53 protein-coding genes and 1 pseudogene (2 of these 54 running past the window's edge) are annotated in these 57,671 nt (G+C 34.2%); 36 read left to right on the forward strand and 18 right to left on the reverse strand.

What is annotated here, in order from left to right; genetic code table 11:
- From OZP15_RS01900 to OZP15_RS01945, 10 genes are all read left to right on the forward strand, one after another.
- Positions 1-142, forward strand: the 3' end of a protein-coding gene (locus OZP15_RS01900; RefSeq protein WP_281336855.1) for an aminotransferase class V-fold PLP-dependent enzyme. 1,073 nt of this gene lie to the left of the window's left edge; only the last 142 of its 1,215 coding nucleotides appear in the window; its start codon lies beyond the left edge, outside the window; its stop codon occupies positions 140-142.
- An 11-nt stretch (positions 143-153) separates the two neighbouring features.
- Positions 154-588 (forward strand): hypothetical protein, encoded by a 435-nt coding sequence (locus OZP15_RS01905; protein WP_269226828.1) that lies wholly within the window; start codon positions 154-156, stop codon positions 586-588.
- A complete protein-coding gene (locus tag OZP15_RS01910; RefSeq protein WP_269226829.1) occupies positions 588-1,007 on the forward strand; it encodes a SufE family protein in 420 nt (139 codons plus the stop codon). Before OZP15_RS01905 ends, OZP15_RS01910 begins: the two co-directional genes overlap by 1 nt.
- A 193-nt stretch (positions 1,008-1,200) precedes the next feature.
- A complete protein-coding gene (locus OZP15_RS01915) occupies positions 1,201-1,503 on the forward strand; it encodes a GxxExxY protein (protein ID WP_269226830.1) in 303 nt (100 codons plus the stop codon).
- Between the two features lie 55 nt (positions 1,504-1,558).
- Positions 1,559-1,882: a DUF59 domain-containing protein gene (locus tag OZP15_RS01920; RefSeq protein WP_281336856.1), complete on the forward strand. Its 324-nt coding sequence runs from the start codon at positions 1,559-1,561 to the stop codon at positions 1,880-1,882.
- Positions 1,883-1,950: 68 nt separating this feature from the next.
- A complete protein-coding gene (locus OZP15_RS01925; RefSeq protein WP_269226831.1) occupies positions 1,951-2,460 on the forward strand; it encodes a DUF2480 family protein in 510 nt (169 codons plus the stop codon).
- 73 nt (positions 2,461-2,533) lie between these two features.
- Positions 2,534-3,469 carry a DUF3078 domain-containing protein gene (locus tag OZP15_RS01930; RefSeq protein ID WP_269227851.1) on the forward strand — a complete coding sequence of 312 codons (936 nt, stop codon included), beginning with the start codon at positions 2,534-2,536 and terminating at the stop codon, positions 3,467-3,469.
- 102 nt (positions 3,470-3,571) lie between these two features.
- On the forward strand, positions 3,572-4,177 hold the full coding sequence (locus OZP15_RS01935; protein ID WP_281336857.1) for a hypothetical protein: 606 nt from the start codon (positions 3,572-3,574) through the stop codon (positions 4,175-4,177).
- Positions 4,170-7,535: a transcription-repair coupling factor gene (gene mfd / locus OZP15_RS01940; protein ID WP_281336858.1), complete on the forward strand. Its 3,366-nt coding sequence runs from the start codon at positions 4,170-4,172 to the stop codon at positions 7,533-7,535. Before OZP15_RS01935 ends, mfd begins: the two co-directional genes overlap by 8 nt.
- An 81-nt stretch (positions 7,536-7,616) precedes the next feature.
- Entirely contained in the window at positions 7,617-8,714 is a 1,098-nt protein-coding gene (locus OZP15_RS01945; RefSeq protein ID WP_269226835.1) for a serine/threonine-protein kinase, read from the forward strand.
- A gap of 162 nt (positions 8,715-8,876) precedes the next feature.
- On the opposite strand, the gene OZP15_RS01950 is transcribed toward OZP15_RS01945, so the two are convergent.
- Positions 8,877-10,400, reverse strand: a complete 1,524-nt coding sequence (locus OZP15_RS01950; protein WP_269226836.1) for a DUF4394 domain-containing protein — start codon at positions 10,398-10,400, stop codon at positions 8,877-8,879.
- A 161-nt stretch (positions 10,401-10,561) separates the two neighbouring features.
- On the opposite strand from OZP15_RS01950, the gene OZP15_RS01955 reads away from it, so the two are divergent.
- Positions 10,562-11,491: a helix-turn-helix domain-containing protein gene (locus OZP15_RS01955; protein ID WP_269226837.1), complete on the forward strand. Its 930-nt coding sequence runs from the start codon at positions 10,562-10,564 to the stop codon at positions 11,489-11,491.
- 102 nt (positions 11,492-11,593) lie between these two features.
- The gene (locus OZP15_RS01960; RefSeq protein ID WP_281336859.1) at positions 11,594-12,352 is read left to right on the forward strand and encodes an SDR family NAD(P)-dependent oxidoreductase; all 759 of its coding nucleotides are present in this window, start codon (positions 11,594-11,596) and stop codon (positions 12,350-12,352) included.
- 60 nt (positions 12,353-12,412) lie between these two features.
- Here the strand turns inward: OZP15_RS01960 and OZP15_RS01965 are convergent, their stop codons facing one another.
- From OZP15_RS01965 to OZP15_RS02010, 10 genes are all read right to left on the reverse strand, one after another.
- On the reverse strand, positions 12,413-13,129 hold the full coding sequence (locus OZP15_RS01965; protein WP_269226838.1) for a heterodisulfide reductase-related iron-sulfur binding cluster: 717 nt from the start codon (positions 13,127-13,129) through the stop codon (positions 12,413-12,415).
- Between the two features lie 100 nt (positions 13,130-13,229).
- Positions 13,230-15,335: an FAD-binding and (Fe-S)-binding domain-containing protein gene (locus OZP15_RS01970; protein ID WP_281336860.1), complete on the reverse strand. Its 2,106-nt coding sequence runs from the start codon at positions 15,333-15,335 to the stop codon at positions 13,230-13,232.
- 147 nt (positions 15,336-15,482) lie between these two features.
- Positions 15,483-16,139 (reverse strand): aspartate kinase, encoded by a 657-nt coding sequence (locus tag OZP15_RS01975; RefSeq protein WP_269226839.1) that lies wholly within the window; start codon positions 16,137-16,139, stop codon positions 15,483-15,485.
- Positions 16,140-16,335: 196 nt separating this feature from the next.
- Entirely contained in the window at positions 16,336-16,695 is a 360-nt protein-coding gene (locus tag OZP15_RS01980; RefSeq protein ID WP_281336861.1) for a YraN family protein, read from the reverse strand.
- Positions 16,696-16,757: 62 nt separating this feature from the next.
- Positions 16,758-17,135, reverse strand: a complete 378-nt coding sequence (locus OZP15_RS01985; protein WP_281336862.1) for a hypothetical protein — start codon at positions 17,133-17,135, stop codon at positions 16,758-16,760.
- 41 nt (positions 17,136-17,176) lie between these two features.
- Entirely contained in the window at positions 17,177-17,653 is a 477-nt protein-coding gene (locus OZP15_RS01990; RefSeq protein ID WP_281336863.1) for a hypothetical protein, read from the reverse strand.
- A 51-nt stretch (positions 17,654-17,704) separates the two neighbouring features.
- Positions 17,705-18,706, reverse strand: coding sequence for a S66 peptidase family protein (locus tag OZP15_RS01995; RefSeq protein WP_432419382.1), 1,002 nt, complete (start codon positions 18,704-18,706; stop codon positions 17,705-17,707).
- A gap of 3 nt (positions 18,707-18,709) precedes the next feature.
- Entirely contained in the window at positions 18,710-20,674 is a 1,965-nt protein-coding gene (locus OZP15_RS02000; protein WP_281336864.1) for an endonuclease, read from the reverse strand.
- A 70-nt stretch (positions 20,675-20,744) separates the two neighbouring features.
- A complete protein-coding gene (locus tag OZP15_RS02005; protein ID WP_281336865.1) occupies positions 20,745-22,160 on the reverse strand; it encodes a DUF5689 domain-containing protein in 1,416 nt (471 codons plus the stop codon).
- A gap of 29 nt (positions 22,161-22,189) precedes the next feature.
- On the reverse strand, positions 22,190-24,967 hold the full coding sequence (locus tag OZP15_RS02010; RefSeq protein ID WP_281336866.1) for a carboxypeptidase-like regulatory domain-containing protein: 2,778 nt from the start codon (positions 24,965-24,967) through the stop codon (positions 22,190-22,192).
- A gap of 133 nt (positions 24,968-25,100) precedes the next feature.
- Between OZP15_RS02010 and OZP15_RS02015 the strand changes: the two genes are divergently transcribed.
- Positions 25,101-26,204: an endonuclease/exonuclease/phosphatase family protein gene (locus OZP15_RS02015; RefSeq protein WP_281336867.1), complete on the forward strand. Its 1,104-nt coding sequence runs from the start codon at positions 25,101-25,103 to the stop codon at positions 26,202-26,204.
- A gap of 168 nt (positions 26,205-26,372) precedes the next feature.
- Positions 26,373-27,926, forward strand: a complete 1,554-nt coding sequence (amaB, locus tag OZP15_RS02020; RefSeq protein WP_269226842.1) for an L-piperidine-6-carboxylate dehydrogenase — start codon at positions 26,373-26,375, stop codon at positions 27,924-27,926.
- 192 nt (positions 27,927-28,118) lie between these two features.
- Here the strand turns inward: amaB and OZP15_RS02025 are convergent, their stop codons facing one another.
- The 5 genes from OZP15_RS02025 to OZP15_RS02045 all read right to left on the reverse strand — a co-directional run bounded on the left by OZP15_RS02025 (position 28,119) and on the right by OZP15_RS02045 (position 31,145).
- Complete coding sequence (locus OZP15_RS02025) at positions 28,119-28,601, reverse strand: DUF6646 family protein (RefSeq protein ID WP_281336868.1); 483 nt, start codon at positions 28,599-28,601, stop codon at positions 28,119-28,121.
- Between the two features lie 37 nt (positions 28,602-28,638).
- Positions 28,639-29,364, reverse strand: coding sequence for a metallophosphoesterase family protein (locus OZP15_RS02030; protein WP_269226843.1), 726 nt, complete (start codon positions 29,362-29,364; stop codon positions 28,639-28,641).
- Between the two features lie 82 nt (positions 29,365-29,446).
- Complete coding sequence (locus tag OZP15_RS02035; protein WP_269226844.1) at positions 29,447-30,592, reverse strand: ATP-binding protein; 1,146 nt, start codon at positions 30,590-30,592, stop codon at positions 29,447-29,449.
- 44 nt (positions 30,593-30,636) lie between these two features.
- Positions 30,637-30,960, reverse strand: coding sequence for a hypothetical protein (locus tag OZP15_RS02040; RefSeq protein ID WP_281336869.1), 324 nt, complete (start codon positions 30,958-30,960; stop codon positions 30,637-30,639).
- Positions 30,948-31,145: a hypothetical protein gene (locus OZP15_RS02045; RefSeq protein ID WP_281336870.1), complete on the reverse strand. Its 198-nt coding sequence runs from the start codon at positions 31,143-31,145 to the stop codon at positions 30,948-30,950. The genes OZP15_RS02040 and OZP15_RS02045 overlap by 13 nt, the downstream gene beginning before the upstream one ends.
- 425 nt (positions 31,146-31,570) lie before the next feature.
- On the opposite strand from OZP15_RS02045, the gene OZP15_RS02050 reads away from it, so the two are divergent.
- The 12 genes and pseudogenes from OZP15_RS02050 (at position 31,571) to OZP15_RS02105 (ending at position 44,076) form a co-directional block, all read left to right on the forward strand.
- Entirely contained in the window at positions 31,571-32,572 is a 1,002-nt protein-coding gene (locus tag OZP15_RS02050; protein WP_269226847.1) for an AAA family ATPase, read from the forward strand.
- A 69-nt stretch (positions 32,573-32,641) separates the two neighbouring features.
- On the forward strand, positions 32,642-33,505 hold the full coding sequence (locus OZP15_RS02055) for a DUF58 domain-containing protein (protein ID WP_281336871.1): 864 nt from the start codon (positions 32,642-32,644) through the stop codon (positions 33,503-33,505).
- A gap of 20 nt (positions 33,506-33,525) precedes the next feature.
- Positions 33,526-35,181 (forward strand): hypothetical protein, encoded by a 1,656-nt coding sequence (locus tag OZP15_RS02060; RefSeq protein WP_281336872.1) that lies wholly within the window; start codon positions 33,526-33,528, stop codon positions 35,179-35,181.
- Positions 35,181-36,182, forward strand: a complete 1,002-nt coding sequence (locus tag OZP15_RS02065) for a vWA domain-containing protein (protein ID WP_281336873.1) — start codon at positions 35,181-35,183, stop codon at positions 36,180-36,182. The genes OZP15_RS02060 and OZP15_RS02065 overlap by 1 nt, the downstream gene beginning before the upstream one ends.
- 61 nt (positions 36,183-36,243) lie before the next feature.
- Positions 36,244-36,624, forward strand: a pseudogene (locus OZP15_RS02070) (GxxExxY protein).
- Positions 36,625-36,688: 64 nt separating this feature from the next.
- Positions 36,689-37,726, forward strand: coding sequence for a VWA domain-containing protein (locus OZP15_RS02075; protein WP_281336874.1), 1,038 nt, complete (start codon positions 36,689-36,691; stop codon positions 37,724-37,726).
- Entirely contained in the window at positions 37,726-38,469 is a 744-nt protein-coding gene (locus OZP15_RS02080) for a tetratricopeptide repeat protein (RefSeq protein ID WP_269226849.1), read from the forward strand. Before OZP15_RS02075 ends, OZP15_RS02080 begins: the two co-directional genes overlap by 1 nt.
- A gap of 97 nt (positions 38,470-38,566) precedes the next feature.
- Positions 38,567-40,324, forward strand: a complete 1,758-nt coding sequence (locus tag OZP15_RS02085) for a BatD family protein (protein WP_281336875.1) — start codon at positions 38,567-38,569, stop codon at positions 40,322-40,324.
- Between the two features lie 53 nt (positions 40,325-40,377).
- Positions 40,378-40,578: a GxxExxY protein gene (locus tag OZP15_RS02090; protein WP_349293284.1), complete on the forward strand. Its 201-nt coding sequence runs from the start codon at positions 40,378-40,380 to the stop codon at positions 40,576-40,578.
- Positions 40,579-40,627: 49 nt separating this feature from the next.
- Positions 40,628-41,371, forward strand: coding sequence for a tetratricopeptide repeat protein (locus tag OZP15_RS02095; RefSeq protein ID WP_269226850.1), 744 nt, complete (start codon positions 40,628-40,630; stop codon positions 41,369-41,371).
- Positions 41,372-41,548: 177 nt separating this feature from the next.
- Positions 41,549-43,876: a DUF8693 domain-containing protein gene (locus OZP15_RS02100; protein WP_281336876.1), complete on the forward strand. Its 2,328-nt coding sequence runs from the start codon at positions 41,549-41,551 to the stop codon at positions 43,874-43,876.
- Between the two features lie 2 nt (positions 43,877-43,878).
- Positions 43,879-44,076 (forward strand): hypothetical protein, encoded by a 198-nt coding sequence (locus OZP15_RS02105; protein ID WP_269226853.1) that lies wholly within the window; start codon positions 43,879-43,881, stop codon positions 44,074-44,076.
- A gap of 63 nt (positions 44,077-44,139) precedes the next feature.
- Here OZP15_RS02105 and OZP15_RS02110 read toward each other — a convergent pair whose 3' ends face one another.
- Positions 44,140-44,643, reverse strand: a complete 504-nt coding sequence (locus OZP15_RS02110; RefSeq protein WP_269226854.1) for a CvpA family protein — start codon at positions 44,641-44,643, stop codon at positions 44,140-44,142.
- A gap of 166 nt (positions 44,644-44,809) precedes the next feature.
- Here OZP15_RS02110 and OZP15_RS02115 point away from each other — a divergent pair, with 166 nt between their 5' ends.
- The 10 genes from OZP15_RS02115 (at position 44,810) to nadD (ending at position 54,425) form a co-directional block, all read left to right on the forward strand.
- The gene (locus tag OZP15_RS02115) at positions 44,810-45,139 is read left to right on the forward strand and encodes a HesB/IscA family protein (protein WP_073367569.1); all 330 of its coding nucleotides are present in this window, start codon (positions 44,810-44,812) and stop codon (positions 45,137-45,139) included.
- A gap of 18 nt (positions 45,140-45,157) precedes the next feature.
- Positions 45,158-46,606, forward strand: a complete 1,449-nt coding sequence (gene sufB / locus OZP15_RS02120; protein WP_281336877.1) for a Fe-S cluster assembly protein SufB — start codon at positions 45,158-45,160, stop codon at positions 46,604-46,606.
- A gap of 32 nt (positions 46,607-46,638) precedes the next feature.
- Positions 46,639-47,391 (forward strand): Fe-S cluster assembly ATPase SufC, encoded by a 753-nt coding sequence (gene sufC, locus OZP15_RS02125; RefSeq protein WP_281336878.1) that lies wholly within the window; start codon positions 46,639-46,641, stop codon positions 47,389-47,391.
- Positions 47,392-47,467: 76 nt separating this feature from the next.
- Complete coding sequence (locus tag OZP15_RS02130) at positions 47,468-47,857, forward strand: four helix bundle protein (RefSeq protein WP_269226855.1); 390 nt, start codon at positions 47,468-47,470, stop codon at positions 47,855-47,857.
- A gap of 42 nt (positions 47,858-47,899) precedes the next feature.
- Positions 47,900-49,219, forward strand: a complete 1,320-nt coding sequence (gene sufD / locus OZP15_RS02135; RefSeq protein ID WP_269226856.1) for a Fe-S cluster assembly protein SufD — start codon at positions 47,900-47,902, stop codon at positions 49,217-49,219.
- Positions 49,220-49,347: 128 nt separating this feature from the next.
- Complete coding sequence (locus tag OZP15_RS02140) at positions 49,348-49,944, forward strand: Uma2 family endonuclease (protein WP_281336879.1); 597 nt, start codon at positions 49,348-49,350, stop codon at positions 49,942-49,944.
- Positions 49,945-50,118: 174 nt separating this feature from the next.
- Positions 50,119-52,080, forward strand: a complete 1,962-nt coding sequence (locus OZP15_RS02145) for a transglycosylase domain-containing protein (protein ID WP_269226858.1) — start codon at positions 50,119-50,121, stop codon at positions 52,078-52,080.
- 111 nt (positions 52,081-52,191) lie between these two features.
- Complete coding sequence (locus OZP15_RS02150) at positions 52,192-53,052, forward strand: YicC/YloC family endoribonuclease (RefSeq protein ID WP_269226859.1); 861 nt, start codon at positions 52,192-52,194, stop codon at positions 53,050-53,052.
- Positions 53,053-53,162: 110 nt separating this feature from the next.
- Positions 53,163-53,735, forward strand: a complete 573-nt coding sequence (gmk, locus tag OZP15_RS02155) for a guanylate kinase (protein WP_281336880.1) — start codon at positions 53,163-53,165, stop codon at positions 53,733-53,735.
- A gap of 108 nt (positions 53,736-53,843) precedes the next feature.
- Entirely contained in the window at positions 53,844-54,425 is a 582-nt protein-coding gene (gene nadD, locus OZP15_RS02160; protein ID WP_269226860.1) for a nicotinate (nicotinamide) nucleotide adenylyltransferase, read from the forward strand.
- A 44-nt stretch (positions 54,426-54,469) separates the two neighbouring features.
- On the opposite strand, the gene OZP15_RS02165 is transcribed toward nadD, so the two are convergent.
- Positions 54,470-57,671, reverse strand: partial view of an AAA domain-containing protein gene (locus OZP15_RS02165; protein ID WP_281336881.1) — the 3' portion only. The gene runs 2,207 nt beyond the window's last position; only the last 3,202 of its 5,409 coding nucleotides appear in the window; its start codon lies beyond the right edge, outside the window; it ends in the stop codon at positions 54,470-54,472.

Raw genomic sequence — 57,671 nt, forward strand, 5'->3', positions numbered from 1 at the left:
AGGTCACCATTGCGCCCAACCAATTATGACTTTTTTCGATATTCCAGGAACGATTCGTGCTTCGTTTTCTTTTTACAATACCAAAGAAGAAATAGATCTTATGATTGAAGCTTTGAAAAAAGCACAAATGATGTTGTCCTAAAAAGTAAAAAAATGAAACTATACGCCCTGATTGTATTGAGTATTTTTCTTGGAAAAAGTTGTGGAAGCCAAACCAAAAATGATCTGAAAACGGCTGTTTTGGAATACACCGCCAATACCAGAGGTTTCTATCAAAAAATTACGATTCAAGATCAGACAGTTTCAGTTTCGAAAGATAGAAGTGGTAATGACAAACCAGTTCCGACAAAAATTTCGGATGCTGATTGGAAAGAATTAATTTCGGATTTTGAAACCATCAATTTGGATAGTTTGGTAACTTTGAAAGCGCCTACCGAAAAACGTTTTCACGATGGTGCTGCCATTGCGAATTTAGAAGTTAGATATAAAGATAAAGAATATAAAACCACCTCTTTTGATCATGGTTATCCACCGGAAGCAATCAAAAAATTGGTAGTAAAAATAAATTCATTTGCAAAAAAAGAATAATGAGTATTAAAAAATTACAAGACGAAATAATTGACGAATTCGCCATGTTTGACGACTGGATGCAACGTTATGAATACATTATTGATTTGGGTAAAAACCTACCATTAATCAAAGAAGAATTCAAGACGGAGGACAATATTATCAAGGGATGTCAATCGAAAGTGTGGCTGAAAGGAGAACAAAATGATGACAAAATTGTCTTTACAGCCGATAGTGATGCGATTCTGACCAAAGGAATTATAGCAATTCTAATTCGGGTTTTTTCCAACCAAAAAGCTACGGACATTCTGAATGCTGATATGGATTTCATTGATGAAATTGGTTTAAAAGAACATTTGTCGCCAACCCGCGCCAATGGATTGGTTTCGATGATCAAAAATATAAAAATGTACGCATTGGCATTCGATGCAAAAAAATAATTTTTTTTAAACCATATAAGACATATAAGCACATATAAGAAAGTTTAATACTATCTTTATGGCACTACATTTAATATATGTTTTATGGTAACAAAAAAGAACTAAAAAATTTAGTTTACAGAGTTAATGGAGCGGCAATCGAAGTTCATAAACATTTAGGCCCAGGACTTTTGAAAGCATATATCACAAGTGCATGATAAAAGAACTGTCTTTAAGAGGAATCTGTTTTGTGTCTGAATTAACCATACCTATTGAATACAAAGGTTTAGAATTAGAATCTGATTTAAGATGTGATTTATTTATTGAAAATTGTTTAGTTTTAGAACTTAAAGCTGTTGATAAAATACTACCAATACATAAAGCACAGCTAATTTCTTACATGAATCTTCTAGAAGCACCAATGGGCTTATTAATTAACTTTAATGTAGGTAATATTTTTCATGAAGGTCAACAAACATATCTTGGTGATTTTTATAAAAGATTAGACGAAGAATAATAAAAAACTTAAATGAACTTATATGACTTATATGGTTCAAAAATAAAAAAAAACTATGGAAACATTTATAGACACAGACCAAATAGGATCTGACATTGTAGCGAAATTAAAAACCATCTACGATCCAGAAATTCCTGTTGATATTTACGAATTAGGATTGATTTATGACGTAATGGTAAGTACCGATTTCGAAGTGAAAATCCTGATGACATTAACTTCTCCGAACTGTCCTGTGGCAGAAAGTTTGCCAAGAGAAGTAGAAGAAAAAATAAAATCTATTGAGCACGTAAAAGGTGCCGAAGTAGAAATCACTTTCGATCCGCCTTGGAGCAAAGATTTGATGAGCGAAGAAGCCAAGTTAGAATTAGGAATGCTTTAAAAAAGTAATCAGTGTTCAGTAGTCAGTGCACAACTGAACACCGAACACTGATTACTGAACACTAAATTATGGAAGAAATAGAAAATAAAGTTGCCAATAGCATTTTGGAAGTTTTCGATTTAGAAGACTATTATCCAAAGGGAGTTCGTGCGCAAATTGATATTTCGCAATGGCTTCTGGAAGGTTTTTTATTGAAAGAAAAAGACTTTAGAGAGCATCTTAAAAATCAAGACTGGTCGCAATATCAAGATCAGTATGTGGCAATTCATTGCAGTACCGATGCTATTGTTCCGGCTTGGGCTTCTATTTTGGTGGCGATTCAATTGGCACCTTTTGCCAAAAAAATTGTCAATGGCACTATCGAAGATTTGGATGCTGCTTTGTATGAAGAAATTCTTTCCAAATTGGATTATTCGGTTTACGAAAACAAGCCAGTTATTATAAAAGGCTGTTCGAAAAAACCAGTGCCAATGCGAGCCTATATTTTGGCAGCGCATCATTTGCAGGCTTATGCACGGAGTATTATGTATGGCGAGGCTTGTTCCGCAGTTCCTTTGTATAAAGCACCCAAAAAATAAGTTGTTTTAAGTTGTTGAAATTTTAACATTTTATTCTTTTCATTACATTTGTAGTATAACTAATACTCTTATGATGAAAAAAGTAATCTTATTAGCGTTTCTGCTATCTGTTTCAGCAAAAATTAAAGCGCAATCTACCGAAAAGGAACTATTAAAACATACTGAAAATTCTGTTAAGGTAATCGCAGATACCTCTGGAAATGGATGGACGAAAAAAGGACTTATCACTTTTTTGTTCAACCAAGCCAATTTTAACAACTGGGTTGCCGGTGGCGAAAGCAGTCTTTCGGGCAATTTAGGAATCAATTATGATTTCAATTACAAGCAAGACAACATGACTTGGGACAATCGCGTTTTGGCTTCTTATGGTCTGCTTCAAACCCAAAATGCTGATTTCGAAAAGAAAACAGACGACCGTTTTGAATTCAATTCGGTTTACGGAAAAAGAGCTTCTGGAAATTGGTATTACTCCTTTATTTTAAATTTTAGAACTCAATTTACAGACGGCTATATTTACAGCAAAGATGCTGGTGGAGCCGAAATAAGACAAGAAAATACAGGAATATTCTCTCCTGCTTATCTTACTTTTGGACCTGGTATTTATTGGAAAAAAAGTGATAATCTAAAAGTAAATTTTGCGCCATTAACCTCTAAAATGACTTTTGTTAATAACGATTATACTTCATTGCCAGGTTATGTTGACGGATCCTATTTTGGTGTAGATGCCAACAAAAGTTTGCGTTATGAACTCGGTTTTTATGCTTCTGGATATTACAAATTCAAATTGATGGATAACGTAACAGCCGAAAATATTTTGAGTTTATATTCTAATTATTTAGAAAAACCAGGGAATATTGATTTGGATTATCAAATTAATATTGTGATGAAAATCAATAAAACACTTTCGGCTAATCTTACGTTCCAAACCATATATGATGACAATGCTTTTGCAGGTTTTCAAACCAGACAAGTATTTGGTGTAGGCGTTAATTATAACTTTGTACACTAAATAGATTCATCGTTAAAGTTCTACTAAAAACTATGTACTTCCGTGCATAGTTTTTTTATTGTCTATGCTTTATTTGTAACTTTACGCCCTAATAAATTCGAAATGAACTTTAAATTTGCTTTTCTTTTTTCTCTTTTTTTTATTTTGAATTCGTGTAAAGACGAAAACGAAATACGTATTGTCGAAACCAAGAAAGATGTTCAAAGAAAAGCAGTCATTTTTGCTAACATCAATAAAGCATGGATTTTTAATGCCAATCCAATTAATGCAACAGCAAAAGCCAGTACCAACACTTGGGCCGAATGGCGACACTTTTTAGGCGAATTAGAACACAAACCCCAGAAAACAATAGGTGCTTTTCAGAAAAAATCAGCCGAACTTTCCAAGAAAGTAATGCTCTTAAATAACACAATTCCTCTAGAATTTGACAAACCTCAAATGAAAGCGAGAATTGCTATGTTGATTACCAAAGTTAGAATGCTTGATTTATACATTCACTTAAGTGACATTCCGTACAAGAAAGTAGTGGTTTTAATTCCTGAAATCAATAAAGAATTAGTGTCTATGCAAGATCAAATGGACAAAATTGTTCAAAAAAGTAAAATTCCGCTCGAAGAAGGAGAGTCTGATTTAATCAAAATGCTTGATTCTACAAGAGCCATTCCAAATTCACCACAATTTAATCCAAATACACCTCGCGTTGAGTAAAGCAAGCTTATATACGATTTACGATAATTCGCCAAAAATCAAGCAAATATCCGATAGTTTGCAACAAGCCGAACAAAAAATCCAGTTGAATGGATTGATAGGTTCGTCGCTTTCGTTTGTGGTACAATCGCTTTTCAAAAAGACGGAAAAACCATTTTTACTTATTCTAAACGACAAGGAAGAAGCGGCTTATTATTTGAATGATCTTGAGCAAATGATAGGCGAAGAAGACGTGCTTTTTTATCCTGGATCGTATCGTCGTCCGTACCAAATTGAAGATACCGACAATGCCAATGTTTTGCTTCGTGCCGAAGTGTTGAACCGCATCAATTCCCGCAAAAAACCGGCGGTTATTGTCACTTATCCTGAAGCGCTTTTCGAGAAAGTGGTAACTCGAAAAGAATTGGACAAAAACACCTTGAAAGTGGCTGTTGGCGACCAGATTTCGATTGATTTTATCAACGAAGTCTTGTTCGAATATGAATTCAAAAGAGTGGATTTCATTACCGAACCGGGCGAATTTTCGGTTCGTGGAGGAATTGTCGATGTGTTTTCTTTTTCGAATGACAATCCGTACCGAATTGAGTTTTTTGGCAACGAAGTAGACAGCATTCGAAGCTTTGACGTGGAAACCCAATTGTCCATCGAAAAGCAAAAGAAAATCACGATTATTCCCAATGTAGAAAACAAATTCTTTCAGGAAAACCGTGAAAGTTTCTTGGAATACATCAACAATCAAACGGTTATTTTCATTCAAGATGCCGAAGGTTTATTCACAAAACTAGACCGTCTTTTTGCCAAAGCCACAGAGATTTTTGAAAATCTGAATGCCACAGTAAATCACGTTTCACCAAATCAATTATTCCTGAATCAGGCAGAATTCATCAAGAAAAGTCTCGATTTTTCGGTTGTGGAATTGAGTTCCAAAGCGATTTATAAAACTAAAAAAGCATTTGATTTTCACATCAAGCCCCAACCGTCGTTCAACAAACAATTCGATTTGTTGCTGAATAATTTGAATGACAATCATTTCAACGGGTACAAAAATTACTTGTTTTGTTCGAATGATGCCCAAGCCAAACGTTTTCACGATATTTTTGAAACCTTGGACGAAGAAAATTCAGAGAATATCAGAAAGCAATACAACACGATTGTTTTGCCTATTTACCAAGGTTTTATCGATGAAGAAAACCAATTAGCTTGTTATACCGATCACCAAATTTTTGAGCGTTATCATAAATTCAACATCAAAAATTCGGTTTCCAAAAAGCAAAATATTACTTTAAAAGAGTTGACAACTTTGACAGTTGGTGATTATGTAACGCACATCGATCACGGAATTGGGAAATTTGGAGGTTTGCAAAAAATTCAGGTCGAGGGCAAAACTCAGGAAGCGATTAAATTGGTTTATGCCGACAATGATATTGTGTATGTGAGCATTCATTCGCTGTACAAAATTTCGAAATACAACGGAAAAGATGGAACACCACCCAAAATTTATAAAGTTGGGTCGAATGCCTGGAAGATTCTGAAGCAGAAAACCAAGGCACGTGTCAAAAATATTGCGTTCAATTTGATTCAGTTGTACGCCAAAAGGAAATTGGAAAAAGGATTCCGTTTTGCGCCCGACAGTTATTTGCAAAACGAATTGGAAAGTTCCTTCATTTACGAAGATACACCCGACCAAACCAAATCAACTGCTGAAGTCAAAGCCGATATGGAAAGCGACCGTCCGATGGATCGATTGGTTTGTGGAGATGTAGGTTTTGGAAAAACAGAGGTTGCCATTCGTGCCGCTTTCAAAGCGGTAGACAATTCCAAACAAGTGGCGGTTCTGGTTCCAACCACGATTTTGGCGTACCAGCATTACCGTACTTTTTCGGAACGATTGAAAGATATGCCCGTTTCTATTGGTTATCTGAACCGTTTTAGAACAGCCAAACAAAAAGCCGAAACCCTCAAACAATTAGCCGAAGGGAAACTCGATATTGTTATTGGAACGCATCAATTGGTCAACAAAAATGTGGTTTTCAAAGACCTCGGATTGTTGATTGTAGATGAGGAACAGAAATTCGGCGTCAACGTAAAAGATAAACTCAAAACCATTGCTGCCAATGTCGATACGCTGACCTTAACAGCAACGCCAATTCCGAGAACTTTGCAGTTTTCGTTGATGGCGGCACGCGATTTATCTGTAATTACAACACCTCCGCCCAATCGTTATCCTATCGAAACGAATGTGGTTGGTTTTAGTGAAGAGATGATTCGGGATGCGATTTCGTATGAAATTCAGCGTAACGGACAGGTTTTCTTTATCAATAACCGAATCGAAAACATCAAGGAAGTAGCCGGAATGATTCAGCGATTGGTTCCTGATGCTAGAGTTGGAATTGGTCACGGTCAAATGGACGGAGCCAAATTAGAGGAATTGATGTTGGCTTTTATGAACGGTGAATTCGATGTTTTGGTTGCTACAACGATTATCGAAAGCGGATTGGACGTTCCGAATGCAAATACGATTTTCATCAATAATGCCAATAATTTTGGATTGTCTGATTTGCATCAAATGCGAGGTAGAGTAGGGCGCAGCAACAAGAAAGCGTTTTGTTATTTTATTTGTCCACCATATTCCGCAATGACAGATGATGCCCGAAAACGAATTCAGGCTTTGGAACAATTCTCGGAACTGGGAAGCGGTTTCAATATTGCGATGAAGGATTTGGAAATTCGTGGTGCAGGAGATTTATTAGGAGGCGAACAAAGTGGTTTCATCAATGAAATTGGTTTTGATACCTATCAAAAAATTATGAACGAAGCTATCGATGAATTGAAGGAAAATGAATTTAAGGATTTATATGAAAACGAAGATAGCGGAGTCGAAAAGGAATATGTAAAAGACTTGCAAATCGACACCGATTTTGAGTTGTTGTTTTCGGACGAATACATCAATAATGTGACGGAGCGATTGAGTTTGTACAACGAATTGGGCAACGTGACCAACGAAGAAGAATTGGTTGTTTTCCAAAATAAATTGATTGACCGTTTTGGTCCAATGCCGCCACGTGCATTGGCTTTAATGAACAGCATTCGCATCAAATGGGTTGCCACCAAAGTAGGAATCGAAAAACTGGTAATGAAAAAAGGCAAGATGATTGGCTATTTTGTGTCCGACCAACAATCCGATTATTATACTTCAAACCGTTTTCAAAAAGTGATTGAGTTTGTTCAAAAAAACAGTTCTATCTGTGTAATGAAAGAAAAACAAACGCCTGCCGGATTACGTCTTTTATTGACTTTTGATAATGTAAAATCTACTCGAATAGCTTTGGAGTTGATGGAGCTGTTGGGAGGGGAGTAAAACGCTTAATTGAAAAAGAAGGCTTTTTAAACATTTTCATAAATTTTTGAAAAAATAATTAAATCAGTTAGTTAAAATTTTATGAAAACCAATGAATTAAACAGATTATCAGAAGAAGATGATATCATTCTGCAAATTGAACAATTTAAAATGGGACTTGTTTCTTTGGCAACTGGTGGAAGACTAGAACAAAAAGAATACAGTACATTTAGAAAATTAATTTTATCCCAGTCCAATTTAGAAAAAGTAATTCCAAGGTTCTTAAAACTTTGTAGAACATCTGATGAGTTTTGGGCATGGATAAAATCTGAAGCTCCTACATATGCGGAAAGAAGAGTTATAATTAGTGAAGCAATAAATCCTATATTAGAAATTCTTGAATATGAAACAGGTGAAGGTGCTTTAGAATTTAGTAAGAATTATGAAGAAAAGGAAATAATTGGAAATGGTGGTTTTGGATTAGTTTATCTATATGAACATAGACTATTACAATTGCCTTTTGCAGTTAAGGTTTTTGCTCCAGCTTTTTATGAAGGTGGGGGAAAAGAACTTGAAAGGTTTTTTCAAGAGGCTAAAATGTTATTTAAATTAAACCATCCTTCAATTATCAAAGTTTATGATGCAGGGATGATAGGGAGCAGACCTTTTATTAGAATGGAATATTTTAATGGAAGAAATTTAAATCAAATTTTAAATGATTTTGGCACTTTAAAACAAGACAAAGCATTAGAATTAATAAAAAATATTGTAAAAGCATTAAATCATGCTCATGAAGAGATTGGAATTATTCATCGAGATTTAAAACCAAGTAACATAATGGCATCTATGCCAAATCAATTTAGAATTATTGATTTTGGTTTAAGTATATTTATAGAAAATGAACTTCATTCTAGGTTTACAAAAACTGGTGAAGGAACAATAAGCGGTTATTATAATGCTCCTGAATTAATACAAAATCCAAGATTAATAGATAAAAGATCTGATATTTATTCAATTGGAGCAATTTGGTATACTTTATTGATTGGTCAACCTCCAGCAGGAAGCTCATTTCTAGATATTTTATATGAAAATCCAGAAATCAGTAATGAATATGTAAAATGTATTGAAGGTTGTTTGAAAAATATTGAAAATCGAACAAAAAGTTGTACAGAATTACTAGACCAAATAGAAAAACTTTAGTAACACAATTTTTATTTTATTACAAGGGTTCATTTAATTAAAATTTCAAATATTCCTACATTTTAATTAAAAATTATTGATGGAAATTAATCAAAAAACCCAGCCAGATTTTTTTCAAATCCTGACTGGGGTTTCTAACTAAAACAAAATGAATTTTTATTTCTAGAATCCTAGACCAACTGCCATTGCAGTAGCAGTGATATTAAAATCCTTAATTTTTGTAGCAGCTCCAGTGGTCAAATTCACAGAATATACGCCTGTCATTCCTCCAACTTTAAACAAACCAAAAGCTTTATTAGAGCTTCCTCCAATATCAAAACCATTATCCGCATCCACATCAATTCCTAAAGCGCCTACAGCTACTAAAGTTCCGTTGTTAGGAGGATTTTGGTTGTAAAGCATATTCGTTGTATGATCTACAACAAATAAATTAGTGCTAGCAGTAGTAGCAAAACTATTCGTATAGGCAGCTCCACTAACAGCTGGTGTTCCTGGGTTTAGGACAAGATCTGTTGCAACAACGGTCCCTAAATCAGGGTGTAATCTTAAGTTTTGACCAGTGTTGGTTACTAGTCTTATTCTATCTACCATTGGGTTAAAATCAAATCCGATAGAAGTTCCTGATACAGCAGGTGCTAAAGAAGTTCCTACAGCAGTAACTTGTCCGCTGGCAGTATTTACAGTCAATAATCTACTTTGATTAGTGATGGCAAATAATGTCCCGTTTGCAGGTCTAAAATCCAAACCAACAATAGTTTCACTAGCCAAAAGTCCAACAAAAGCAACAGAATTCATCATTGGATTGGTTGGGTCAAATCGGTATAATTTATTATCAGACGAAGCTGCATAAGCCACAGCATTGGTTTTGAAAGCAATTCCGATAACCGCTAATCCAAAAGTACCTACTTTTTCTGCTTTTCCAGTTTTTAAATTAACAGTGAATAATGAAGATACATTATTGCTGTAAGTAACGGCCAAAGCTGAACTGTTATCTGGAAGGATATCGAAGTTTCCAACTCCAGTAAAATCAACACCTAAATCACCAATTTCTTCTAAAGTTCCATTGTTTGGTGGATTTTGTAGGTATAATTTATCTTGTGCGAAGTCAATATCAAAAAGTTGTGTGGTTGAAGCACCTGCAACACTATTGGTGTAAGCCACCGCTCCAATGCTAGGAGTTGATCCTCCATTTATTGCACCATCAGTTGCGGCAACAGTTCCTAATTCAGGGTGCAAACGTAAATTTTGTCCCGTTGGAGTTACCAAACGAATTCTATCAACAGTTGGATTAAAGTTGATGTTAGCACTAGCTCCACTTATTGCTGGAGTAAAAGCAGCAGATCCTAAAGCGGTAGCCAAACCCGATTCTTCGTTAATAAAATAAAGACGGCTTGAAGTTCCTACGGCATACAATTGTCCAGTTGCTGGTCGGTAATCGATACTCACAATTTTTTCTCCACTAGGCAAACCAGTAATAGCTGTTGTCGAAGTTGGTGTTGCTAAATTTCTAGCATTGTATTTTACAATGGCATTAGTATTGGTCAATGCTGTAAAATTCACATCGGGAGCCATTGGTGGCATACTTGATGAATCATTGTCATCATTATTACAAGAAAGAATTGTTAGTGCTAATGTTCCTAAAAGGAAAAAAGAAGCAAGGCGATTGTTGAAATTTGTTTTGTTCATGATATAAAATGTTTTTGTTATAAAGCCATTTACGAACAAAACAGAAGTATGGTTTTAAAAAAAGATAAATTTTTTAATTTTTTTTTAAAAAGATAAAAGGATTTAAAACAAATATACATTTCAATTAATTCGTATATTTGATTTTTACAAATTTACTTCCAATGAAATCAAAATCAATCGACGAGTTTTATGAAGACATTTCCAGCGACAGTTTTGCTAATCCATGCGAACTGTTGCCTAATGGAATTCAAAAAGAAATTGGACATTTTAATGTTTTTAATATCAAAGAATTATACGAAAGATTGAAGGGACAATGCAATATGCCATACGACCGAAGAGCCTATTATAAAATAAGTTTGATTCGAGGCAAAAACAGAGTAGAGTATGCTGATCGAACCATTGAAATTGAAGAACAGGCTCTTTTGTTTGCAACGCCCAAGATTCCGTATAATTATCTTCCCTTGGATATGCAACAGTCAGGTCATTTTTGTGTTTTTACCAGTGAGTTTTTAACCAAAGACAAAATCGGGATCGACTTGGAAAAGCTGCCTATTTTCCAAACAGATGGTTATCCAGTATTTCAGCTGACAACAGAAGCGGCTAATGAAATGGACTTAATTTTCAAAAAGATACATCAAGAAATTAATTCAGATTATGTTTATAAATACGATTTGATTCGGAATTATGTAGCGGAGCTGATTCACTTTGGGCAAAAATTGCAACCCATAACCGCCTTGTATTCTAAGCACAATTCGGCAGCCAGAGTTTCTTCTTTATTTGTAGAATTATTGGAAAGACAATTCCCTATTGAATCTTCTCGCCAACGATTGGAATTGAAATCGGCCAAAGATTTTGCGGATCGTTTGTCCATTCACGTCAATCATCTGAATAAAGTTTTAAAGGAAAATACAGGTAAAACGACCACCGAATTAATCAGCGAACGATTGATTCAGGAAGCCAAGATTTTATTAAAAGAAACGGATTGGAATATTTCGGAAATTGCCTATTCACTCGGTTTCGAAGAATTGGCACATTTTTCTAATTTCTTTAAAAAACAAACTGCTTTGTCGCCTTTGTCTTTTAGAGTTTAAATAATTTGATTTGAATTTTGCAAATTCTGGATTGATATTTACAATAATGGAATTTTAGAACTCCACTAATTTTGTCTTACATAATTTAAAACAAAATTTAAGATGCAAAATAAAATAGTGCTGGTTACAGGAGGAAGTCGTGGATTAGGAAAAAATATGGCTTTGAGTCTTGCCGAAAAAGGATTGGATGTAGTGTTAACTTATCACAGTAAAAAAGACGAAGCAGAAGAAGTTGTAGCTGAAATCGAAAAATTAGGACAAAAAGCAGTAGCAATCCAATTGAATGTTGCAGAAGCAAGCAGTTTTGATTCCTTTTTTCAAAATGTAAAATCAACTTTGCAAAACACTTTTGGTACAGATAAAATTGATTTTTTAATCAATAATGCAGGGATTGGAGTTCATGAAAGTATTGCCACAACCACCGAAAATCAATTGGACAATATGGTTGATATTCATTTCAAAGGGCCTTTTTTGTTGACTCAAAAAGCATTGCAATTACTGAATGACGGTGGCGGAATTGTAAATATCTCGTCTGGATTGACCCGTTTTTCATTTCCAGGATATGCTGCTTATGCTAGTATGAAAGGAGCAATAGAAACTTTGACTAGTTACCAAGCAAAAGAATTTGGGGATCGAAAAATTAGAGTAAATGTAGTAGCTCCTGGCGCTATAGAAACCGATTTTGGAGGTGGTGCTGTTAGAGATAACGAGCAACTCAATCAATTTGTTGCTTCTTTAACCGCTCTAGGACGTGTTGGTTTACCAGATGATATTGGCGGTGTTGTAGCTTTTTTATGCTCCGAGGATGCTAAATGGGTAAATGGTCAACGCATAGAAGTTTCGGGCGGAATGAATTTGTAATTATCCAGTAAACATAAAAAATCCAACACGAATTTTTAAATAAATTTGTGTTGGATTTTTTTATTTCGTCACTTCATCCACCAAATAAAAAATAGATTTAAAATCAATGCCACTTACATTTTCTAGTCCAATTTCACAGGTTCTACTCGTGGAATAACCTTCTTTGCAATGAGTCGGTATTTGTTGTTTTAAATTCCGTAATCCGTGTTCGCGCAATTCTGGAACCAGAAAACCTCTGTCGCCTGCAAAACCACAACAATTACTGTCAATTATAGTAACATTATCAGCACAGAGATGAGACAAGGCAATAAGTTGGTCTGTTTTTCCAATTTTTTTGACCGAACAAACGGGAAAAATTGCAACGGTATCTTTTTTGTTTTTTACAGTCAAATGTGGCATCACATAATCCAACATAAATTCGATAGGATCCATAATTTTTAAGACATTCGAAAATTCTGCTGCCGAATGATAAAAACATGGACTCATATCATATAGAATGGGATATTTTCCGTTTTCCGAAGCTTTTAAAAGGGCGTTTTCCAAGGCACCGGATTGTCTGTGATTGGCTTCTGCAAAACCTTTACTCGAAAATGGCATTCCACAGCAATGACTATCTATTGATTCGGGATAGATGATGGTAAAACCGGCACGGACCAATAATTGATGGGTTAAGGCAGTCAACTGAAGATCGTCTGCAGTTTGAAAACTGTTTTTACCCATACTTCTGTTGATGCAGGAAGGAAAGTAAACTACTTTTAAATCAGAGGTTGTGTTCATTGTTTTTTATTAAAAGTTTAACCGCAGATTCACGGATTTTTTAATTGTAAATCTGATAAATCATTTATTGAAGTCAAAAAATAATCTGCCGAATCTGCGGTCAATTTTTTGTCGTTATTTTGTCGGCTCCTTTTGGCATTTCTGGAATCCATTTTGGCACTTTTCCAAAACTTATAAAATGCAATCCATTGGATAAAGTATTCATAATGGTATTTCCAAATAGTGAATGAAAAAAAGAAACTGATTTTAATCCCATTCTTAAAACTGTTGTAGTTCCAGCCATATGTGAACCTATGTAATTCGCAACATTTTTATCGCTGGCATTTAATTCATTCGCACGCCATTCTTTTACAAATTTCCCGGTATCAATATAAACAGGACAGGCCAAAGCACAAAGTCCATCGGTTGCACAAGTTTCGTCCAGCTGATAAGTTACGTCTTTTCTAATGTCAGCCAATCGTTTTGGATTATCATTCGTTTCTTCCAAACGGCTGATTTCCCGGGCAATCACAATACGCTGTCTTGGCGATAAGGTCAGACCTTCGGAAACGCAATGGGGTTCACAAAATCCACATTCCATACATTTGTCAACAATGGCATGGGATTCGGGCATTGGTTTTAAATTTTTGAGATGTGCCTTCGGATCGGGATTGATTAAAACATCGGGATTAATTTTATTATGAGGATCAAAAATAGTTTTGATGCGTTTCATAATTTCGTAAGCCTTTGTTCCCCATTCTTTTTCGACAAATGGAGCCATATTACGACCTGTTCCGTGTTCTGCTTTCAAAGATCCATTAAAACGATCTACGACCAAAATAGCCAACTCTGACATCAGTTTTTCGTAACGATCCACTTCGGTTTGGTTCGAAAAATCTTGAGAAAAAACCAAATGCAGATTCCCTTCCAAAGCGTGTCCAAACATCACGGCATCGTGGTATTCATGTTTTTGGAACAATTCTTTCATTGCCACGCAAGCATCGGCTAGTTGAGGCAATGGGAAAGCGACATCTTCAATAATTACAGAAGTTCCATTTTTTCGCAGTCCGCCAACGGTTGGTAGTAAACCTTTTCTAGCTTTCCAATTGAAATAATATTGTTTGGGATTTGAAGTAAATTCATATTCCGCAAAGGTTGGAATCGATTCAATCTCTGAACGGATTTTAAGCTGTTTGAGCAGCATATTATCTAAATCATTATCGCGGCATTCGACCAATAAAGCACAGGCCGATTCGGGTAAAGTTCTAAAATATTCTGGAGCATCAGGATCGAATTCTACCGAGCGAATGGATTCCCTGTCCAATAATTCCACCGCTGCAACCGGAGCTGATTTTAATAAAATAGTGGCATTGCAGGCATCTTGAATGCTGTGGAAAATTATCAAGGAACAAGATTTATGCTTTTCATCAATAACGGTTTTGAAAGTCACATTCGAAATAAAAGCCAGAGTTCCTTCTGAACCTACCATCAAATGTTTGATGATTTCAATCGGATCCTGATAATCGACCAGGGCATTGATGCTGTAGCCTGTGGTGTTTTTTATTTTGAATTTATTTTTGATGAGATGATAGAGCGTTTCATCACTTTTGATAGTATCTCTTAAGTTTTCAATTTCCTGAATTAAAGCCTTTTGATTGTTTCTGAAATCCGTAACACTTTCGGTATCTGCAGTATCCAAAATAGTTCCGTCATTCAATACAATTCGGATATCGGCTATGGTTTGATAGGAATTTTGAGCGGTTCCGCAGCACATACCACTAGCATTATTGGCAACAATTCCGCCAATCATCGCCGCTCCGATAGAAGCAGGATCTGGACCAATTTTTAATCCGTGTGGTGCCAAAAAAGTATTGGCTCGTGCACCTACAATTCCGGGTTCTAATTTTATTTTCTGATTGTTTTCTAAAAGTTCAAAACTTTTCCAGCCATGCGTAGCCACTACCAAAACAGAATCGGTAATCGCCTGACCGGACAAACTCGTTCCTGCGGCACGAAAAGTCAAAGCAATATCAAGCTTTTTGGCTTGCTTTACTATTTCGATTACTTCGGCTTCGTTGTGAGCCAGAATTACAATTTTAGGAATGAGTCTATAAAAACTGGCATCGGTTCCATAAGCAAGGGTTTGCAATGAATTGGTCAAAATACGTTTGGGATCGATAGAGGTCGATAAAATGTCTTTTAACTTTTGATAAGATGGAGTTAGCATAGGTAATCTAATTTCTAAAATCCAAAATTAGTTAAAAGTAAAGTCTTTTGGATGATTTTGATTTTAGTTTATAAAAAAGTTAACCGCAGATTCACAGATTTTAAAAATCAGCGAATCTGCGGTTAAATGAATTATTAAATGAGTCTATTAGTTTTTCAAATCTTTAATAACCTTGAAAGCCACATCTACTTCATCTTCACTTACTAAAATCGTAAATTCATTAGAAGTCGAAATTACTTCATTAATGATGATTCCTTCCCACGCTAAACGCTGAAAAATGAAATAATAAATTCCAGGAACAACGATGTTTTCTTTAGGTAATTTTACCGTAATCGAAGCTAAATTTTCCAGTTTTTGAATCAGTTTTTCGTTGGCAAAATGTTTGTCAACCAAATGATTTACGGTGTTGCTAACTACAATATTGGTTTCGTTTACGCCTCTTGAAGACGTATAAAAAATATCTGCAAAAGTGTTAATGTCTGTGATCAAATCGGCTTGTTTGTTCAAAACGGTATCTGATGCAGCAAAAGTATAATCGGTCAGTGCTGAACGGACAGTGATTTCACCAATATTCTTGATTACTTTATTGATTTTGTGGTTCAGTCTAAAGTCGAGTTCTTCGGTCAGTCTTTTTAGCGCCATTACAACAGCACCTTGTTTCACTTCTTTACCAAATTCACTCTCCAATTCGACCATGATGTTTCTGGACAAAGAGGTTAAATTGATGATTCCTAACGACAAAGCGTTTAGCAAAAATGGTTTGGTTTTGATGTAATTTTCTACAATAGAGGAAACTGTTTTCATAAAGCTGCTTTTTGATGTTTTTGTAACCTAATAAAATCAGTATTTAAAAATCAGTATTTGCAAACCAATCTCAACTATCCTTATTTTACAAGGGATTAAGTGTTTTTACGTAATTTATACGTAGTTTTTTTGCCTTAAATCTGGGCAAAGATACATAAAAAACAATTTGTTACAAATATAACATCAATTTTTTTTACTAAAAATGATAAAAAGCATCGATAAGGTGTTCAATTACAAAAGATTTGCCTTCTTTGTGAATGGCAATTATGTCAAAACGAACGTCAACATCTAAATTTTTAAAAACTACGTATTCGTTTACAGCTTTTACCAAAAGTTGAATTTTTTTGGGCTTCACAAAATCTTGTGGTAAACCAAATTCGAGAGAGGAACGGGTTTTTACTTCCACCACGGCAAGTGTATCCTCTTTTTGGGCAATGATGTCGATTTCGGCTTTTTGAAACGTCCAATTGGTTTCCAGAATTTCATAGCCTTCTTTCTGAAGATATTCTATAGCTAATTCTTCTCCTAATTTTCCTAATTCGTTGTGTTGAGCCATAGTTTAGATTGCAGAATTTAGAATTTAGATTTCAGAAAAAAGAGAAGAGACTGTTGTAGCTATTATGGGTTTGTTCTTTTGTCAATATTCCCTTTTATAACTCTGCGACAAAATATTAAGTTTAATATTGAACCAACCACTATTAGAGAAATAAAAAAAACGCATAACGTTGTTAAATACATCCATACTTCACTGTCTTCAAAAATATCTTTAAAGAAATTATATTTTGTCAGATAATCGGGAAATATACAAGCTAATATAACTGATATTGACCAATGAAAACCTACCAAAATATTTACAGTGAATTTAGATTTAAAGTTGTCTAAATAATTATAAAGGATATTGTCTGATAAAACTTTGGTTAAATAGGAAAGACCAATAATTAACAAAGCAATGCTAAATAAAAAAACTCTTATTCTGGGATCATTATTAAATGTCATATCTCAATTTTGAAGTCATCTTTATGTTTAAAAGTTTTTTCTCATTCAATAACTTCAAATATTTTATTGAATTTTTGCACCAATTTTTTATTTTCTCGTTTCAAACTCCATCTTAAGTGAAGAAAACTAAAAATAGTAAATAAATTAAATAGGATATATACAAAAATTGGGGTATTGTTAAAATTAAAATAGAAAAAACTATTGACGCCAATTAGTGCAACAAATGGGAAATATTTCATCCAAATAATCCCTACTTTACTTAAAGGTTCAACAGTATAATTTAATTTTAGTTTGTTATCAGTATTTTGATATTTCCCTTTAAGTATGTATATAGCAGAAGTAAAATTATAGTTTATTGTAAGGCGAAAAGTTGAATCATCAAAATTTCCATAAAAGCATTTTGAATTAAAAAAAAATATAGAAAAAATCCCAAAGTTTACTCTTAATTGTGGTAAGCCAATTTTCGTATTTTCTGTTAATTTCGCTCTAAATTCTGTTATATTAAGTTTAGATTTCATTAAAAATTATTTTCTTATTTTTTATAGGAACAAAGTTATTAACTATATTCTTTACTCAAAAACCACCATACCTCCATTCTCATTCACATCCAAACTCACAACATTCCCCATTATCAAAGCTCTGTTGTCTTTCACGTGACCTGCTGGGAAATTATAGAGAATTGGAATATTGTATTTTTGGGTTATATCCTGAACAATTTCATTGGCGTTTTTGCCCCACGGAATGTCATTGTCTTTCATCTTGGTCATTCCGCCCACAATAATTCCTTTGATGCTTTCGAGACAGCCGTTGCGTTTTAGGTTCATCATCATTCGGTCAATGTGATAGAGGTATTCGTCCAAATCTTCTATAAATAAAATTTTATCCGTACAATCAATAGCCGATTTAGAGCCGAATAAACTATACAAAATAGATAAATTGCCGCCTACCAATTCGCCAGTAGCTTTTCCAAAACGATTCATCGGGGATGAATTAATTTGATAGGTTAATGGTTCGCCAAACAATGCTTTTTTTAGAGTAGCAATCGATTCGGGAGCTGTCGTGGCAATACTCACAGGCATCGTTCCGTGAATGGATTTGTAACCCAAAGTATTCAAATGATTGTGCAAAACCGTAACATCGCTAAAACCTACGATCCATTTTGGGTTTTGTTTGAATTGGGTAAAATCCAATAAATCAATCATTCGAACGGTTCCGTAACCACCACGAGCACACCAAATAGCTTTGATATTCGGATTGTCCATTTGCTTTTGAAAATCGGAAGCACGTTGTTCATCGGTTCCTGCTAATTGATTATTGTCTAATCCGATTGTACTTCCAATAACGACTTCTAAACCCCAAGATTTTAATAAATTTATAGTAGGTTTTAGGTTGTCGTCGATGTTTTTTCGGGCAGTTGCGACAATCGCAATGGTATCTCCTTTTTGTAAATAAGGTGGTGTAATCATAGTAGTTTGAGCTTGAATATTCGATAGTTGAAAAACAAAAATAAGCATTAGAAGTTTATAAAAAACAGCCGAATTGGTTTTAAAAAGACTTCTAATGGGAATCATATTTTATTCAATTATTATTTTTTTGACAATGGTTTTATGCTCTGAATTGATTTTGGCAAAATAAATTCCAGTTGGTAAATCAATGTTTATTTGGGTTTCGCCAATGAAATTCGTTTCCAATACTTTTGCTCCAAGGCTGTTGTATATTTCGATAATTCCCTTTTCGTTCAATCCAGAAATGGTAATTGTTTTTTGCGCTGGATTTGTAAAAATGGTTGCTTTTAGACTCGCATAATCATTCGTTGCTAGATTCGAATGCCACGCTTGTCCTACTTTCGAACCCCAAATATAATTCGCCAAATCGGGATAATCTATAAATGGATTTCTATTGACTTGCCAAGTGTAAATGTAATTATTTCTATTCATTTCGAAGTCATCTGATGGGTCTAAAGTATTCCAAGTTAATAAAGATGTCAAGTCGCCCAATTGTCCGACGGTTGTATCCGCAATATCGCCGTTGATAACACTCAAGGCATTATAGCGAACAGCCATATAAAATACGGAACGAGCGACATCACCTTTCCAAGAATTTTTGTTACCCGTTGGTCCATTATAACCTGTTAATCCATAATCTTTGTTGCTACGCAAACTGTTTTCGGCTCCGTCTTCGGCTCGAAGATGATGCGCATCGGCGTGACCGGCCAGAATATCGTTGGCATTGGTAGGCAACCAAATATCGATTCCATCGGGAATGCTTTCGGTTCCGTCGGTAAAACCACCACGAGATTGTGGGTAAATGTGTTCCCGATTCCATTTTCCGGTATTGATTCCAGTATCTTGAAATTCTAATTTGGAACGGGATTGCTCCACATACATCAACCAAACCTCGTTGCTGTTCAGTGGGTTTTGATCGGCAGTTTTTAGAATTTCGATAACGTCGCCATAATTATGAGCGTGCACAACGGCTGGATTGGCAATAATATCTTGAAGTGCTTGCTTTAGAGCAGTTCCAGAAAGTCCTTCGAGAGTGGAATAATATCCCGCAGGAGCTGTGCTGGAAACAATTCCGTACGTTGGATTTAAAGGTGTTCCAAATGGAGCAACGGTAAAATCATTGTCAATAATTCGAATTTCGATGTTATCATTGAGTCGTTTGTATTGTGATGGAATTGTGCCAAATTTAATTTTTAGAATTTCATCGCCTTCATCTAAAATATCGTCAATAATGGTGATATTCGCCACGAAACTATTGGAACCCGCAGGAATAAAAACGGTTGTGTTACCTGTGAAATCTCCAGTCGTGAAAGACGAATTATTCAAAGTAAAATTGAAAGTCAAATCAGTCGTAACATTGATTTGGGTGGTGAAAGTAATTGGGAAACTTGCGCCTTCATTCTTGTCGGTAGTGTTAGCAGTTATCGTGATTCCGTTGAAGATGATTCCGCTTCCATCATTATTCGCACCAGGCGTTGGATTTTTGGTTTCATAAGTTCCGTCATTTTTTCTTTGAACGGATTGGGTGGTTTGAAGACTGTTTGCATTTTCATTAATTTGCACACTGACTCCCAATAAATTCATTAAAGCTGTAGCATCGGCATCATTGGTGTCGTACATTAAAGCATCAATTAAATTTACCGATGTTGCCAAAGTATCGTCTGGAAAATCAGAAGCATTTCCTAAATACAATGCAACTCCATCGGCACCATTTTGGATGATATTATCTGGAAATATTTTGTCTGGAGCAGGAGAAATTTGCGAATTTCCAATAAGAACAATTCCGTTAGCATCGGTGATTAATCCATCTAAATCAATAGTGTAATAACTTCTGTTAGCGGTTGAAGCTGTAGCATTTCCGTTGAAAAAAACCAAAACATAGCCATCTAAAGGAAAGTTGGGCGTTACTGATTTTAATTCGATAAATTCTTTGTCATCTGTACTCGGCGTATCCGAATCGAGTTCGTTGATGACGACTTGTGCATTGGACGCAAAAGCAAATAGAAAAAGGAGTAGGGCAAGTAGGTTTTTCATGAGAATTGAATTTAGGGTACAAAAAAGGCCTCCATAAAGGAAGCCTTTTTGAACTTATTTTTTGCAATAATTAATTTACTGTAATGTTATCCAATTGCAAAGTGGTGGTTACGGCAGGAAAAGCCGAAGCACTACCAGCATATTCAAATACAAAATAGCCGTTGCCAGTTACAGTTGCTGGAATAGCATAATTGCCACTTGCTGTAAATGTAGCTCCATAACCAGAAGTAGGTGTAGTAGGAATGGTAAAACTAGAAGTAATATTGGTCATTTTGGTAACATCAATTGCACCTCCAGGAGTGTAATCAGCAGCTAAAACGTAATATACTTTCAAAACTGCTCCGTTCCAAAATCCCATATTCGAACGAAATGAAAAGTTGCTTGCAGCTGTCATATTTACTGGAACAAATAAATAAGAATTATTGGTGCCACCTGATCCAAACGATGTCATTTGGATGTATTTATTTCCACTAAACGATGTAACTGCAAAATATCTAGAACCCACTGACGAATCACTAATATAATTTGGGAAATTAGTTAGTGCAACAGCATAACTTTCAAAAGTTTCGTTTACAGTTGCTGGGAAAACAGTAGAATTTGTTCCTACTAATGCTGGAGTATAATCCACTCTAGGATTTGGCATATTGGCATCACGCTCGGTTCTCATTATGATTTGATAAGTAGAATTGTATCTGGTCAAAACTCCTCTTATTTTTCCTTTACCAGATGGAACTTTATATCCCGCAAAATTAGCAAATCTACTGGTTCTAATCGTTAGATTACTGGTTCCGTTGGTTACAAAAATACTAGAATCAAAATCGTCATTTCTATTGGAATCATAAGTTCCTCCAGCCGATTCATCAGCAAACTGCACATCATCAATTTCTACTAAAGTATTCAAATAATTAGCTCCGTTAAGCGCTTGGGCTAGTGTTATTTTTTTGACAATTGCATCTTCACTTACAATATCACAAGAAGGGATAAGGTGTTTAGGATAATCTGAAGTTGCTAGTCTATCTACGGCAAACTGTTCTGTAGGAGCTGCTCCAAATATTAATCCTCTTCCAAAACCTGTTGGGTTAGCATAAGCCAAGCCGTTTAGTTTCAAAAACACTTTTTTACCCGGTTGAAAGTCTTTGCCATACATATTTACTTCATCAACAGACAAGTTGAATCCTTTAGAACCATCAGTGGGTTGAAAGTACATGCTCTTATAGAAATTTCCTCCTTCGTCACTTGAAATTACATAAGCTTCGATGTAATCGAAAATTTCTTTACCTGTTACAGGATCTTTTGTAGCTGCGGGATAAATTAGTGTTGTTCCATTTGCTGGAGCACTGGTGTATAAAGCTGCTACTTCTTTGGTTTTTGTCAAACCAGGATCTACACAGTCAAATGTAGGAGTGTCGTAAGTATCGTTTACACAGCTTGAAAGCAAAACAATGGATGCCAAAACGATGCCGCTATATTTTAGTATATTTTTCATAAGTTGATATTTATTATAACGCTTAATTCTTAAAAGTTTAAATAGAGGTTAACCATAAATGTTCTTCCGTATCCGTAGAAATATTTTGAACCGAAAGAGCGTGTTGGTCCCTGATGATCTTTGTATAATTCGCTATAAGTTGCGTTACGAGCTTGCTCGAATCCACCGGTTTTGTAAACAATATCAAATACATTGTTAACGTTAGCAAACAATCCCAAAGTTTTGTCTTTAATTCTCCAAGATTTTCCTCCTACAAGGTTTACAAGAATGAAAGAGTCAAATTTTTCTTGGGCTAAATAGTTTGCTGCCAAATCAGCATCATAAGGAAAATTAGCTCTGATTTGAGCTGATTCTGTTGTGAACTTTGCTGTTCTTAATAAAGGTGCAACATCTAAATAATTATTAGACAAATAATTGGCATTGGCACTAATCCACCAGAATTTTGGATCACGGTATTCTAATCCAACAGAATAAGCTTGTTGTGGCATTCCACCTTGTTTGTAGCCTTCCATATTAGCCGTTCCGTTGAAAATGTCGTCTATTTCTCCATCAGCATGAATGGCTAAATTAGGGTTGTTGGTATAAGTGTATTCTCCAAAAGCAGCTACTGCAGTAGCTTTCAAAGTAGAAGTAATGCTGTATTCTATACCAGCTTCTACTCCTTTGTTTCTTTTATTTTGACCAGTAACAACTTCTGAAACAAACTCGCCAGTTGGAGCGGATAAAGTACCACCAATATTATCTGCATAATAAAAAGAAATATCCGTAGTATTTTCGGTTTCGTTAAAGTAAGCAGTAAAACGAGCTTTAAGGCTTGGCATTCTGATGATGTAACTGGCATCAACACTTCTTATCATTTCGTTTTTGATGTTGTCAGTAATGTCGTTACTCAAACGAGCGTTTGGAAAAACGTCTTTAGTATTAGGCGCTTTGGACATATAAACTCCGTTGAAATCTAAATAATGTTGACCAGATAATTTATAAGTCAAGCCTCCTTTGAATCCAAAATTATCGAAGTGTAATTTTTCGCTTTTTCCAAAGGAATTCGTTGGATAAAAACCATTTTTGTACAAACCTTCTCTTTGATAAGAACTTCTGGTAAAAGATTGTCCAAGGTAGAAATCGACTTTGTCGTAAGTGAATTTAAACTGCGTAAAAGCATCTATTTTAGTAGCATTTACTATGTAATTGTAACCGTATTTATCGCCTACAACTGCTGTTCTTTTTGGGTTATTCAAATCGGCTTGTTGTTGATCTTCATCGATTCCAAAAATATTGATGTCATTAAAATAGGTTCCTCCTAAAAGATCCAAAAGATTTTTGAAGTTAGAAGATCTAGAATTAGTATAACTAGCTCCAGCATTCATCACAATATTATCCGCTAATTGAGACGAAAGAATGGTATTGGCAATAGCCGTTTTATCATCGGTGCGGTCTTCATATAAAACATAACGACTTCCGTTAGCAATATTTTGATTGTTAATGCGGTACATTGATGTCCAATCTACTTGAGGCTGTGCCAAAAAATTGGCTTTGGCTTGTTCTGCTGCTATTAAATTTGGAGTGTAAGTAGCTACATCATTACTATAAGTATATAATGTTGTGTAATAACTTGGTAAGTTTCTGTAATAAGTTGGGTCAGGATTGTCAGCTTTTTGAAAATCGATACGACTGTTTCCTATTTCTCCAAATTGGTAGGAAAGGTTGGTGTGCAATTTCGTTTTAGAATTGAATTTCCAGTAGTGACTTAAAGTAAAAATAGGCTCTTCGACATCTTTATATCTTGAATTTCTTTTTTCACCTTCTTGATAACCCCAGTATGAATTGTATTTATAGCTTGTTAAATCAGTAACTTCTTGGGTGTTTGGTGAATTTTTTCCTCTTCTATTCTGCGCATAAATAGAAGTAAAGTTAATGCTATGGTGGTCGTTAATTTTCTTTTCGATACTGGCAAATAATGAATTTGCAGCATAATCTGTTCCGTCAAAAAAACCTTCTTGAGCCCATCTTCTTCCTCCAGAAATAACATAAGCCCAGCCGTTTTTATCCATCCCTGAAGCGTGAGTTGCCATCGCTCGGTAACTGTAGTTGGTATTCGTTCCTAAAAACGAGATTCTAGTTCCAGGTCTATAAATCGAAGCTCTTGTACTAATGTATTGTGTTCCTGCAATTCCTCCAAAAGTATAATCCGATGGAGCTGAACCATTAGTAAATTCTTGATTTCGAGTGGCGTCATTAAGACCTCCCCAGTTGCTGTATTGTGGTCTTCCGTCAGATACACGATTCATAGAAATTCCGTTAATCAAAATACTAGAATACTCATTGTCAATTCCACGAACATTAAATCGAGCTTGACCAAAATTGTAAGCAGCCGCTTGTAAAAAAATATCTTTTGATGCCTGAAGCAATCCTGCAGTACTTTCTGAACCTCCATTATCATCACTCAAGTCATTGTCAGTAATGGTAATTAAAGTGTTTTGTTTTTCTTGTGTTTGGTCTTGTTCAAAACTAACAACTCCCATATCCAGTGTTTGTCCTTCGATAATCTCAATCTGAATAAGTTGATCTTTGTATCCATCACTTCTTAAATGAACCAAAAGGTTTCCAGGTTCAACTTTTTTAAAAGAAAATTTCCCACTGGCATCCGTAAGTTGCATCAAATTGGTGTTTTGTATCGTTACAATAACACTTTGAAGAGGATTCTGCGTTTTAGAATCGACTACTTGTCCAGAAATACCCGTTTGAGTTTGGGCAAAAGCAAAGACTACTTGTATTACAAATAATGTACTAAGTAAAATTTTTTTCATAAATAAAAATGGATTTAGATTTTGCCAAAAAAATAATGATTTCTTGACGAATACAAAACTACATTATTAATTATTATTATCTACTTTTGCATCTGAATTTTTATCAATCTTTACGTTAAAATAATATAAAAGTATGAGAATAAAAAACCTAATTGCAGTTTTGCTTATTTTTTCTTCAGTAATACAGGCTAATGCACAACAAAAAAAGTATATCGTGCACACGGTTGCATTTTATAATTTCGAAAACTTATTCGATACCATCAACAATCCTAATTTTGACGAAGAATGGACACCTAAAGGATTGCAACGATGGACTGCTCCAAAGTACAAACAAAAATTAGAAAATTTATCTAAAGTGTTGATGCAGATAGGTACTAACGATCAGCAAAAAGAGGCACCAACGCTTATTGGAGGTTCAGAAATTGAAAACCGTGGTGTTCTCGAAGATTTAGTCAAACAGCCAAATATTGTGAAAAACGATTATGGAATTGTACATTTCGATTCGCCAGACAAACGTGGAATTGATGTGGCTTTGTTGTATCAGAAAAAACATTTTAAACCGACGAGTTCTGTTAACATACCGTTAATTATTTATAGAGGAAATGCTAACGAAAAAGACAAAGAAACCGAAGAGGATAGAATCGATAAAGACAAAATCGAAATCACTCACGACAACCGAGTTTATACCAGAGACATTCTATTGGTAACCGGATTTTTAGACGGAGAAGAAATTAATATAATGGTCAATCACTGGCCATCACGTTCGGGTGGAGAGAAAAAAAGCAGTCCTTTTAGAGAAGCAGCAGGAAGATTGAGCAAAAAAATTATGGATTCTATTTATAAAGTCAATCCCAATGCCAAAATCATTACAATGGGTGATTACAATGACGGAAGCTATAACAAAAGTATCAAAGAAGGCATTGGAGCCAAACTCAAAAAATCGGAAGTGAAACCATTTGGCATTTTCAACCCTTTTGAGCAAATGGCAAAAGACGGGCACGCTTCCTTATTCTACAGAGATTCAGGCGATATTTTCGACCAAATTATGGTTTCCGAAACGTTAATTAAACCTGATTTTTCTACTTTTCAATATTGGAAAGCAGGAATTTACAACAAACCTTTTATGATCGAAAAATTCGGAAGGTATGCGGGTTATCCCTTGCGCCATTCCGAAAACGAAATTGGTTACAGCGATCACTTTCCGGTTTACATTTATTTGATAAAAGAAGTGAAATAGTTTAAAAATTAGTTTCAAGAAAAAAATCACTTTTAAAGTCCGCCACAGGTTCACTGATTTTATTAATCTGTGAATCTGTGGCGTTTTATTTTATATTGTTGCACAATGGCTGTTTAATGCTATTTAACTCAACAATGTGTATCTTTATCCATCCAAATTAAAAACAAAATGACAACATTAGCAGCACAATTCGGAATCAAAGAAGCTCTGGATCAATTGGGCATAAAATCTATAAATGAAGGAACGTCAACAGGAAATACTAGTTTTTCAAATGGAGCAATTCTCGAAAGTTATTCGCCAGTGGATGGAAAATTAATAGCTTCTGTAAAAACTACTTCTGAAGCGGATTATGAAAAAGTAGTGCAAACGGCTTCCGAAGCTTTTAAAATATTCCGACTAATGCCAGCTCCCCAACGAGGCGAAATCGTGCGTCAGTTTGGAGATAAATTGCGCCAAAATAAAGAAGCTTTGGGCAAATTAGTTTCCTACGAAATGGGAAAATCCTTGCAGGAAGGGTATGGCGAAGTTCAGGAAATGATAGACATCTGCGATTTTGCGGTTGGGCTTTCTCGTCAATTGCACGGCTTGACCATGCACTCGGAGCGTCCTGGACACCGAATGTATGAACAATATCATCCATTGGGAATTGTCGGAATCATTTCGGCCTTTAATTTTCCGGTGGCAGTTTGGGCTTGGAATACGGCCTTGGCTTGGATTTGCGGTGATGTCTGCGTTTGGAAACCTTCCGAAAAAACACCGCTTTGTGCGATTGCCTGTCAAAATATAATTGCCGAAGTTATCCAAGAAAATAATTTGCCAGAGGGAATTTCCTGCCTCATCAATGGCGATTATAAAGTGGGAGAATTAATGACAACCGACAAGCGAATTCCATTAATTTCGGCAACAGGTTCTACTCGAATGGGAAAAATTGTGGCGCAAACTGTTGCAGCTCGTTTGGGAAAATCATTGTTAGAATTAGGAGGCAATAACGCGATAATTGTAACGCCAGATGCTGACATCAAAATGACTATCATCGGAGCCGTTTTTGGTGCGGTAGGAACAGCAGGACAACGTTGTACTTCAACACGAAGATTAATTATTCACGAAAGTATTTATGATACAGTAAAAGACGCCTTGGTTTCAGCTTATGGTCAATTAAAAATCGGAAATCCTTTGGACGAAAAAAACCACGTTGGACCATTAATTGATGTCCAAGCTGTTGAAATGTATGCCAAAGCATTGGAAAAAGTCGTTGCCGAAGGAGGAAATCTTATTGTAAAAGGTGGCGTACTTTCGGGTGAAGGTTATGAAAGTGGCTGTTATGTAAAACCTGCGATTGCGGAAGCGGAAAATTCATTCGAAATTGTTCAACATGAAACTTTTGCACCAGTTTTGTATCTTTTGAAATATTCTGGTTCGGTCGAAAATGCTATCGAAATTCAGAATGGAGTTGCCCAAGGATTATCATCAGCCATTATGACCAACAATTTGCGTGAAGCGGAATTATTCCTGTCAGTCACAGGTTCCGATTGTGGAATTGCCAATGTCAATATTGGAACTTCAGGAGCCGAAATTGGTGGTGCTTTTGGCGGCGAAAAAGAAACAGGCGGCGGTCGTGAATCTGGTTCTGATGCTTGGAAAGTTTATATGCGTCGTCAAACTAACACGATTAATTTTACCACGAGTTTGCCATTGGCACAAGGAATAAAATTTGATTTGTAATTTAATTGAACGCAGATGACGCGGATAAACACGGATAAAAAAGTTTAATATTTAACTTTATAATTAAGAAATCAACGAATATCCGCTAAATCCGCGTCATCTGCGTTCCATTCACTACGAAACTGATAACCACCAAAAAAAAGCGGCTCGATTTTCATCAAGCCGCTTTTTGATTTATTTGAAATTTCTTTATTACAAATTAAAAGAAGCTCCAATACTAAAAGCAGTTCCATTGTTGTATCTTGAAGAAGCATCCTTGTCATATTTTGCAAATGGAGCAGAAAATTCAGTAAAAACACCAAATCCTTCTGAAAAGAAATAACGAGCTCCAACATGACCACCAAAGTTTTTAATACCTAAATTCAAACCTGGATACAAATCGAATTTTGGAGAAACATTTAAAACATTTCCTAAATTAGCATTGAATCTTGCTTTTGCATCAAAGCGATATTCAAAAGCTACATCCTCAATATGACTTCCACCTAGTAAATAAGAACCAAGAATCCCAATTGAGAAATTTTCTCCCAAACCAAAATCAGTCGAAGCTTGAATACCACTTCCTCCGTTTTGAGCCGTTAAACCAATGTTTAATTTAGTATCCCCTTTTCCTTTAAAAGCTTGGGCATTTACCATAGAAAATGCACTTAATAATACGATTGTAAAAATCTTTTTCATAGTTATTCTAATTATTTTTTTTGCAAATATAGTCTTTTTAATTTCTTCCTTTTTCGGTTGGATACAAATTAGGAAGTGGTTCGCTTTGCCAAAATTCTTTGGTATCGACATCTAAAATTGTTAATGGTCCTTTGAAAGCTGCTCCTGTGTCCACATTCCAAACATTTGCCATTTGAACTGGCGTTGTTTTTTGAATTCTAGAAACGGGAGTGTGACCAATGTAGATTTCGTTGTACAAAGTCAATCGTTTTGGATAGGCTAAATCCTCTTTTTTCATGGTTTTATCCAGTGCCAATGCTGTTTCCCAAAGCGATCTGTCCCAGTAAAACAACCTCGGATAATATTCAAAATTAACGCCATTCATATTGGTAAAACCAGCGTGAACAAACAAGCGATTTTGGTCGTCAAGATAATAAGTCGCTAAAGATTTTATAAAATCAATATGTTTCTGAATCGTTTCAGGACTTACTTTTTCGTAGGCTAAAACCGTGGCCTCACCACCATGATTGTACCATTCTAAATTATCCTTGGTTTTAGTCAGCCAGTCCAACAATAATTCATCGTGATTTCCTAGAATACAAATGCAATTGTGAGTGGTTTTCAATTCGATTAAAAAATCAATTACCTGTGGCGATTGACTCCAGCCATCTACATAATCGCCCAGAAAAATCAAAGTATCTTGTGGAGTAACATTGGCTCTTTCCATAATTTGGTGTAGCGCACGTAATCCTCCGTGAATATCTCCTATAACTAATGTTCTCATTCTGTTTTTTATTTACCGCAAATTCGCAAAATATTTATTAATTTAAAACATTAATTCACGAATATGCAGTTAAATTTTTATTTTACTGTACATCATATTTCATTTTTCTCAAGATTCTCAAAGCTTCCTTGAAAGACAAATATACAGAAGTGAACCGTTTCAAAAGCAATTTCGCGTCAATCAATTTTTGTTTCGCATCTTCAAATTCGTTGAGGTAACAAATCATAAAAGTAGAAGGTAAATTTTCTAAATCTTTAAATTCCCTTTCGGTTAATGCAATATTTTTTTGAAGTTTATTGAGTAAAGAAATATTCGAATTATAAATATGAAACAACATTTTTCGGTTGAATTCTGGCGGTTGAAAAAGAAATTCTCGTTCAATTTTGTAGTATCCATTGTCTTGAAAATGAATGGTTTGTTTTTCCAATGGATAGTAACTTGTTTTGTCATTCAAACCCAAAGGAACATATTCCATAATCGTAAAAGAATCATCGTCAAAAGTAATCGTTACCACATCTTGAGCAGAATAAAATAACTTGATTTGCTCGTTGATTAATTCAATATCAACTCTCGAAAGAAAAGTTTTATCTTTTGACTTTTTAGGAACTCCCGCCCAGCAAATCACAAATAATTCTTTAAAAACTTTGTATTTTGGAGCCATATCCTTGTGGCGAAAATTCATAAAGTCAATCACGCCATCAAGTGTGTATTCAATACTGTTTCGGGAACTATTTTCAATGCCAATAACGGTTTCTGTGTTTTGATAATTTTTCTCCACTTCAATTTCGTTTTCAATAGGCATCGTGTTACTGCCTCTGCGAATAAAAACGCTATTGACAGGAATGGTGTGAATTCCTTTTTTGAAATGCGAAGTTTTGTTTTTGGCTTTTATAGTTACCAATCCAACTACTTTGTCTTTGGGCAAATTGGGAAAAGGCACGTTTTCGTATTGAATTTTCGGTGGATTTTCCAAATAGGCATTGACCAAATTCTGAATGCGACTGTCGTCAAAAAAATCGTCGCCTATAATTTCATTATCATGATCTTCGACTCCCACAACGATATAGGAATTATTAGCCGGATTGGAGTTCGATAAAGCACAAATGTGTTTCAGAAATTTAGCTTTTCCTTCGCGGGTATGCAAATTCAACTGTCGTTTTTTGTCATAAAAACTGCTCTCATCATTGTGAGCCAAAAGGTTTTTAATTAAAAGACGCTTATTAATCATTTTTTAAAATAAAAAAGAGCAATGATTTGCTCTTTAGGTTTCAATCAAAGCCATTTCGATTCTTCAGAATGGCTGTTTATGATATTCGTAATAAGGTAATTGTTCTTTTTACTTTCAAAAAAAACATACCAAGTGGTTCGTTGATTTGATTTATAGAAAATGTATTTTGATCCAAAATTTTTTAATGCTGACGGTGTTTTTTTTGATGGAAAAGTAGCAATATCATTTTCTATGAAATCGATTATTTTATCTTTATATAAAATGGAATTTTCCAAATAGCTAAAATAATTTTCTTTAAATAAAACGAAAATCAATTCATTCAAATAACTCTCTACTTCGGGTCTATAAAGAATATTTACTTTTTCCAAGGTAAGGTTTTTAAAAATTCGGTAGTTCGTTTTTTTAATTCTTCTCCTGAAATTCCTTTTTTAAATTCTTCGTCAAAATTAAAACTAACTTGATTTTTAAGAATTTCAATTTCATTCAAAACCGACTGGTCTTCAATGGATAAAATCCAATCTATAATTTCTTTTTTTTGTGCTACAATTTCCATTTTTATAGAATTTAGACTCAAAGTTACTGATTTTATTTTTTAAAGTTGGCCACGAATTACACCAATTGTCACTAATTTTTATCAAATTTAAAATTGAATTACACGAATTCAATTTATTTTATGAATTCGTGTAATTAAAAACTAGTTGTAATTCGTGTTTATTATTGCAATTCGTAGCGGAAAATTTTAAATGCAGATGCCTTGAAATTAATTGCTTCACTTTTTAATTTAAATTCAAAAATTTTTGATTTCACCTTCCATTTTTTGGAAACTTTAAAATTATTAAAATACTATCACAAAACATCCTTAAAATACAGGAGTTATAACAAGTTTTAACCATTTTTTAACATCTTACTTCTAAAAAAAAATTCAATTTGCACCATCTAAAAAAAAAGAACCCAACTTACAGTAAATAAAACAAAGAAATGGAAGAGAATACAACTTTGGACATTAGAGCAATCAATGAAAAAATAGAAAGAGAAAGTGCTTTTATTGATTTGCTTACCATGGAAATGAATAAAGTAATCGTGGGTCAAAAACACATGATCGAGCGATTGTTAATCGGACTTTTGGGACAAGGACATATTTTATTAGAAGGAGTTCCAGGATTGGCAAAAACATTAGCCATAAATACGTTGTCACAAGCTGTTCAAGGTTCGTTTAGCCGAATCCAGTTTACTCCGGATTTACTGCCTGCAGATGTTGTGGGAACAATGATTTACAACATCAAATCCAATGAATTTTCTATAAAAAAAGGACCTATTTTCGCTAATTTCGTTCTTGCGGATGAGATTAACCGTGCGCCAGCTAAAGTGCAATCGGCATTGTTAGAAGCGATGCAGGAAAAACAAGTTACCATTGGTGACACTACTTTCAAATTAGACAGACCTTTCTTGGTTTTGGCAACTCAAAATCCAGTAGAGCAAGAAGGAACTTATCCTTTGCCGGAAGCGCAAGTCGATCGTTTTATGTTGAAAACCGTTATCGATTACCCTAAAATGGAAGACGAGAGATTGGTGGTTCGTCAAAATCTAAAAGGAAGCTTCGAAAAAGTAAATGCTGTTGTTTCTGTAGAACAAATTTTACGTGCGCAAGAAGCCGTTCGTGAGGTTTACATGGACGAAAAAATCGAAAAATATATTCTAGATATTATCTTCGCAACCCGTTATCCGGAGAAATATAAATTAGCTGATTTGAAACCATTAATCAGTTTTGGATCTTCTCCACGTGGAAGTATCAATTTAGCGAATGCTGCAAAATGTTATGCTTTTATCAAACGTCGTGGGTATGTAATTCCAGAAGATGTTCGCGCCGTGGTTCACGATGTATTGCGTCACAGAATTGGAATTACTTATGAAGCCGAAGCAGAAAACATCACTTCTGTTGACATCATCAACAAAATCGTAAACGAGATTGAAGTACCGTAAATAAGTTGGCAGTGTTCAGTATTCAGTTCACAGAGCTGACCACTGACCACTAATAACTGACCACTGACTATGGAGACAAAAGACCTCTTAAAAAAAGTACGAAAAATAGAAATCAAAACCCGAAGATTGAGCGATCATATCTTTTCGGGAGAATACCATACATCGTTCAAAGGTCGTGGAATGACTTTTAGCGAAGTGCGTCCGTATCAATATGGCGATGATATTCGTGCTATTGATTGGAATGTGACGGCGCGTTACAATGAAGCTCACGTCAAGGTTTTCGAAGAAGAACGAGAATTGACCATGATGCTGATGGTTGATATTTCGGGTTCAGAAAGTTTTGGCTCCAAAAATCAATTCAAGAAAGATGTCGTTACTGAAATTGCCGCTACAATGGCTTTTTCAGCAACAAATAACAATGATAAAATTGGTTTGATTTTGTTTTCGGATCAAATCGAATTGTATATTCCTCCAAAAAAAGGACGTTCACACGTTTTGAGAATTATCCGTGAATTGATAGAATTCGAACCAAAAAGCCACAAAACCGATATTGCCCAAGCTTTGAAATTCCTTTCGGGAACGCAAAAAAAGAAAGCTATCGTGTTTGTCATTTCTGATTTCATTTCTGAAAGTTATGAACACACATTAAAAATAGCATCCAAAAAACATGACATTACTGGAATCCGAGTGTATGACATTCGCGAAGAAAAAATGCCAAATTTAGGAATGGTTTCTATGCTTGATGCCGAAACGGGCGAAACACAATTGATTGATACTGGTTCAAAATCGGTACGAATGAATTATGAAAAATACTATCAGGATAAATTGAAATATTTCAAGGAAACTTTTAGTAAATCGGGTGCAGGGGTTGTAAATACAAGAGTTGACGAAAGCTATGTGACGAAATTATTAGGTTATTTTAAATCGAGATAAAGATTGTTCCCCAATAAAGAATGAAAAAAATACTATTATACTTTCTGTTTACCGCCACGGTTTTTGCTCAACAAAAACAAGTGGTAACCAGTATTGATACTACTAAAAATAAAATTGGAGCCGAGTTTAAACTTACGTTTAAAACTTCGGTAGATACGGCTTCGAAAGTGGTTTTCCCGAATGTGAGAAACTTTGGTGCTCTTGAAGTGATTCAGTCGTATCCAATAGATACTATTCTTAAAGATGACCGTTACGAATTAATCAAAAAATACGGTCTGATACAATTCGATTCGGGAAGATACACCATTCCGAGTGTAAAGATTTTAATCAATAACAAGGCTTATTTATCCGATTCAATCAAAGTTGAGGTTGCGAATGTTCAAGTCGATACATTAAAACAAAAAATGTACGACATCAAAGATATTGTTCAAGCCGAGGATTCGATAGGCGATTGGTGGAAATATCTTTTAGGATTTCTGTTGCTTGCTGGACTTGGAGCTTTAGGATATTGGTTTTATAAAAAACGTAAAAGAGTTATTGTAGAAGAAGAAATTTATAAAACACCGATAGAAAAAGCGACTAGTTTGCTGAATAACCTAGAAAAGAAAGAACTTTGGCAACACGGCGAAGTTAAAGAATATTACAGTGAATTGACTGATATTGTTCGAAATTATATTGAAGAAGCCATCGAAATTCCAGCCATGGAAAGTACAACTTCTGAATTGATTGAAGGATTGAAAGGCGCTTCACAGAAAAAGAAAATGAAACTTTCAAAAGACACTTTCGACAATTTATTGGGTGTTTTAAAACAAGCCGATTTAGTGAAATTCGCCAAATCAAAACCATTGGATTTTGAAATTACTGAAGACCGCAAAAAAATAGAAAGAGCCATCGTTACTTTGGACAAAGCGATTCCAAAAGTGGTTGAAGTAGAAGACGAAATGCTGCTCAACGAAATGCAACGTCAGGAACAATTGAAAAGAGAATTAGCAAAGAAAAAGAAGAAACGCATCCAGACTATAGTTGTTTCTGTGTTTTTATTGCTTTTTGCGGTAACTACTTTCTTTGTTGTTGCCAAAGGTCCAGCTTATGTTATCGATAATGTTTTCGGAAATTCATCTAAAGAATTATTGGAAGGCGAATGGGTTAAAAGTGAATACGGAAGTCCGAGTATTCGAGTTGAAACTCCAAAAGTTTTGGTACGAACTGATTTGAAAAAAATACTTCCAAAAGACGGTTTGGCTTTGATTAAGGATATGCAATCGTTCACTTACGGTAGCTTTAGCGATAATTTTTATATCATGCTTTCGACCTTGCAATACAAGCAAGACCCGAGCGATAGCGAACAGGCGAAGCAAACCAAAATTGATTTGGCAAAATCATTAGAATCTGCTTTACAATCTTTAGAAGCGCAAGGAGCACAAAATATGATTGTTAAGCAAGAAGATTTTCAAACCAATGAAGGTGCTGTAAAAGGAGTTAAAGGCTACGGAACGTTTTCTAAAATTGATGGAGAAAATCAGAGCAGTACAAAATACTATTATGAAACATTGATTTTTAGTCAGGATGGCGGATTACAGCAAATTATAATTGTTCACGAAGAAGGCGATCAATACGCTAATGAAATTTCAGATAAAATATTGAACTCTGTCGAACTTCAAAATGCACAACAATAATGGGAGAAATCACTTTTTTAAACCCAGAGTTTTTTTGGTTGTTCCTTTTGGTTCCGATAGCTGTTGCTTGGTTATTTTGGAAAAAAAACGAGCAATCGGCAACTTTGAAAATGAGTTCCACACAAGGATTCAAAGGATCGGAAAGTCTGGCAGTAAAATTGAAACCAGCTTTGAACGTTTTGCGATTACTAGCCTTAAGTTCTTTAATTATTGCTATGGCAAGACCAAGAACAGTTGACATCAGCAATCAGACCAAAACAACAAAAGGAGTTGATATTGTAATTGCAATGGACGTTTCAGGAAGTATGCTTGCAAGAGATTTGAAACCAAACCGAATGGAAGCGCTAAAAGAAGTGGCTGCCGATTTCGTTGAAGAAAGACCAAACGACAGAATTGGATTGGTACTTTATGCGTCTGAAGCCTATACAAAAACTCCTGTAACGAGTGATAAAGCAGTAGTTCTTGAAGCGATAAAAAGTGTCAAATACGACAATGCTTTACAAGACGGAACAGGAATCGGAATGGGATTGGCAACAGCCGTAAACCGTTTGAAAGATAGTAAAGCCAAAAGTAAAGTGATTATTTTGCTGACAGATGGTGTCAATAACGCTGGTTTTATTGAGCCGGAAACAGCCGCTGATATTGCTAAACAATACGGAATAAAAGTATATACAATCGGTATCGGAACCAATGGAATGGCAGAATCACCTTATGCTTTATCGCCGAGTGGAGAGATTTTGTTCCAAATGGCAAAAGTAGAAATCGATGAACAATTGATGCGAAATATAGCCCGTAAAACAGATGGAAAATATTTCAGAGCAACGAGCAACAGTAAACTAGCCGAGATTTATGGCGAAATAAATAAACTGGAAACCACCGAAATTGAAGAATTGAAATTCTATGATTACGACGAAAAATTTAGATCTTTTGTGTGGTTTGCATTGGCTTTGATTTTGGTTGAAGTGGGATTACGAAACACGGTTTATAGAAGTTTTATTTAGAGGTTTAACCACAAAGTACACAAAGGAAACACAAAGTTAAAGATGAGAAAATAAAGTAAGAATGATTGAGAATGATATATCAAAAATTGTTTTTGAAAGTGCTTTAAAAGTGCATCAAACTTTAGGTCCCGGTTTATTAGAAAGTGCTTAAGAAGAGTGTTTGTTTTATGAACTAAAAAAATATAATTTAAAAGTTGAAAAACAAAAACAATTACCTCTGGTTTATGAAGACGTGAAATTGGATGTGGGTTATAGGATTGATATTATTATAGAAGAAAAATTTATAGTTGAAGTTAAATCAGTTGAAGCTTTGAATGATGTTCATTTAGCACAATTGTTAACTTACTTAAAATTATCAAATTGTAAATTAGGATTGTTAATTAACTTCAATGTTAATTTATTAAAAAACGGTGTTAAAAGAGTAATAAACGGAACATTATAAACAAGAGTTTGCAATTAGCTTTGTGATCTTTGTGAAAAACTTTGTGCCCTTCGTGGTTAAATAAATGGAATTAGACGAATCAAAATATTTATATCTTCTTTTTATATTGCCAGTTTTGGCGTTGCTATTTCTTTACAATCAATATTGGAAAAGAAAAAAACAGCGTGAATTTGGAGATTTGGATTTGATTAAAAAATTAAGTCCAGAAAGTTCTGTTTTCAAACCTATTTTGAAACTTTCGGTGATACTTTTGGCACTGACTGGATTGATTTTAGGATTAGTAAATCCAAAAATGGGTACTAAAATAGAAACGGTAAAACGAGAAGGAATTGATATCGTTTTTGCTTTGGACGTTTCCAAAAGTATGTTGGCGGAAGACGTTGCACCAAGCCGATTGGAAAAAAGCAAACAAATTGTTTCGCAAATCATCAATCAATTAGGAAGTGACAGAATTGGAATTGTGGCTTATGCTGGAAGTGCTTTTCCTGTCTTGCCTATAACCACTGATTACAGTGTTGCCAAAATGTTTTTGCAAAGTGCCAATACCGATATGGTTTCTTCACAAGGAACTTCTTTGGACGAAGCCATAAAATTGTCGGCGACTTATTTTGATGAAAAAAGTAAAACCAGCAAATTGCTGATTATGATTTCGGATGGAGAAGATCATTCAGAAGGAGCAGAATCGGCTGCCGAAGAAGCGAATAAATTGGGGATGAAAATCATTACCATTGGCGTTGGAACCGAAAAAGGAGGTCCAATTCCATTACGTGGTGCAAATGGTATTGTTGAAAGTTTTAAAAGAGACGGCAACAATCAAGTGGTGATAACAAAGCTGAATAAAGACGGTCTGACAAGTATTGCCAAAGCAACAAAAGGGGGTTATGTGGATGGAAGCAATACCAAAGAAGTATTAGATTATGTGAAAAACGCTTTGAATAATATTCAAAAAACAGAATTCGAATCGACACAAATGGCTGATTTCCAATCGCAGTTTCAATGGTTTTTGAGCTTTGCATTTGTCTTATTATTTTTAGACATTTTCTTGTTGGAAAGAAAAACCAATTGGGTCAAAAAGTTGAATTTATTTAACGAAAAAGAATAATGAAGAATTTTATCTTATATATAGTATTAATGCTTTCTTTTGCAATTTCTGCACAGGAAAAGGATAAAACCTTGCCCAAAGCGAACGCGGAATATGCAGATAAGAAGTTCGTGGAAGCAGAAGCTAATTATAGAATTTCGAATTCTAAATTTCCTAAAAGAACAGTTTCTGCTTATAATTTAGGAAATGCTATTTATAGGCAAAACCAAATTGCAGAAGCAAAATTAGTTTATGTAAAAGCGATTGAAAACATAAAATCAAGACCTCAAAAACACAAATTGTATCATAATTTGGGGAATGTTTTTATGAAGGAAAAAAATTATTCGAACGCTGTTGAAGCCTATAAAAATGCTTTGCGCAATAAACCATCGGACGAAGAAACCCGATATAATTATGCTTTGGCAAAGCAAAAATTAAAAGAAAATCCTCCAAAAGGAGATGATAAAAAAGATAAGAAAGACGATAAAAAGAAGGACGACAAGGACAAGAAAGACGATAAAAAAGATAAAGACAAAGAAAAAGAGGACGATAAAGGAAAAGACAAACCTTCTGACAAAGGAGATAAAAAGGAGGAAAAACCTCAAGAGCAAGGGAAACCAAAACCAACTCCTGGTGGAATTTCTCAAGAACGATTACAAAATCTTTTGGATGCCGTAAATAACGAAGAGAAAAAAGTTCAAGACAAGGTAAATGCTACCAAAGGAAGAAAAGGTAAGCCAGTTCAGACCGAGAAAGATTGGTAAAAAAATGTTTAATCGGGGATTTGTCTATTAGTTAATTCGATTCTAGTGTTCAGAAAAAGCCGATTCAACAATTCAACAAAAAACGATTACACCAGTAATGAAAAGATATTTGATTTTAGTATTAATAAGTTTTCAATCACTTTTGGCTCAAGTACAATTTGAAGCAAAAGTGAGCAAAACTACGCTTGGATTGAACGAAAGACTTCGTATTGATTTTGTGATGAATATGGACGGAGACAATTTTAATCAACCGTCTTTTGAAGGATTTAGAATTATTGCTGGACCAAGTCAACAAGTGAGTCAGTCTTGGATTAATGGAAGAAGTTCATTCGAAAAAGTCTATTCTTACTATCTTCTACCAGTTCAAAAAGGAAATATAATTATCAAACAAGCCACCATAGAATACAACGGTCAGATTTACAAGACATCTCCGATAAAAATTCATGTTACAAATGCAGTTCAAGAGGCAAGAAATCCAGATGATGCACCTCAAATTTCGGCTGATGATAATATTTATTTGGTTGCCGATATTTCTAAAACCAGTCCTTACATCAACGAACCCATTACAGTAGTTTACAAACTGTATTTTAATCCCAATATCGGAATTACAAATTCACGTGAATTAAACAAACCCAAATACAATGATTTCTGGAGTCAAAATATTCCAATCAAGCAGTTTGTTCCAGAGGAAGGAATGTTTCGTGGAAAAAGATATGGAGTTTTTGTATTAAAAAAAATTGTTTTATATCCACAAAAATCAGGCAAATTGGTCATCGAACCTTTGTCTTTAGATATTGATGTACAATTACCTACGAACCGTGCAGATATGTTTGGTAGAGTTATTTTTACAAACGATAACAAAAGAGTTTCAGCAGGAGCCAAAACAATAAACGTAAAAGCACTTCCCGAAGCAGGAAAACCAGCCGATTTTTCGGGAGCTGTAGGTAAATTTGATTTTAGAGTAACACCATCCAAAACGAATTTAAAGAGTGGTGAAAGCTTGGATTTAGTAGTTAGTGTTAGCGGAAGCGGAAACATGAAATTGTTCAATTTGCCAAAACCCGTTGTACCTAATTCATTAGAAATGTATGATCCTGTTCACGACGAAAAAGTGAATACTTCTTTGTCTGGAATGTCAGGAAAAATTTCGGATAAATACACGATTATTCCACAATTCAAAGGAAATTATCCAATCAAACCATTGCAGTTTTCGTATTTCGATTTAGGAACAGGCAAATACAAAACTATAACGTCTCAAGAAATAGTTGTGAATGTTTTAGAAGGACCAACCGCTGATAATCAAGTTGCGGCAACAACACCTGGAGTCCAGAAAAACACCATTTCAAAGAACGAACAATTCAAATTTATCAAGCGAGAAACTAATTTAGTATCCTCAAAAAAAGACGATTTCTTGGGATCTAATTTGTTTTATGGTTTGTTGCTTTTGCCGTTTTTAATACTGCCATTGATTGTTGTTTTCAAAAAGAAAAAAGACGCTATAGATGGTGATGTTTTTGGAAATAGAATAAAAATGAACAACCGATTGGCCAAGAAATATTTATCGGAAGCCAAAAAACAAATCAACAACAAAGAACCGTTTTACGTGGCTTTGGAAAAAGCAATGCACAATTTCTTGAAAGCCAAATTGCATATTGAAACTTCCGAAATGAGTAAAAGCAATATTCAGGAATTGTTGTTGTCAAGGAAAGCAAGTCCAGAAACAGTAACAGATTTTATCAATCTTACCGAAAATTGTGAATTGGCGCGTTATGCCTTAACATCGAGTTCAACTATTCAAAAGGATTTTGAAAAAGCAGTGGAAATAATCTCGGATTTGGAAAAACAAATCGCTTAACCACAAAGGGCACAAAGAAAGCACGAAGGGTACAAAGTTTTTAAAATATACAAATGACTGAAAACGAAATTTCAAAAATAGTATTTGAATGTGCTTTGAAAGTGCATAAAACTTTAGGATCTGGATTATTAGAGAGTGCTTATGAAGAGTGTATGTTTTATGAACTTAAAAAATCTAATTTAAGAGTTGAAAAGCAAAAAGCTTTACCATTAATTTACGAAGAAGATAGAAGAGTGGTCAACGGAATACTTTAAATAGTGAACTTTGTGCCTTCTTTGTGTTCTTTGTGTTTAAACTTTTTTTATGAAAAATTTACTTTTTATATTATTATTAACCTCACAGTTTTTCTTTGCTCAAAGTGGTTTTGAAAAAGGAAATGACTTGTACCAAAAAGGAAAATACGAACTCGCAATTAAGGAATATGAAAGCATTTTGGCAGGTAAAAAAGAGTCGGCAGAATTGTATTTTAATCTAGGAAATTGCTATTATAAATTGAATAAAGTAGCTCCCGCTATTTACAATTATGAAAAAGCATTGGTACTCAATCCGGATGATGCTGAAATAACGAACAACTTGAAATTTGCTCAAAAACTACAAATCGACGAGATAAAAGTAGTTCCAACTGTTGGTTTTTCAAAAATGATTCAAGACTTTACTTCTGTCTTTCATTACAATACTTGGGCTTGGATAGCAGTTGGATTTTCAGTATTATTTTTAGGGTTTTTTGTAGGTTATTATTTTTCGCAAACTACATTGTCAAAAAGGATATTTTTTATAGCAATGTTTGTGTTGCTTTTATTCTTATTAATTAGTGTTTCAGCGGGAATCTCCGAGAAAAATGACTTCGAAAATGACAAGCCCGCTATTGTTTTTGCAGCAGTTATTGAAATTAAAAGCGAACCACAAAAAAGCAGTAATACTATTTTTAGTCTCCACGAAGGAACCAAAGTTTTTGTTTTGGAAACACTTAACAATTGGAGGAAAATTCAATTAACCGACGGAACCGAAGGCTGGATTGAAAAAACAGCTATTAAAGAAGTGAAATAAATTTAATGTTTTGATGCTTATAACCTGTTTTTTATGGAAATAAGGTTTTTATTGAAGATTTTTTCTCAAAATGAAAGGTTTAGCTAATTAATTATCAATATATTAATACAAAAAGCCTGTTTTTTTAATTTTTTAGTTTAAATTTGCAAAAAATATAAACTAATCTGATTAAAATTTATGAAATTTAAACACTACTTAACGCTGATAGCTATTTTTAGTTTCAGCATTATGCGTTCTCAATCAGGAACTCATTTAAACTTTGACGGAGTTGATGATTATGTTGAGATACCAAATGAATCAAATTTTGATTTTACTAATCAAATAACTGTTGAATTTTGGATAAATTCTAGTGAAACTCCTCAACAATGGGATGCTTTAGTAGCCAAAGGAGATGATAGCTGGCGTGTAGCCTTAACATCTGATGGAACTGTTGCGTTTGCAGGAACAGGTGCTTTTTCTGATTTTTATTCTACAACTGCAGTGAACGATGGTAACTGGCATCATGTTGCAGCTACTTACAATGGAGCAAATGCAATCATTTATATTGATGGAGTTCTAGAAAATAGTATTGAAGCTACAGCTAATATTGATAATTCAGCTTTTAATGTTTCATTAGGAGAAAATTTACAACAAACAGGTAGATTCTTTTCTGGTAACCTAGAAGATGTTCGTATCTGGAATGTAGCCAGAACAGAAGAACAAATTAATGCTAGCAAAAGATGTGAATTATTAGGTAGTGAATCAGGCTTACTAGCTTACTATAAATTCAACCAAGGTTTAGACAATCAAGATAATACAGCAATAACTAGTTTGACTGACGCAACAGTTAATGCAAATAATGGGACATTAACTAATTTTGAATTAACAGCTGCTACTTCAAACTGGAAAAGCGGATCACTAATAATTACAGGTCAAAACTGTTGTACAAGTGTAACAACTTGGAACGGTTCAGCTTGGTCTAATGGAACTCCAGATGCTACAAAAACAGCAATTTTTACAGGAAACTATACTGGTCTTGGTTTTGACGCTTGTTCTGTTCAAGTAAATGGTACTGCAAATGTTAGTATTAATTCAGGTGAAAATTTAGAAATTCAAAATGAAGTTCAAGTTGCATCTGCTGCTTCTTTCTCTTTAGAAAACAATACTAATTTAGTTCAAGTAAGTGATAGAGATAATTTAGGTAATGCTATTGTAAAAAGAAATAGTACTCCAATGATTCGTTTAGACTATACTGCTTGGAGTTCGCCAGTTGCCGGTCAAAAATTATTGAGTTTTTCGCCAAATACTTTAACAAATCGTTTTTACAGCTATAGTCCTTCAGGAGTTGATACTGCTTCAGCTTGGATTCCAGTAAGTGCTCCAAGCACAACTGATTTTGCAGAAGGTAATGGTTATTTGATTAGAGTAGATAACACATGGTCAGCCAGTACAGCTGCTCCTTATTCAGGTCAGTTTTCAGGGGTGTTAAATAATGGTCCAGTAACTGTTGCAACTACAACTGGATATAATTTAATTGGAAATCCATATCCATCTACAGTTAGTGTTGCTGACTTTATAAGTGCAAATAGTACATTAGGAGTAAGTACTTTATACTATTGGACACACACAATTCCTGCATCTGGAGGAGTTTATGCTCAAAACAATTACGCATCAAGAACAACACTAGGAGGAGTTGCTTCCGCAGCAGGTGGTGCTATACCAAATGCATTTATCCAAGTTGGACAAGGATTTTTTACCCAAACAACTTCAGATGGAGACCTTGTATTTAACAATACAATGAGATCAAATGACACTAGTAATCAATTTTTCAAAACTGCTGCAAAAGCACCTAAAAATAAAAGCAGTAGATTTTGGTTAAATCTTAACGGAGTTTCTGCTAACTATAACCAAATTTTAGTTGGTTATGCAACAGGAGCTACAAATGATTACGATCAAGGTGTTGATGGAAAACTTTTAACCAATTCAAAAAGCTATATCGCTTCAAAAATTAATGGTGATAATTATGTAATTCAAGGTCGTGCCGAAGCTTTTGATATTAATGATGAAGTAGCTGTAGGTTTTACAGCAAATCAAGATGGTGATTATACTATTGCTTTAGATTCTTTTGATGGATTGTTTACAAATCAAGATATTTTCTTATGGGATAAATTGTCTAACACAAAGCACAATTTAAAACAATCAGCTTATACTTTTAAAGCGGTTGCAGGAACTAATGACAGTCGATTTACAGTAGTTTACAAAACAGATGCTACTCTAGGAACTGATACTTTTACAAAAGACAGTCAAGTAGTTTATGTAGATGCCAACAATTACATACAAATAGAAAATTCAAACCAACTTATCTCTAAAGTTGATGTTTATGACGTTTCGGGTAAAGTTTTATATTCAAAGACTAATATTCAAAAAAATCAAGTAACAGTGCAAAAATCCATAAAAAACCAAGTAGTATTGGTTAAAATTACATTGCAAGATGGATCTACTAACACACAAAAAATCATTAAATAATTATGAAAAATAAACTAAAATTTATCCTGGTATTTTGCTTAATTAGTCAAATTATTTTTGCCGATCCTATTGATCCGCCAGGAGAAGATGAGCCAGCACCATTACCTATTAATAATTGGCTAATTTATTTAGCAATAGTAGGTTTAGTATATTCTTTTCTTTTCTTGAAAAAGAAATTGAAAAATTCTCTAGATAATTAATTAGAGAACAATAGAATATAAAGACTAAAAAATCCGTCTCAAATTTTGTTTTGAGACGGATTTTTATTTTTTCTTCAAACCCTCATACCATTTTTCAATTGAAGGATAAATAAGTCCTGCTGTTTTTTGAATTGGTCTATAAAATAAGGAATTGTCCAAGGTCTCTTTTTTAGCAAAAGTGTTATTAAAATTTATCTTTTCAAAAAGATTCAAAAAAATGCTCACAATCAATATCGTTTTTAAAAGTCTGAAAAAGCCACCGCCTAGTTTATTAATCCACCCCAATTGAGCAAAATCAGCAATCCCAGTCAAGAATTTTGCCAATAGCGATATTCCGATGACAACTAAAATAAAGGTCAAAATAAAAGCGGTAATCTGAATGGTTTTTGGATTCCAATGTACAATACCAGAAAGGACATCAGCGGTTAGAATTGAAAATTTCACAGCAAAATAAATCCCCAATAGTAAGGAAATCAAGGAGGAAACTTCTACAAAAAGTCCGTTTTTAATACCTTTATACAAACCAAAGGCTAATAAACTGCCCAAAATAATATCTAAAAAACTCATAACAGTAAATAAAATTATAAAAGACAAAGGTAAAATTACAAATGAAGATTTTTTGTTTGAATCAGTTTTATTTATGAGCCAATTAGTTATAAAAATGTTATCTGTTATGCAAAAAGATTTTTATGCACTATCTTTGCGGTTAATTTAGACAAAATCAATACTAACAATGATAAAAGTTTCTGATACGGCCAAAAAGAAAATCATCGACTTGATGAAAGATGATGGTTTTGATGCCGCAGTCGATTATGTAAGAGTTGGCGTAAAAAGCGGCGGATGCTCTGGATTGTCTTATGATTTAAAATTTGACAAAAACAAGGGCGATGATGATAAGATATTCGTAGATAACGATATAACAATTGCAGTCGAAAAAAAATCGTTCCTTTATTTAGCCGGAACAATATTAGAGTTTTCAGGCGGATTAAACGGAAAAGGATTTGTGTTTAACAATCCTAATGCTAGTAGAACTTGTGGTTGCGGAGAGAGTTTCTCTTTGTAAAACATTTAAACAAAAATTATGTCAAAATATACCGAAGACGACTTAAAAATTGAACTCGAAACCAAAGAGTATGAATATGGATTTTATACCGAATTGGAATCGGAGACCTTTCCTATTGGTTTAAATGAAGATATTGTTCGTGCTATTTCAAAGAAAAAAGAAGAACCACAATGGATGACCGACTGGCGCATTGAGGCTTTTCGTGCTTGGGAACAAATGATTGAACCAGAATGGGCAAATGTAAAATATACCAAACCTGATTTTCAAGCCATTTCCTATTATTCTGCTCCAAAAGCAGTTGATCCTAATAAAACATTAGACGATGTAGATCCTGAACTTTTGGAAATGTACAAAAAGTTAGGCATCTCTGTCGATGAACAAAAAATGATGAACAATGTCGCAATGGATATTGTAGTCGATTCAGTTTCAGTGGCAACGACTTTCAAGAAAACTTTGGGCGAAAAAGGAATCATTTTTATGAGTATTTCCGAAGCAATTAAAGAACATCCTGAATTAGTTCGTAAACATTTGGGTACGGTTGTTCCTCAAAAAGATAACTTTTACGCAGCATTAAATTCAGCTGTTTTCTCTGATGGAAGTTTCTGTTACATTCCAAAAGGGGTAAAATGTCCAATGGAATTATCAACCTATTTCCGTATTAATCAGGCAGGAACAGGACAATTCGAAAGAACTTTATTAGTGGCTGACGAAGGAAGTTATGTTTCGTATCTTGAAGGATGTACAGCTCCAAGTCGTGACGAAAATCAATTACACGCAGCAGTTGTAGAATTAATCGCTTTAGAAGGTGCCGAAATTAAATATTCTACAGTTCAAAACTGGTTTCCTGGAAACAAAGAAGGTTTAGGAGGAGTTTATAATTTCGTGACAAAAAGAGGAATGTGCGAGAAAAACGCAAAAATCTCTTGGACACAAGTTGAAACAGGATCTGCCATAACTTGGAAATATCCATCGGTTATTTTGAAAGGAGATAATTCAGTAGGCGAATTTTATTCGATTGCGGTAACTAATAATTTCCAACAGGCTGATACAGGAACAAAAATGTTTCACATTGGAAAAAACACAAAATCAACCATTATTTCCAAAGGAATTTCTGCTGGAAAATCACAAAATAGTTATAGAGGATTAGTGAAAATTGGTCCAAATGCAGAGAATGCAAGGAACTTTTCACAATGTGACTCTTTATTAATGGGGAACAATTGTGGAGCGCATACTTTTCCATATATCGAAAGTAAAAATCCAACAGCCAAAATAGAACACGAAGCGACAACAAGTAAAATTGGAGAAGATCAGGTTTTCTATTGCAACCAACGTGGAATCCCAACTGAAAAAGCGATTGCTTTGATTGTGAACGGTTTCAGTAAAGATGTATTGAATAAGTTGCCAATGGAATTTGCGGTAGAAGCACAGAAATTATTGGAAATTTCACTTGAAGGTTCAGTAGGATAATAATAAAATAAGTATAAAAACACATTCGAAAAATGTTATCAATAAAAAATTTACACGCCTCTATCGGAGACAAAGAAATATTAAAAGGAATCAATCTTGAAGTAAAAGCAGGAGAAGTTCACGCCATAATGGGACCTAATGGTGCTGGAAAAAGTACGTTATCAGCTGTAATTGCTGGAAACGAAAATTATGAAGTAACAGAAGGTGAAGTAATTTTGGACAATGAAGATCTTGCTGATTTGGCTCCAGAAGAAAGAGCACACAAAGGCGTTTTTCTTTCGTTCCAATATCCAGTTGAAATTCCTGGAGTATCGGTTACTAACTTTATGAGATCGGCAATTAACGAAACTCGCAAAGCCAAAGGTCAAGAGGAAATGCCTGCCAATGAAATGTTGAAATTGATTCGTGAAAAATCAGAATTATTGGAAATTGACCGTAAATTTTTATCCCGTTCTTTAAACGAAGGATTTTCAGGAGGAGAGAAAAAACGTAACGAGATTTTCCAAATGGCAATGTTAGAACCAAAATTGGCTATCCTTGACGAAACCGATTCTGGATTAGATATTGATGCACTTCGTATCGTGGCTAATGGAGTAAACAAATTGAAAAGTGACAAAAACGCAGTAGTTGTAATTACACACTACCAAAGATTGTTGGATTATATCGTTCCTGATTTTGTTCACGTATTGTACAACGGTCGAATTGTAAAATCTGGTGATGCATCTTTGGCTCACGAGTTAGAAGAAAAAGGATACGACTGGATTAAACAAGAACAAGAAGCGTAAAGTTAGTTTCAAGTTTCAGGTTTTTTAGTTTCAAGTTGTAGAACCTGAAACTTGAAGTTTGAAATAAATTTATAATATGGCTACAATAAATAGATTTGAAGATTTAGATATTTGGAATGAAGCAAGACGGTTAGCAAAAGAAATACATATAATTTCTGTTGAAACTGGATTGAAAACGGATTTTAAATTTAAAGAACAAATCAAATCTTCTTCAGGTTCTGTAATGGATAACATTGCTGAAGGATTTGAAAGAGATGGTAATATAGAATTTAGACAATTTTTATCTATTGCAAAAGGTTCTGCAGGAGAAACAAGGTCACAATTATATAGAGTTTTTGATTTTGGTTATATAGATGAGCAAAAATTTGAACTTTTAAAAAAAGATTATGAAAACTTAAGTGGTAAAATAAAAAACTTTATCACTTATCTAAACAAGAAGGACTTCAAAGGAAATAAGTTCCAATAGGCAAAACCTGAAACTTTAAACTTTAAACCTGAAACAAAACAAATGGAATTGAAAGAAAAATTACTATCGTCTTTTATGGCTTTTGAAGAAAAAATCGATGTTCATTCAGAACTACACGATGTTAGAACTTCGGCTATAAAAAACTTTGAAAATAAAGGTTTCCCAACCAAAAAAGAAGAATCATGGAAATATACTTCGTTAAACGCCATCCTAAAAAATGACTTTACGGTGTTTCCAAAAAGTGAAAATGAAGTTGTTAAGTATTCGGATGTTAAAAAATACTTTTTACACGAAATCGACACCTATAAATTGACTTTTGTTGACGGTGTATTTTGTTCTCATTTGTCTTCTACAACTCACGAAGGAATTGACGTTTGTTTGATGTCATCGGCATTGAACAAGCCAAAATACAAAATGATTATCGATACGTATTTCAATCAAATTGCTAGCAAGGACGAGAGTTTAACGTCTTTAAATACGGCTTTCGCCAATGAAGGAGCTTATATCAACATTCCAAAAAGTAAAGTCGCAGACAAACCTATTGAGATTATGTATTTCTCCACTGGAAATGAAGCCGCACTTTTGGTACAGCCTAGAAATTTGATTATTGTTGGTGAAAATTCACATGTTCAAATTATCGAAAGACACCAAAGTTTAAACGAAAATCCTGTTTTAACGAATTCTGTTACCGAGATTTTTGCACAAAAACGTGCTATTGTTGATTATTATAAAATCCAAAATGACAATCACGGAGCGAATTTAATTGACAATACTTACGTTTCTCAAAAACAAGAAAGTCACGTTTATGTTCACACCTTCTCTTTTGGAGGAAATTTGACCAGAAACAATTTGAATTTCTATCATTTTGGAGAAAGATTGACAAGTACACTAAACGGAATCACCATTATTGGCGACAAACAACACGTAGATCACTATACTTTAGTGAACCACGCTACGCCAAATTGCGAAAGTTTCCAAGATTACAAAGGAATTTTTTCAGATAACTCAACAGGTGTTTTCAACGGAAAAGTTTATGTAGAAAAAGAAGCGCAAAAAACGAATGCTTTTCAAAAAAGCAACAACATTTTGCTAGGCGATAAATCTACAATAAATGCTAAACCACAATTAGAGATTTTTGCCGATGACGTAAAATGCTCTCATGGTTGTACAGTTGGACAATTAGACGAAACTGCATTGTTCTATATGCAACAACGTGGAATCCCAAAGAAAGAAGCTAAAGCTTTATTGATGTACGCATTCTCGAATGCCGTAATCGAAAGTATCAAAATACCGGAATTGAAACAAAGAATTACCAAAATCATCGCTATGAAATTAGGCGTTAAATTGGGATTTGATTTGTAGTTTTCAACTATAAAGAATTCAAAGATTTATATAAAGGGCACAAAGTTTATTATTGAACTTTGTGCCCTTTTATTATAAAAGCAACATATAAAAAAATATGTATCTTTGAGTAATTAAAGCAAAGTATTATGGCTACAATAACAGACATCAACAGTTTAGACCTTACAAAATCCTACACTTATGCGGATTATCTTACTTGGAATTTCCAAGAAAGATTAGAGATTTTGAAAGGGAAAATTTTCAAGATGAGTCCTGCTCCAAGTAGAAAACATCAGGACATTTCAGCAAAAATATTTCGAAAATTGGATCGTTATTTCGAAAATAAGACGTGTAATATATATTATGCTCCATTTGATGTACGCTTAATTAATTATAAAAAAAGCACTTCCGACAAAGAAATTACAACCGTATTTCAACCTGATATTTGTATTATTTGTGACAAAGAAAAACTAGACGACCGAGGCTGTCTTGGAGCACCGGATTTAATTATCGAGATTCTTTCTCCAGGAAATTCCAAAAAAGAAATGGACATTAAGTTTGATTTATACGAAGAAAACGGTGTAAAAGAATATTGGATAGTAGAACCTTTCCAAAAATCAATTTTAATTTACACCCTTCAAAATGACAGATACATCGGACTGAAACCCATTGCCGAAGAGGGATTAGTACACAGTCCGCTATTTCCAGAATTGAGTTTTAATGTGGAAGAAATTTTTATAGATTAACTCTAAAATTACAATAGTAACCCGATAGTTTTTAAAAGCCATCGGGTTTTTTATTGCTATAATTTTCTAAAGAAAAACATAAAAAAAATTCCTTTTGCATTATTTTCCTTTTCTTTATAATCAAGATTCTAAATACCTTTATTTTAGAATTTTTATTAAAAGAGAAAACAAGTTATGAGAACCCGAAAGCAGAAAATAATTTTAGCTTTAAAAATAATTGCATTAGTTTTTATCGCAATTGTTGTAGGACTTTTTGTTTTTAGAGAAGCATTATTACAACAAACTATTGACAAGGTTTCCCATAAAATGGAAGAGGATTACAACAGTGATTTTTCTGTAAAAAAAGCTTCTTTTGTTGGTCTTTCTGGTCTTGATTTTTCGGAAATTATTTTGGTTCCCAAAGATGCAGATACGTTGTTTCATATTCAAAAAATGAAAACCAGCGTCAATTTATGGCGTTTGCTGGTAGGAGATGTTCAATTAGGAACACTAGAAATTGAGAATGGTTATGTACAATTGGTCAAAAATAAATACGGTCGCAATTTTGATGATTTTCTAAAAAAGGACGAAGCAGTTTCAGATTCTAACGAAAAAAGAGATTATGCTAAAATAGCCTACAACCTTATTTCAAAAGTATTGAATTTAATACCAACGGATATGAAAGTAGAAAATCTAGAATTCCGATTGGACGATAATGGCAAAAAAACAACCGTTAATTTTCAAAAACTACGATTGATTAACAAGCAATTGGAAACTTCTGTTGAAGTAGCAACTAAAGCTTATTCTCAACGAATCCGAATTGAAGGTTTTGCTGACCCTAGAAATAAAAAAGCTGACATTCGCTTCTTCAATATTGATACTGGTGCAATTAAAGTACCTTATTTTGACGAGCGTTTTAGTCTAAAATCAAGTTTTGATTCCATTCGGATAAAAGTTGAAAACATTGATAAATCTGGTGGCGAATTGCATATTGATGGCTTTGCTTCGATTGCCAATTTGATGATTAATCATAAAAAAATTGCCAGCAAAGACGTGGTCATCAAAAATGCAAAATTCGATTATCGATTCTTGTTGGGTTCCAATTTTATTTCCATTGATAGTAGCTCTACGGTTGAATTTAACAAAATAAAATTCCATCCTTATCTGGCATACGAAACAGAGGAAGACACGATTTACAAACTCAAAGTGGCGATTCCAAAGATGAAAGCGCAAGATTTTATTGTATCGCTTCCCGATGGCTTGTTCACTCATTTTCAAGGCATGGAAGCCGAAGGTAATTTCGAGTACAATTTGGATTTTATGTTCAATAAGAACAAGCCGAACCAATTGATCTTTGACAGTAAATTAAATAAAGAAAATCTAAAAATTACCAAATACGGTGAAGCCAATTTGACTAAACTCAACGGCGAATTCATCTATCGAGCAATTATCGAAAATGTGCAACAGCGTCCTGTTTTAGTAGGATCGACCAATCCAAATTACACTCCTTTGGATCAAATTTCGCCTTATTTACAAAAATGTGTTTTAACCTCTGAAGACCCTTCTTTTTTCTCGCATCGTGGTTTTATCAACGAAGCCTTCAAGCAATCGATTCTTAAAAACATTCGAACCAAGAAATTCTCTCGTGGCGCCAGCACGATTAGTATGCAATTAATCAAAAATGTATTTCTTACTCGCGAAAAAACCTTATCCCGAAAAATGGAAGAAATTTTATTGGTTTATATCCTTGAAAACAACCGAATTGCCAGCAAAGAACGAATGCTGGAAGTTTATTTCAATATTATCGAATGGGGACCAAATGTGTATGGAATTGGCGAAGCGGCACAGTTTTATTTCCAGAAAAGTCCAATAGATTTGAACCTGAAAGAATGTCTGTTTTTGGCGACTATTGTTCCAAAACCAAAGAAATTCATGTGGCAATTTGACAATGCAGGAAATCTAAAATCATACGCTACTCAACAACAAAAATTCTTAAGCAATTTGATGCTGCGAAGAGGACTTTTAACTGCAGAAGATACCATTGGACAGTCCACTCCGATACAACTTACTGGAAAAGCCCATTCGTTTTTGAATATAAAAGTACAAGATTCCATTCCAGCAGATTCCTTGGCGGTGGAACTCCCTTTTGAGTTTTAATGATTTTAAATTCATCCCTAAAACTATAATAAACTAGATTTTTACAGAAAGAATTCTGAATACTGAACACTGCAAACTTTTAATTATCTTTGAGCTCTTTTAGAAAAATATATGATACAATCAATGACTGGATTTGGTAAAGCAAGCTTGCAATTACCAACCAAAAAAATAACGGTAGAAGTAAAATCCCTAAACAGTAAAGGCTTGGATTTAAGCGTGCGAATGCCTTCTGCTTATCGCGAAATGGAATTGGGTTTACGCAACCAAATTGCCTTGAAATTAGAAAGAGGAAAAGTAGATTTTTCGATTTTTATTGAAAGTACTGCCGAACAAACTTCTACAAAAGTGAATGTGCCGATTGTAAAAGCTTACATCAATCAATTGCGTGAAGTTTATCCTGATGCTGATGAAACGGAATTGATGAAAATGGCGATTAGAATGCCAGACACGTTGAAAACCGAAAGAGAAGAAATTGACGAAAATGACTGGGCTGAAATTCAAAAAGTAATTTTGGAAGCCTTGGATTATATTGGCAATTTCAGAAAAGACGAAGGTGCTTCATTAGAAAAAGAATTCCAGTTGCGTATTGGAAATATTCGTCAATATATGAATGATGCTTTGGCACTTGATCCAGAACGTGTTCAGGCGATAAAAGACCGTTTGCAAACTGCGATTTCTGAATTAAAAGTCAATGTAGATGAAAATCGTTTTGAACAGGAATTGATTTATTACCTAGAAAAATTAGACATTACTGAAGAAAAAGTCCGTTTGACCAATCACTTGGATTATTTCTTGGAAACCATCAACGGATCGGAAGCTAATGGTAGAAAACTAGGTTTCATTACTCAAGAAATGGGACGTGAAATCAACACTATGGGTTCCAAATCCAATCACGCTCAAATGCAAAAATTAGTCGTGATGATGAAAGACGAATTGGAAAAAATTAAGGAACAGGTTTTGAATGTGTTGTAAAATTTAACCACGAGTTACACAAATTAATTCGTGAGAATCTGTGTAATTTGTGTTTAAAAAATAAAATAAAAGGAGGATGGGATTGCTTCGTTCCTCGCAATGAATTTAAAATGAAAAAAGGAAAATTAATAGTTTTTTCGGCACCATCGGGTTCAGGAAAAACGACCATCGTTAGGCATTTATTAAAGCAGGAAGACTTGAATTTGGAGTTTTCAATTTCGGCAGCAACGCGAGAAGCTCGTGGCGAAGAAGTAAGTGGAAAAGATTATTACTTTATGTCGCTCAAAGAATTCAAAACCCACATCAAAAACGAAGATTTTGTAGAATGGGAAGAAGTCTATAGAGATAATTTCTACGGTACTTTAAAAAGCGAAGTAGAACGCATTTGGGCTCAAGGAAAAAATGTGATTTTTGACATTGATGTTGCTGGCGGTTTGCGAATCAAACATAAATTTCCTGAAGAAACTTTAGCCGTTTTTGTAAAACCACCCAGCGTGGACGAACTCAAAAGAAGACTCAAAGAACGTTCTACCGAAAGCGAAGAAAAAATCAATATGCGCATTGCCAAAGCCCACGTAGAATTGGCTACGGCACCACAATTTGACGTTATAATTAAGAATTACGATTTGGATATTGCTTTGGAAGAAGCGTATCAGTTGGTAAAGGATTTTGTAAACAAATAATTATCACACAAAGATTCACAAAGAAAAACACAGAGACACGCAAAATTTTTTAAAATTGCTTTGTGAATCTTCGTGAAAACTTTGTGAATCTTTGCGAAACAAAACAGTATGAAAATCGGTCTCTATTTCGGAACATTCAATCCTATTCACATGGGGCATTTGATTATTGCTAATCATTTTGCCGAACACACTAGTTTGGATCAAATTTGGATGGTCGTAACGCCACACAATCCGTTGAAAAAGAAAGAGACTTTGTTGGACGATTACCAACGATTACAACTAGTTACTTTGGCTACCGAAGATTATCCAAAAATTAAACCTTCGGATATTGAGTTCAAATTGTCGCAGCCGAATTATACGGTAAATACTTTGGCACATTTGCAGGATAAATTTCCGCAGCATGAATTTTCGTTAATTATGGGTGAAGACAATCTCAAGTCGTTGCACAAATGGAAAAATCACGAGGTCATTTTACAAAATCATGAAGTTTATGTTTATCCTCGCATTTCATCAGAAAGTGAAAATTTAGAACTCAAAAAGCATCCTAAAATTCATTTTATTGCTGCACCTGTCGTTGAAATTTCATCTACTTTTATTCGGAAAAACATCAAGGAAAACAAAAATGTACAACCGCTTTTGCCTTCCAAAGTTTGGGAATATATTGACCATAATAATTTATATAAGAAATAGAAAAAGGCTAAATGAAACATTTAGCCTTTTTTACTTTGTGAATTTTATTCCTTAAAATATTCCTTCGACAGTTTCTGTGCAATTAGTTTTCGTTTTTCTTTTATAGCATCATTTTCGCTTTCAAATGCTTTTACCATTCGCTGTCCTTTGGTACCAATCCTACCGTATTGGACAATGACATTTTGGTTTTCTATAACAATTTCCCAAAACTTATTACTTCCGTTGGATGTATTAATATATCTTTCAAAATCAGTGTTTTCAGCAGTTTCAGGTTGAATTTGTTCTTCGATAATGTCTTCATTTTCTATTTCAACAGCACTGTTTTCAAATTCAACTTCATCAAAAAACAGTTCTTTATTCAATGAAGCACCAATCATTTTAAGAACTCTTGGTTTGTTCTCTATCCAATCCTTCGAATAAATTTGACAAATAGTCCAACCGTTTGTTTTTAAAATTTCTGGTCTCAAAAGATATTGTTCCAAAATATCATTGTTCGAATAATGCAAATCATCATCAATCATAATTCCTAAAACAAATTCCTCATCGTCTGCCGATTTTTTAATTCCTAAATGACATTTGAACTTACTTTGACCAATATTTCGTGTAGCAAAATATCCCATTTTTTCGATTTCGGTTTGTATTTGATCTGTAATTTGACTTGATTCCTGAATGCTGTTTTTACTGTTGATGGAATTCAAAACATTATTCGCCGATTCCAATTCTCCCAAACTAATTAATTCTGCATACTGAAGGTATTTTCTAAAATAATTTGCCCCTTCATTGTATTCATTTTTAATATCAAAATATTTTATAGAACTCACCACACACATACTTTTCTTTGCTCTGGAGAAAATTACATTCAATCTTTTTTCTCCGCCTCGTTTGTTAATTGGACCAAAATTCATCAACATTTTTCCATTCGGATTATAACCGTAACAAGTACTCATAATGATTATATCACGTTCGTCTCCTTGCACATTCTCCAAGTTTTTTATAAAAAGCCCAACAAATTGATTGTTTTCAATACGTTTGTATTCTTCTTCAATTAGATTTTCAAAAACTTTATCTTCAATACAAATCGCTTCAATTGCTGTTTCGATTTCGTTTTGCTGTTCCATCGAAAAAGCTACTATTCCAATGCTTTGCTCCTTATTTTGAGTTAAAATTTCACGAACCATATTAGCGATATATTGCGCTTCTTTTACATTCGACCTCGCATTATATACTCCTTTTTCAATATAATGATAGGATATTGGCTTTGAAAATAAATGATCCAAATTGGCTTTGGCATCCTGGACATCTGTTACAATTATGGGTTTTGCTATTTTGTTGTGATCTTTCAAATCAGGAATTGTCAATAATTTACTGTCATAAAAAGAAGCATTCGAGAAACCAATTAAAGCTTCATGCTTGCTTCGATAATGCCAACCCAACATAATCGACGGAAATTTACGTGCGCCTTGTGTCAGGAAACTATCGGCATCTAATGAAAAAGAATCATTGTCCTCTGCCGTTGCATCTGCCCATAAATCGTCCTGATTGCCTGAAGAACTTCCAAAGAAATTACTTGGAGGCATCTGCATTTCGTCTCCCACAATTATGGTTTGTTTTGCTCTGTAGATAGGAACAAGTCCTTCTTCGAGCGTAATTTGACTCGCTTCATCAAAAATCACAACATCAAAGTAATTTTCATCAACCGGCAAAGTATCCGAAACACTCAAAGGGCTCATCAGCCAAACCGGTTTTATTTCACGAATAATCTGACCCGAATCTGAAGAAGCCAATTCGCGAATAGATTTGAATCGGATGCTTTTACTAAATTCATTTTCCAGAATTTTTCTGCCTTCTGTTATTGATTTTTTTCTTTCTTTCTGTTCCGCTGTCATTCCCGCAACTGACATTTCAGAAGTTAAAATCAAGCTTTTGAGGTTGCTAATTTGTTTGGCTATGATATATTTCCCATTCAGTTCTAATAAGTCTACATGCATTTTTTTGACTTTCTGAATCGAGGTATGCAACAAATCCATGTTGTATCTCTTATGCAAATAATGTGTCGCATAATATTTCTCTAATGATTTTTCGGCCAAAGTAATTTTCAAATGCTTCAGCGGAATTTTTTTAGTTTTCAATAATTGAAAAATAGACGGATTCAAATCCTGAATTTCCTCAAAGAATGAAGCATATAGATTAAAAAAGGCTTTTTTACTGTTAATTTGAATAAGCCCATTTTCAATTTCGGATAAACTTAAATCCTCATAGTTTTCAATACTTTTTGATAATAAATAATCTACTTTGGAAAACAGCTTTTCAATTTCCGAAACTTCTTTACGATCCGATTCATTTAAGTTTTTAACAAAATTTAAAATACTGGAATCTAATTCGCTTTTAAGAATTTCTGTTTTATTCTTTAATTCAAATAAATCTCCTAGGTGGTATTTCTTTTCAAAATTGATTTTCGAATTATTGTATTTTTCTTCTAATTCAAATTGAGCGTGTTGATTTTCTAATATGCTTGTAAGGCTTGGTTTTACAGTATGTTTATTAATTTTATAAACTGCTAAAATTTCACTTTTTATTTTTTTATAATTAGAATTAAAGAAATTAAAAAAGCTCTTCTCGTTTTTACCAATAACTTCCAAAGCCATTTTTGCATCCGTTTCAGATATTTTTTTGGTCCAATATGGAAACTGTTTGGCTAACTTCTCAATATCTTTTTGCAATTCTAATAAAGTCAGTATGTCATTTTCCAATGAATGATAAAGAGTTGTATCGGGAAACAATAAATCGGAAACATTCTTGTCAAAAAATGGAAAAGTATCCTCTGATTTTCGTAAAAAGTCCTGAATTGTAAAAAAGGTGTCCACATTGGTCGGAAGTGAAACAAAATCTAACCTTTCAGAGATATTTTCGAGTGTTTCTTTGCTGTCTTCTATTTCATTTTTCAGATCAGTCAGGTTTTCATATCTGGTAAAAGCATCTATTTGCAAAAAGCGGAAAGGATGCACAGAAAAAAATTCCGATTGATTGGTTTCTTCATTGATAGCAAATAATTTCTCAAAAGATTCCTGATAATTTACCCAATCCTGCAATCCTGCTTTTTCATCAAGAATATTCAAACTATCTAATAAAGCTTTGTGTGAATCGGAAATCAAAGCATCAAAAAGCGATTTGATGGTGAGATTGCTTTCTGAATCAATTTTGGCGTTCATAAAATCATGAAAACCGGAAACTTTCTGAATTTCATCA

The sequence above is a fragment of the Flavobacterium eburneipallidum genome (assembly GCF_027111355.2).
In the GTDB taxonomy this organism is placed as follows: domain Bacteria; phylum Bacteroidota; class Bacteroidia; order Flavobacteriales; family Flavobacteriaceae; genus Flavobacterium; species Flavobacterium eburneipallidum.

What these genes read in the sequence shown, in the direction of transcription:
- OZP15_RS02065 (WP_281336873.1), top strand. Translation starts at nt 35,181, where the DNA reads ATGGGAGAAATCACTTTTTTAAACCCAGAGTTTTTTTGGTTGTTCCTT.
- gmk (WP_281336880.1), top strand. Translation starts at nt 53,163, where the DNA reads ATGAAAAAAGGAAAATTAATAGTTTTTTCGGCACCATCGGGTTCAGGA.
- OZP15_RS02130 (WP_269226855.1), top strand. Translation starts at nt 47,468, where the DNA reads ATGGCTACAATAAATAGATTTGAAGATTTAGATATTTGGAATGAAGCA.
- OZP15_RS02010 (WP_281336866.1), bottom strand. Translation starts at nt 24,967, where the DNA reads ATGAAAAAAATTTTACTTAGTACATTATTTGTAATACAAGTAGTCTTT.
- OZP15_RS01960 (WP_281336859.1), top strand. Translation starts at nt 11,594, where the DNA reads ATGCAAAATAAAATAGTGCTGGTTACAGGAGGAAGTCGTGGATTAGGA.
- OZP15_RS02060 (WP_281336872.1), top strand. Translation starts at nt 33,526, where the DNA reads ATGAAAAAAATACTATTATACTTTCTGTTTACCGCCACGGTTTTTGCT.
- OZP15_RS02105 (WP_269226853.1), top strand. Translation starts at nt 43,879, where the DNA reads ATGAAAAATAAACTAAAATTTATCCTGGTATTTTGCTTAATTAGTCAA.
- OZP15_RS02075 (WP_281336874.1), top strand. Translation starts at nt 36,689, where the DNA reads ATGGAATTAGACGAATCAAAATATTTATATCTTCTTTTTATATTGCCA.
- OZP15_RS01925 (WP_269226831.1), top strand. Translation starts at nt 1,951, where the DNA reads ATGGAAGAAATAGAAAATAAAGTTGCCAATAGCATTTTGGAAGTTTTC.
- OZP15_RS01930 (WP_269227851.1), top strand. Translation starts at nt 2,534, where the DNA reads ATGAAAAAAGTAATCTTATTAGCGTTTCTGCTATCTGTTTCAGCAAAA.
- OZP15_RS02145 (WP_269226858.1), top strand. Translation starts at nt 50,119, where the DNA reads ATGAGAACCCGAAAGCAGAAAATAATTTTAGCTTTAAAAATAATTGCA.
- OZP15_RS02100 (WP_281336876.1), top strand. Translation starts at nt 41,549, where the DNA reads ATGAAATTTAAACACTACTTAACGCTGATAGCTATTTTTAGTTTCAGC.
- OZP15_RS01980 (WP_281336861.1), bottom strand. Translation starts at nt 16,695, where the DNA reads ATGGCTCAACACAACGAATTAGGAAAATTAGGAGAAGAATTAGCTATA.
- OZP15_RS01970 (WP_281336860.1), bottom strand. Translation starts at nt 15,335, where the DNA reads ATGCTAACTCCATCTTATCAAAAGTTAAAAGACATTTTATCGACCTCT.
- OZP15_RS02000 (WP_281336864.1), bottom strand. Translation starts at nt 20,674, where the DNA reads ATGAAAAACCTACTTGCCCTACTCCTTTTTCTATTTGCTTTTGCGTCC.
- OZP15_RS02090 (WP_349293284.1), top strand. Translation starts at nt 40,378, where the DNA reads ATGACTGAAAACGAAATTTCAAAAATAGTATTTGAATGTGCTTTGAAA.
- OZP15_RS02025 (WP_281336868.1), bottom strand. Translation starts at nt 28,601, where the DNA reads ATGAAAAAGATTTTTACAATCGTATTATTAAGTGCATTTTCTATGGTA.
- OZP15_RS02110 (WP_269226854.1), bottom strand. Translation starts at nt 44,643, where the DNA reads ATGAGTTTTTTAGATATTATTTTGGGCAGTTTATTAGCCTTTGGTTTG.
- OZP15_RS02005 (WP_281336865.1), bottom strand. Translation starts at nt 22,160, where the DNA reads ATGAAAAATATACTAAAATATAGCGGCATCGTTTTGGCATCCATTGTT.
- OZP15_RS01910 (WP_269226829.1), top strand. Translation starts at nt 588, where the DNA reads ATGAGTATTAAAAAATTACAAGACGAAATAATTGACGAATTCGCCATG.
- OZP15_RS01975 (WP_269226839.1), bottom strand. Translation starts at nt 16,139, where the DNA reads ATGAAAACAGTTTCCTCTATTGTAGAAAATTACATCAAAACCAAACCA.
- sufC (WP_281336878.1), top strand. Translation starts at nt 46,639, where the DNA reads ATGTTATCAATAAAAAATTTACACGCCTCTATCGGAGACAAAGAAATA.
- OZP15_RS02080 (WP_269226849.1), top strand. Translation starts at nt 37,726, where the DNA reads ATGAAGAATTTTATCTTATATATAGTATTAATGCTTTCTTTTGCAATT.
- OZP15_RS01935 (WP_281336857.1), top strand. Translation starts at nt 3,572, where the DNA reads ATGAACTTTAAATTTGCTTTTCTTTTTTCTCTTTTTTTTATTTTGAAT.
- OZP15_RS01985 (WP_281336862.1), bottom strand. Translation starts at nt 17,135, where the DNA reads ATGACATTTAATAATGATCCCAGAATAAGAGTTTTTTTATTTAGCATT.
- OZP15_RS02015 (WP_281336867.1), top strand. Translation starts at nt 25,101, where the DNA reads ATGAGAATAAAAAACCTAATTGCAGTTTTGCTTATTTTTTCTTCAGTA.
- OZP15_RS02150 (WP_269226859.1), top strand. Translation starts at nt 52,192, where the DNA reads ATGATACAATCAATGACTGGATTTGGTAAAGCAAGCTTGCAATTACCA.
- OZP15_RS01955 (WP_269226837.1), top strand. Translation starts at nt 10,562, where the DNA reads ATGAAATCAAAATCAATCGACGAGTTTTATGAAGACATTTCCAGCGAC.
- OZP15_RS01905 (WP_269226828.1), top strand. Translation starts at nt 154, where the DNA reads ATGAAACTATACGCCCTGATTGTATTGAGTATTTTTCTTGGAAAAAGT.
- OZP15_RS01990 (WP_281336863.1), bottom strand. Translation starts at nt 17,653, where the DNA reads ATGAAATCTAAACTTAATATAACAGAATTTAGAGCGAAATTAACAGAA.
- OZP15_RS01965 (WP_269226838.1), bottom strand. Translation starts at nt 13,129, where the DNA reads ATGAACACAACCTCTGATTTAAAAGTAGTTTACTTTCCTTCCTGCATC.
- OZP15_RS01945 (WP_269226835.1), top strand. Translation starts at nt 7,617, where the DNA reads ATGAAAACCAATGAATTAAACAGATTATCAGAAGAAGATGATATCATT.
- OZP15_RS02085 (WP_281336875.1), top strand. Translation starts at nt 38,567, where the DNA reads ATGAAAAGATATTTGATTTTAGTATTAATAAGTTTTCAATCACTTTTG.
- OZP15_RS02035 (WP_269226844.1), bottom strand. Translation starts at nt 30,592, where the DNA reads ATGATTAATAAGCGTCTTTTAATTAAAAACCTTTTGGCTCACAATGAT.
- OZP15_RS02045 (WP_281336870.1), bottom strand. Translation starts at nt 31,145, where the DNA reads ATGGAAATTGTAGCACAAAAAAAAGAAATTATAGATTGGATTTTATCC.
- sufB (WP_281336877.1), top strand. Translation starts at nt 45,158, where the DNA reads ATGTCAAAATATACCGAAGACGACTTAAAAATTGAACTCGAAACCAAA.
- OZP15_RS02050 (WP_269226847.1), top strand. Translation starts at nt 31,571, where the DNA reads ATGGAAGAGAATACAACTTTGGACATTAGAGCAATCAATGAAAAAATA.
- amaB (WP_269226842.1), top strand. Translation starts at nt 26,373, where the DNA reads ATGACAACATTAGCAGCACAATTCGGAATCAAAGAAGCTCTGGATCAA.
- OZP15_RS02055 (WP_281336871.1), top strand. Translation starts at nt 32,642, where the DNA reads ATGGAGACAAAAGACCTCTTAAAAAAAGTACGAAAAATAGAAATCAAA.
- OZP15_RS01950 (WP_269226836.1), bottom strand. Translation starts at nt 10,400, where the DNA reads ATGAACAAAACAAATTTCAACAATCGCCTTGCTTCTTTTTTCCTTTTA.
- OZP15_RS02030 (WP_269226843.1), bottom strand. Translation starts at nt 29,364, where the DNA reads ATGAGAACATTAGTTATAGGAGATATTCACGGAGGATTACGTGCGCTA.
- OZP15_RS01920 (WP_281336856.1), top strand. Translation starts at nt 1,559, where the DNA reads ATGGAAACATTTATAGACACAGACCAAATAGGATCTGACATTGTAGCG.
- OZP15_RS01915 (WP_269226830.1), top strand. Translation starts at nt 1,201, where the DNA reads ATGATAAAAGAACTGTCTTTAAGAGGAATCTGTTTTGTGTCTGAATTA.
- sufD (WP_269226856.1), top strand. Translation starts at nt 47,900, where the DNA reads ATGGAATTGAAAGAAAAATTACTATCGTCTTTTATGGCTTTTGAAGAA.
- OZP15_RS02115 (WP_073367569.1), top strand. Translation starts at nt 44,810, where the DNA reads ATGATAAAAGTTTCTGATACGGCCAAAAAGAAAATCATCGACTTGATG.
- OZP15_RS01995 (WP_432419382.1), bottom strand. Translation starts at nt 18,706, where the DNA reads ATGATTCCCATTAGAAGTCTTTTTAAAACCAATTCGGCTGTTTTTTAT.
- OZP15_RS02140 (WP_281336879.1), top strand. Translation starts at nt 49,348, where the DNA reads ATGGCTACAATAACAGACATCAACAGTTTAGACCTTACAAAATCCTAC.
- nadD (WP_269226860.1), top strand. Translation starts at nt 53,844, where the DNA reads ATGAAAATCGGTCTCTATTTCGGAACATTCAATCCTATTCACATGGGG.
- OZP15_RS02095 (WP_269226850.1), top strand. Translation starts at nt 40,628, where the DNA reads ATGAAAAATTTACTTTTTATATTATTATTAACCTCACAGTTTTTCTTT.